At 70.1% G+C, this 55794-nt stretch carries 51 protein-coding genes (2 of these 51 cut by a window edge); 26 read left to right on the top strand and 25 right to left on the bottom strand.

Annotated elements, in window-relative coordinates:
• From E4O86_RS02985 to E4O86_RS03015, 7 genes are all read right to left on the bottom strand, one after another.
• Nucleotides 1–201 carry the 5' portion of a CBS domain-containing protein gene (locus E4O86_RS02985; RefSeq protein WP_205520656.1) on the bottom strand. 267 nt of this gene lie to the left of the window's left edge, so 201 of the gene's 468 nt are visible here — the first part of the coding sequence; it begins with the start codon at nt 199–201; its stop codon lies off the left edge, out of view.
• Nucleotides 202–293: 92 nt separating this feature from the next.
• Nucleotides 294–1040, bottom strand: coding sequence for an arginyltransferase (locus E4O86_RS02990; RefSeq protein WP_161139035.1), 747 nt, complete (start codon nt 1038–1040; stop codon nt 294–296).
• 11 nt (nt 1041–1051) lie between these two features.
• A complete protein-coding gene (locus tag E4O86_RS02995; RefSeq protein WP_161139036.1) occupies nt 1052–2851 on the bottom strand; it encodes an SLC13 family permease in 1800 nt (599 codons plus the stop codon).
• A 54-nt stretch (nt 2852–2905) separates the two neighbouring features.
• Entirely contained in the window at nt 2906–3361 is a 456-nt protein-coding gene (locus tag E4O86_RS03000; RefSeq protein WP_343039077.1) for an RDD family protein, read from the bottom strand.
• 118 nt (nt 3362–3479) lie between these two features.
• Complete coding sequence (hemB, locus tag E4O86_RS03005) at nt 3480–4505, bottom strand: porphobilinogen synthase (RefSeq protein WP_161139038.1); 1026 nt, start codon at nt 4503–4505, stop codon at nt 3480–3482.
• A 58-nt stretch (nt 4506–4563) separates the two neighbouring features.
• Complete coding sequence (locus E4O86_RS03010; protein ID WP_205520657.1) at nt 4564–6363, bottom strand: hypothetical protein; 1800 nt, start codon at nt 6361–6363, stop codon at nt 4564–4566.
• Nucleotides 6364–6365: 2 nt separating this feature from the next.
• Nucleotides 6366–6941, bottom strand: a complete 576-nt coding sequence (locus E4O86_RS03015; protein WP_161139039.1) for a protein-tyrosine phosphatase family protein — start codon at nt 6939–6941, stop codon at nt 6366–6368.
• A 166-nt stretch (nt 6942–7107) separates the two neighbouring features.
• On the opposite strand from E4O86_RS03015, the gene E4O86_RS03020 reads away from it, so the two are divergent.
• From E4O86_RS03020 to E4O86_RS03080, 13 genes are all read left to right on the top strand, one after another.
• On the top strand, nt 7108–8208 hold the full coding sequence (locus tag E4O86_RS03020) for an enoyl-CoA hydratase/isomerase family protein (RefSeq protein ID WP_205520658.1): 1101 nt from the start codon (nt 7108–7110) through the stop codon (nt 8206–8208).
• Between the two features lie 20 nt (nt 8209–8228).
• On the top strand, nt 8229–8615 hold the full coding sequence (locus tag E4O86_RS03025; protein WP_161139040.1) for a DUF6163 family protein: 387 nt from the start codon (nt 8229–8231) through the stop codon (nt 8613–8615).
• A 290-nt stretch (nt 8616–8905) separates the two neighbouring features.
• The gene (gene ldtR, locus E4O86_RS03030) at nt 8906–9412 is read left to right on the top strand and encodes a transcriptional regulator LdtR (protein ID WP_246206160.1); all 507 of its coding nucleotides are present in this window, start codon (nt 8906–8908) and stop codon (nt 9410–9412) included.
• A gap of 304 nt (nt 9413–9716) precedes the next feature.
• Nucleotides 9717–10994, top strand: a complete 1278-nt coding sequence (locus E4O86_RS03035; RefSeq protein WP_161139042.1) for a L,D-transpeptidase family protein — start codon at nt 9717–9719, stop codon at nt 10992–10994.
• Between the two features lie 121 nt (nt 10995–11115).
• Nucleotides 11116–12420, top strand: coding sequence for a serine hydroxymethyltransferase (glyA, locus tag E4O86_RS03040; RefSeq protein WP_161139092.1), 1305 nt, complete (start codon nt 11116–11118; stop codon nt 12418–12420).
• 10 nt (nt 12421–12430) lie between these two features.
• Nucleotides 12431–12919 carry a transcriptional regulator NrdR gene (nrdR, locus tag E4O86_RS03045; RefSeq protein WP_161139043.1) on the top strand — a complete coding sequence of 163 codons (489 nt, stop codon included), beginning with the start codon at nt 12431–12433 and terminating at the stop codon, nt 12917–12919.
• Nucleotides 12912–14024, top strand: coding sequence for a bifunctional diaminohydroxyphosphoribosylaminopyrimidine deaminase/5-amino-6-(5-phosphoribosylamino)uracil reductase RibD (ribD, locus tag E4O86_RS03050; protein ID WP_161139044.1), 1113 nt, complete (start codon nt 12912–12914; stop codon nt 14022–14024). Before nrdR ends, ribD begins: the two co-directional genes overlap by 8 nt.
• Complete coding sequence (locus tag E4O86_RS03055; protein WP_161139045.1) at nt 14024–14623, top strand: riboflavin synthase; 600 nt, start codon at nt 14024–14026, stop codon at nt 14621–14623. The genes ribD and E4O86_RS03055 overlap by 1 nt, the downstream gene beginning before the upstream one ends.
• Nucleotides 14624–14692: 69 nt before the next feature.
• On the top strand, nt 14693–15157 hold the full coding sequence (gene ribH / locus E4O86_RS03060) for a 6,7-dimethyl-8-ribityllumazine synthase (RefSeq protein WP_161139046.1): 465 nt from the start codon (nt 14693–14695) through the stop codon (nt 15155–15157).
• Complete coding sequence (gene nusB / locus E4O86_RS03065; protein ID WP_161139047.1) at nt 15150–15647, top strand: transcription antitermination factor NusB; 498 nt, start codon at nt 15150–15152, stop codon at nt 15645–15647. Before ribH ends, nusB begins: the two co-directional genes overlap by 8 nt.
• An 11-nt stretch (nt 15648–15658) precedes the next feature.
• The gene (gene thiL / locus E4O86_RS03070; RefSeq protein ID WP_205520659.1) at nt 15659–16657 is read left to right on the top strand and encodes a thiamine-phosphate kinase; all 999 of its coding nucleotides are present in this window, start codon (nt 15659–15661) and stop codon (nt 16655–16657) included.
• The gene (locus E4O86_RS03075; RefSeq protein ID WP_161139048.1) at nt 16657–17892 is read left to right on the top strand and encodes an MFS transporter; all 1236 of its coding nucleotides are present in this window, start codon (nt 16657–16659) and stop codon (nt 17890–17892) included. Before thiL ends, E4O86_RS03075 begins: the two co-directional genes overlap by 1 nt.
• 106 nt (nt 17893–17998) lie before the next feature.
• A complete protein-coding gene (locus E4O86_RS03080; protein ID WP_161139049.1) occupies nt 17999–20113 on the top strand; it encodes a sodium-translocating pyrophosphatase in 2115 nt (704 codons plus the stop codon).
• A 127-nt stretch (nt 20114–20240) separates the two neighbouring features.
• Here E4O86_RS03080 and mdoH read toward each other — a convergent pair whose 3' ends face one another.
• Nucleotides 20241–22400: a glucans biosynthesis glucosyltransferase MdoH gene (mdoH, locus tag E4O86_RS03085; RefSeq protein WP_161139050.1), complete on the bottom strand. Its 2160-nt coding sequence runs from the start codon at nt 22398–22400 to the stop codon at nt 20241–20243.
• The gene (locus E4O86_RS03090) at nt 22397–23926 is read right to left on the bottom strand and encodes an OpgD/OpgG family glucan biosynthesis protein (RefSeq protein WP_161139051.1); all 1530 of its coding nucleotides are present in this window, start codon (nt 23924–23926) and stop codon (nt 22397–22399) included. The genes mdoH and E4O86_RS03090 overlap by 4 nt, the downstream gene beginning before the upstream one ends.
• A 273-nt stretch (nt 23927–24199) precedes the next feature.
• On the opposite strand from E4O86_RS03090, the gene E4O86_RS03095 reads away from it, so the two are divergent.
• Nucleotides 24200–26932, top strand: coding sequence for a bifunctional acetate--CoA ligase family protein/GNAT family N-acetyltransferase (locus E4O86_RS03095; protein WP_161139052.1), 2733 nt, complete (start codon nt 24200–24202; stop codon nt 26930–26932).
• On the opposite strand, the gene E4O86_RS03100 is transcribed toward E4O86_RS03095, so the two are convergent.
• The 6 genes from E4O86_RS03100 to E4O86_RS03125 all read right to left on the bottom strand — a co-directional run bounded on the left by E4O86_RS03100 (nt 26914) and on the right by E4O86_RS03125 (nt 34369).
• The gene (locus tag E4O86_RS03100) at nt 26914–28086 is read right to left on the bottom strand and encodes an osmoprotectant NAGGN system M42 family peptidase (RefSeq protein ID WP_161139053.1); all 1173 of its coding nucleotides are present in this window, start codon (nt 28084–28086) and stop codon (nt 26914–26916) included. The two genes, E4O86_RS03095 and E4O86_RS03100, sit on opposite strands and share 19 nt — an antisense overlap.
• Nucleotides 28086–29882 (bottom strand): N-acetylglutaminylglutamine synthetase, encoded by a 1797-nt coding sequence (ngg, locus tag E4O86_RS03105; protein WP_161139054.1) that lies wholly within the window; start codon nt 29880–29882, stop codon nt 28086–28088. The genes E4O86_RS03100 and ngg overlap by 1 nt, the downstream gene beginning before the upstream one ends.
• A gap of 7 nt (nt 29883–29889) precedes the next feature.
• On the bottom strand, nt 29890–31665 hold the full coding sequence (locus tag E4O86_RS03110) for an N-acetylglutaminylglutamine amidotransferase (RefSeq protein WP_161139055.1): 1776 nt from the start codon (nt 31663–31665) through the stop codon (nt 29890–29892).
• A 168-nt stretch (nt 31666–31833) separates the two neighbouring features.
• Nucleotides 31834–32214 carry a hypothetical protein gene (locus E4O86_RS03115; RefSeq protein WP_161139056.1) on the bottom strand — a complete coding sequence of 127 codons (381 nt, stop codon included), beginning with the start codon at nt 32212–32214 and terminating at the stop codon, nt 31834–31836.
• Nucleotides 32215–32222: 8 nt separating this feature from the next.
• Complete coding sequence (ald, locus tag E4O86_RS03120; RefSeq protein WP_161139057.1) at nt 32223–33341, bottom strand: alanine dehydrogenase; 1119 nt, start codon at nt 33339–33341, stop codon at nt 32223–32225.
• 65 nt (nt 33342–33406) lie between these two features.
• The gene (locus E4O86_RS03125; protein ID WP_161139058.1) at nt 33407–34369 is read right to left on the bottom strand and encodes a PfkB family carbohydrate kinase; all 963 of its coding nucleotides are present in this window, start codon (nt 34367–34369) and stop codon (nt 33407–33409) included.
• 90 nt (nt 34370–34459) lie between these two features.
• Here E4O86_RS03125 and E4O86_RS03130 point away from each other — a divergent pair, with 90 nt between their 5' ends.
• The gene (locus E4O86_RS03130; protein ID WP_161139059.1) at nt 34460–35215 is read left to right on the top strand and encodes an alpha/beta fold hydrolase; all 756 of its coding nucleotides are present in this window, start codon (nt 34460–34462) and stop codon (nt 35213–35215) included.
• On the opposite strand, the gene E4O86_RS03135 is transcribed toward E4O86_RS03130, so the two are convergent.
• Entirely contained in the window at nt 35212–35688 is a 477-nt protein-coding gene (locus E4O86_RS03135; protein ID WP_161139060.1) for a YbaK/EbsC family protein, read from the bottom strand. The genes E4O86_RS03130 and E4O86_RS03135 overlap by 4 nt on opposite strands.
• A 90-nt stretch (nt 35689–35778) precedes the next feature.
• Here E4O86_RS03135 and E4O86_RS03140 point away from each other — a divergent pair, with 90 nt between their 5' ends.
• A complete protein-coding gene (locus E4O86_RS03140) occupies nt 35779–36339 on the top strand; it encodes a hypothetical protein (protein ID WP_161139061.1) in 561 nt (186 codons plus the stop codon).
• Here the strand turns inward: E4O86_RS03140 and E4O86_RS03145 are convergent.
• Nucleotides 36326–37234 carry a metallophosphoesterase family protein gene (locus E4O86_RS03145; RefSeq protein ID WP_161139062.1) on the bottom strand — a complete coding sequence of 303 codons (909 nt, stop codon included), beginning with the start codon at nt 37232–37234 and terminating at the stop codon, nt 36326–36328. The genes E4O86_RS03140 and E4O86_RS03145 overlap by 14 nt on opposite strands.
• Nucleotides 37235–37325: 91 nt before the next feature.
• On the opposite strand from E4O86_RS03145, the gene E4O86_RS03150 reads away from it, so the two are divergent.
• Nucleotides 37326–37808, top strand: a complete 483-nt coding sequence (locus tag E4O86_RS03150) for an NUDIX domain-containing protein (RefSeq protein WP_246206150.1) — start codon at nt 37326–37328, stop codon at nt 37806–37808.
• A 1-nt stretch (nt 37809) separates the two neighbouring features.
• On the opposite strand, the gene E4O86_RS03155 is transcribed toward E4O86_RS03150, so the two are convergent.
• Nucleotides 37810–38802 carry a glutathione S-transferase family protein gene (locus E4O86_RS03155; RefSeq protein WP_161139063.1) on the bottom strand — a complete coding sequence of 331 codons (993 nt, stop codon included), beginning with the start codon at nt 38800–38802 and terminating at the stop codon, nt 37810–37812.
• A 311-nt stretch (nt 38803–39113) separates the two neighbouring features.
• Here E4O86_RS03155 and E4O86_RS03160 point away from each other — a divergent pair, with 311 nt between their 5' ends.
• A complete protein-coding gene (locus E4O86_RS03160; RefSeq protein ID WP_161139064.1) occupies nt 39114–39722 on the top strand; it encodes a GNAT family N-acetyltransferase in 609 nt (202 codons plus the stop codon).
• Nucleotides 39723–39749: 27 nt separating this feature from the next.
• On the opposite strand, the gene E4O86_RS03165 is transcribed toward E4O86_RS03160, so the two are convergent.
• From E4O86_RS03165 to E4O86_RS03180, 4 genes are read right to left on the bottom strand one after another with little or no spacing between them, the layout of a single operon-like run.
• Nucleotides 39750–41822, bottom strand: a complete 2073-nt coding sequence (locus E4O86_RS03165) for a hypothetical protein (RefSeq protein WP_161139065.1) — start codon at nt 41820–41822, stop codon at nt 39750–39752.
• Nucleotides 41819–44611 (bottom strand): DUF4159 domain-containing protein, encoded by a 2793-nt coding sequence (locus E4O86_RS03170; RefSeq protein WP_161139066.1) that lies wholly within the window; start codon nt 44609–44611, stop codon nt 41819–41821. Before E4O86_RS03170 ends, E4O86_RS03165 begins: the two co-directional genes overlap by 4 nt.
• Nucleotides 44608–45534 (bottom strand): DUF58 domain-containing protein, encoded by a 927-nt coding sequence (locus tag E4O86_RS03175; protein ID WP_161139067.1) that lies wholly within the window; start codon nt 45532–45534, stop codon nt 44608–44610. The genes E4O86_RS03170 and E4O86_RS03175 overlap by 4 nt, the downstream gene beginning before the upstream one ends.
• 3 nt (nt 45535–45537) lie before the next feature.
• Nucleotides 45538–46542 (bottom strand): AAA family ATPase, encoded by a 1005-nt coding sequence (locus E4O86_RS03180; protein WP_161139068.1) that lies wholly within the window; start codon nt 46540–46542, stop codon nt 45538–45540.
• A 128-nt stretch (nt 46543–46670) separates the two neighbouring features.
• Here E4O86_RS03180 and E4O86_RS03185 point away from each other — a divergent pair, with 128 nt between their 5' ends.
• The 3 genes from E4O86_RS03185 to E4O86_RS03195 are packed head-to-tail and all read left to right on the top strand — an operon-like array spanning nt 46671 to nt 49121.
• Nucleotides 46671–47258, top strand: a complete 588-nt coding sequence (locus E4O86_RS03185) for a DUF1285 domain-containing protein (RefSeq protein WP_161139069.1) — start codon at nt 46671–46673, stop codon at nt 47256–47258.
• Nucleotides 47251–47901 carry a CoA pyrophosphatase gene (locus E4O86_RS03190; protein WP_161139070.1) on the top strand — a complete coding sequence of 217 codons (651 nt, stop codon included), beginning with the start codon at nt 47251–47253 and terminating at the stop codon, nt 47899–47901. Before E4O86_RS03185 ends, E4O86_RS03190 begins: the two co-directional genes overlap by 8 nt.
• Nucleotides 47898–49121 carry a CCA tRNA nucleotidyltransferase gene (locus tag E4O86_RS03195; protein WP_343039078.1) on the top strand — a complete coding sequence of 408 codons (1224 nt, stop codon included), beginning with the start codon at nt 47898–47900 and terminating at the stop codon, nt 49119–49121. Before E4O86_RS03190 ends, E4O86_RS03195 begins: the two co-directional genes overlap by 4 nt.
• Here the strand turns inward: E4O86_RS03195 and E4O86_RS03200 are convergent.
• Together E4O86_RS03200 and hemF are read right to left on the bottom strand one after the other, a co-directional pair.
• Entirely contained in the window at nt 49090–49287 is a 198-nt protein-coding gene (locus E4O86_RS03200; protein WP_161139071.1) for a DUF1059 domain-containing protein, read from the bottom strand. The genes E4O86_RS03195 and E4O86_RS03200 overlap by 32 nt on opposite strands.
• Before the next feature lie 80 nt (nt 49288–49367).
• Nucleotides 49368–50303: an oxygen-dependent coproporphyrinogen oxidase gene (gene hemF / locus E4O86_RS03205; protein ID WP_246206152.1), complete on the bottom strand. Its 936-nt coding sequence runs from the start codon at nt 50301–50303 to the stop codon at nt 49368–49370.
• Between the two features lie 127 nt (nt 50304–50430).
• On the opposite strand from hemF, the gene E4O86_RS03210 reads away from it, so the two are divergent.
• Nucleotides 50431–50991 (top strand): HdeD family acid-resistance protein, encoded by a 561-nt coding sequence (locus E4O86_RS03210; RefSeq protein WP_161139072.1) that lies wholly within the window; start codon nt 50431–50433, stop codon nt 50989–50991.
• A 3-nt stretch (nt 50992–50994) separates the two neighbouring features.
• Here E4O86_RS03210 and E4O86_RS03215 read toward each other — a convergent pair whose 3' ends face one another.
• Complete coding sequence (locus tag E4O86_RS03215; RefSeq protein ID WP_343039079.1) at nt 50995–51459, bottom strand: tRNA (cytidine(34)-2'-O)-methyltransferase; 465 nt, start codon at nt 51457–51459, stop codon at nt 50995–50997.
• An 82-nt stretch (nt 51460–51541) separates the two neighbouring features.
• Here E4O86_RS03215 and E4O86_RS03220 point away from each other — a divergent pair, with 82 nt between their 5' ends.
• The 4 genes from E4O86_RS03220 to E4O86_RS03235 all read left to right on the top strand — a co-directional run.
• On the top strand, nt 51542–53401 hold the full coding sequence (locus E4O86_RS03220; protein ID WP_205520660.1) for an ABC transporter ATP-binding protein: 1860 nt from the start codon (nt 51542–51544) through the stop codon (nt 53399–53401).
• 297 nt (nt 53402–53698) lie between these two features.
• Complete coding sequence (petA, locus tag E4O86_RS03225) at nt 53699–54259, top strand: ubiquinol-cytochrome c reductase iron-sulfur subunit (protein ID WP_161139099.1); 561 nt, start codon at nt 53699–53701, stop codon at nt 54257–54259.
• A gap of 21 nt (nt 54260–54280) precedes the next feature.
• Entirely contained in the window at nt 54281–55561 is a 1281-nt protein-coding gene (locus E4O86_RS03230) for a cytochrome b (RefSeq protein ID WP_161139073.1), read from the top strand.
• A 28-nt stretch (nt 55562–55589) separates the two neighbouring features.
• Nucleotides 55590–55794 carry the 5' portion of a cytochrome c1 gene (locus E4O86_RS03235; RefSeq protein WP_161139074.1) on the top strand. The gene runs 713 nt beyond the window's last position, so the window shows 205 of its 918 coding nt (coding positions 1–205); its start codon is at nt 55590–55592; the stop codon falls past the right edge of the window.

Here is a 55794-nt window from a genome sequence, read left to right on the forward strand (position 1 = left end):
CGAGACCTCGGCCGGGCTGCGGCCCTCGACCACCAGGCGCAGAATGATGTCGCGATCCGTCAGGATTCCTTCGAGGCGCTCTCCGCTGCCGACCAGCACTGCGCCGACATCGTCCTCCGCCATCTGCAGCGCGGCGGCCTGTACGGTCGCGGTCGGGGAGACCGGGTCGAGCCCTCGGCTCATCACGTCTTCCACCCTCATCGAAGCTCCATCGCCCGGAATTCCGGTCAACGCGGGCGGTGGGAGCGGCGTTCCAGCGGGCCGTGCGGAGAGCGGCCCGGAAGCGACCGCACCTATTCGAAGCGCTTCCAGCCTTGCGGCGTCAGCCGCTCCTGCGGGCGGAAGCGGGCCTTGTAGCCCATCTTGTCGGAGCCCTCGACCCAGTAGCCCAGATAGACATAGGGCTTCCCCATCTTCCGCGCGCGCTCGACATGATCGAGGATCATCATGGTGCCGAGCGAGCGATCGTCGAAATCGGGATTGAAGAAGGAATAGACCATCGACAGGCCGTCCCCGAGCACGTCTGTCAGGGCGCAGGCGACGAGCTCGCCGTCGGTACGGTCGCTGAAGCTGCTGTCCGGGCCGCGAAACCGGTATTCGATGAGGGCCGTCTCGACATGGCTGTCCTCGACCATCAGCGCATAGTCGAGGACGGTCATGTTGACCATTCCGCCATCAGGGTGCCTGCGGTCGAGATAGCGCCGGAACAGGCTGTACTGGTCGCTCGTCGCCTCCGGCTCCTTCATGCGGCCGACGAGGTCCCGGTTGCGCTTCGTCACCCGGCGAAAGGATGCCGAGTTCCTGAACCCGTCGACGCAGACCCGGACCGACACGCACGCGCCGCACAGCTCGCAGGCCGGCCGGTAGGCGATCGCCTGGCTGCGCCGGAAGCCGCCCTGGGTCAGGATCTCGTTCAGGTGCGACGCCTGCGGCCCCACGAGGTGGGTGAAGACCTTCCGCTCCTTGCGGCCTGCCAGATACGGACACGGGCTCGGTGCCGTCAGGAAGAACTGGTGGGTATCGGCGAGCGGCTTGGTCATCGACGTCGATTCTAGAGGCCATAATACCAGGGCGCCAGTAGCGAGAACACGGCCCACACCAGGACGACCAGGGGGCCGCCCGCCATCACGTAGTCACTGAATCGGTAGCCGCCAGGGCCCATCACCAGCAGGTTCGTTTGGTAGCCGATCGGCGTGGCGAAGGAGGCGTTGGCCGCGAAGATGACGGCGACGACGAACGGCTCGGCCGGTGCGTGAAGCGCGGCCGCCGCCGAGATCGCGATCGGCGTGAAGAGCACCGCCGTCGCATTGTTGGAGAGGACGTTCGTCATGAGCGCGATCAGCGCGAAGAGGGCCGAGAGCGTCAGAGCCGCGCTCTCCTCGCGCATGAGGCCGACCAGGTTCCTCGCCAGGAATTCGGCGCCGCCGGTCCTCTCCATGGCGGCGGCGAGCGCGATCGAGGCTCCCACCAGCATGAAGATGCGTCCGTCGAAGGCGCGGCGCGCCTGGCGGACGTTGAGGCAGCCGGTCGCGATCATGGCGAGCGCGGCGACGAGCGCCGCCACCGCGATCGGCACGAGGCCGGTGGCCGCCGCGGCGACCATGAGCGCGAAGATCGTGAGCGCCGTCTTCGCTTCGGCGCGGGCGGGCAGGGGACTGATCGACCGCTCGAGAACGATGAGGTCCCGGCTGCCCCTGATCCGGTCGAAGGCCGATTCCCGGCCGGCGACGAGCAGCACGTCGCCGGCCTCGAGCCGGATGTCGGAGAAGGCCATCCGGCCCATGCGCCCGCGCCGTTCGATCGCCGCCACGTGAAGCCCGGAAATCCCGTCGAACGCCGCAGTCTCCGGCGCCCGGTTGATCCACCGCGAGCCCGGCGGGACGAGGCACTCGGCGACCGAGAGCCCGCGGCCGGCTTCCGCGGCCTTCTCCTCGCGCAGGCCCGGCTGCACGATCCCGAGCTCCGCAAGCTCGCGCCTGATGCCGGCAAAGACGACCCGGTCGCCGGCCTCGAGGGCGATGTCCTCGAACGGGGGCAGGTGGAGCCCGTCGCCGCGTTCAATGAGCCGCACGACGACGTGCTGGAGGCCCGGAAAGAGGCCCGCGACCGCGCGCTTGCCGATCAGCGGGTGACCTTCCGGGATCGTGATCTCCGCCAGGAACTGCTTGCCGCTGATGCGGGCGTCGTCGTTCGTCTCCCGGTCGGAGAGCACGCGCGGCATGACGAAGGCGATATAGCCGGAGGCCGCGGCGGCGATGACGAGGCCCGGCACGGTGATCGAGAAGAGGCTGAGCTCGAGGCCGGCCGAACGGTTCGCGACCTCCGCCACCAGCAGGTTGGTGGACGAGCCGATGAGCGTCGTGGAGCCGCCGACGATCGTGGCGACGTTCATCGGCATCAGCAGCTTGGGGGCCGCGATCCGGCGCTCGCGCGCAAGCGTGAGGACGACCGGAACCAGCATGACGACGACGGGCGTGTTGTTGAGGAAGGCGGAGAGCGCGCCGGCGGCAACGAGCAGGAGCAGGACGGTCGAGGGGCCCGTCAATCGTGGCGAGCGGGCGAGGCTGCGCGTCGCCCTGTCGAGCGCACCGGTCTGGAACACCGCCTGCCCGACGACGACGAGGGCGAGGACCGCGGCGAGCGCCGGGTTCGCGAAGCCGGCCAGAATGTCCGTCAGCGACAGGGGGGACCCGAGCCCGCAGGCCTCCGGCCCGACGACGAAGATGAGCAGGAGCGCGACCACGATGGCGAGCCCCGAGACCTCGATCGGGAGGCGGTCGAACGAGAACGCCGCGATCGCCAAGGCGGCGACCGCGAATGTCAGCCACATCTGGATCTCGATCGCCGCCAAGCCCGCCTCCGCGGCGGAGAGTAGCGGCGGCTCTCCTCCGCTACAACGCGCCGGTCAGCGACGGCCGAAGCGATCGGAACGGATCACGATCGTTCCGGCGAGGAAGTCGTGGAGCAGGCGCTTGCGCGGCGTGGCGAGCGAAACCAAAAGGACGAGCGGCGTCGCTAGCGTCACGCTGAGCCAGAACAGGATCGAATGGAACAGCGCGAGCAGCGGGTCGATCCGCTCGCCCAGCCAGGTGCGCATCTCGAGCCCTGCGAAGCGCATGCCCGGTGTCGCCGAAGCCGGGCCGCCGAGCGTGAACATCGTGTAGACGATGGCGACGAACGGCCAGATCAGCGGGAAGAGCAGCCAGCCGAGGCCGAGCGTCAGGATCCCGAGGACCGCCACCATGATCGTCGCAAGCACCATCAGCACGAGCACGAAGGCCGCGTCGATCATGAACGCCAGGAGCCGCCGGGTCCTCACGCCGTCATAGAGGGCGGGGTCGAGAACCGGGTCGAAGGCCACCCGGGCCGGACCCGGGGCCGTCGCTACGGAATGAGTCGCGGTGTTCATCGCCAAGAGATGGTTGACCGTTGCGATTCGGTCAATGACGCATGTCTGCGGCGATCTCGTGGCGCCCGCGTCAGGCGGCGGCGAGGCGCTCGGCGACCGCCGGTGCGAAATAGGTCAGGATGCCGTCGGCGCCGGCACGCTTGAATGCCGAAAGGCTCTCCATCATCGCGCGGTCCCCGTCCAGCCAGCCGTTTCGCACGGCGGCCATGATCATCGCGTATTCGCCTGACACCTGATAGGCATAGGTCGGGACCTTGAACTCCTGCTTGAGCCGCCAGAGCACGTCGAGATAGGGCATGCCCGGCTTAACCATGATCATGTCGGCGCCTTCCGCGAGGTCCATCTCCGCCTCGTGCAGCGCCTCGTCGGTGTTCGCCGGATCCATCTGGTAGGTGCGCTTATCGCCGACCAGCGTGGCGCTGGTCCCGATCGCGTCGCGGAACGGACCGTAGAACGCGGAGGCGTATTTCGCGGAATAGGCCATGATCTGGACGCGGCGGAACCCGGCCGCGTCGAGCCCTTCGCGGATCGCGCCGACGCGGCCGTCCATCATGTCGGAGGGCGCGATCACGTCGGCGCCGGCATCGGCCTGGACGAGCGCCTGGCGGACAAGCTGGGCGACCGTGGCGTCGTTCACGATCTCGCTGCCGTCGAGCAGCCCGTCATGGCCGTGACTCGTATAGGGATCGAGCGCCACGTCGGTGACGAGCCCGACTTCCGGCACGGCCGACTTGATCGCCCGGCAGGCCCGGCAGACGAGATTGTCGCCGTTGAGCGCCTCCGAGCCCATGGGGTCGCGCTTCGCCGGATCGGTGAACGGAAAGAGGGCGATCGCCGGTATCCCGAGCTTCGCGGCGCGTTCCGCCTGCGCGACCGCGAGATCGACCGAATGGCGTTCCACGCCCGGCATGGACGCGACCGGCTCGGTGCGGCGGTCGCCGTCGATGATGAAGATCGGCCAGATCAGATCGTCGACCCCGAGCGTCGTCTCGCGGACGAGGCGGCGGGCCCAGTCCGCCTTCCTGTTTCGCCGCATCCGGCGGCGGCCCGTGATTCGATCGATGTCGATATCAGCCGCGTTGAAGAGCGCCGTCATGGTTCCGTCCGGGAAAGGTGTCGGGGATGCCCCGATCTTAGCAGTCCGGCGGGGGCCGTCAAAGGCTCGGGCCCGCGGCGGCTTGCCCGGCCTTCACGGGCCCGCCCGCGGCGCCTGCGGAAAGCAGGCCGGCGAGGAGGCGCTCGTAGCGTGCGCGCGCCTGCTCGAGGCGGGCCGCCTCCTCGGGGCAGCCGGCGGCGAGAACGTCGCGCGCCATGGTCGCGGCCCCGAGCTGGAAAGCGAGGTAGCAGGGCTTCAGGAAGTCGAGCAGCGGCGGGTCGATCTCGTGGCCGGAGCGCCGGGCCACGATCGCCAGGAGGTCCGCCTCCTCGCGCGCTGAAAAAGCGAGCTCGAAAACCGCGCCCGCGACGTCCCAAGCCGGGTCCTGGCACCCGACGAGGTCGTGCGCCGCATGGTGGTCGCTTCCGTCGGCCTTGAGGATTCCGCCGTCCGGCCCGACGAGCCATTCCTGCGCGTGCATCCGGTTGTCGGTCTCGATGCGGCGGAGCCGGACGCGCCGCGGGATCGCGCCGGCAAGCGATGCCGCCGCGCCGGCGCCGAGCGCTTCGCCGACATTGTGCCGGGCCATCTCGAGCAGCGCCTGAAGGGTTGCGCCGCGCCAGTCCTCCGCCGGGAAGGCCCGGATCCGGAACCCGATATAGCCGCCGACGGCCTCCACAAGGCGCCGGCGATCGACGGCAAGCTGCGCGAGGGGTCGCCAGCCCTCCATCCAGTGCTCGGCGAGAAAGCCGTGCCGGAACCCCGCGAAGCCCGGGCCGAGGCCGGCCTCCGCAAGCGCACGCGCCCGGCCGGCCTTCCGCTCGCCCTCGCGCCCGAGCCCCACGAATTTCAGCAGGAACCGGCCGCGTTCCGTCCGCAGGAGGAACTTGCGCCGCTCCTGCGTGACGTTCGCCGCCGGCCAGTCGGACGCGCGGCCGAAATGCAGCCGGCGCCACGCACCGCCCGAAATGTCCTCGATCGGTCCGGCCGGGTCGCCCAGGACGTCGCGGAACCATGCCGGAAGCGAGCGCTCCGGACCGCTTCTCAGAAGCAGGTCCTCCGGCGCCAGGAAGTGCCGGGCCGACCGGCGCCAGCGGTCCCGCTGGCGGGGCTCGGCCTCCGGGCCCGGCTCGCCGGGATGGCTTGGAAAGAAGCGGAGCCGCTCGGCGGGCACGCCGGCGGTCTCCAGCATGTCGGCGACGGCTCCGAACGAGCTCCCCGACAGCCCCGGCCCTTCGTCCACGATCGCGAAGGACGCGGCGCCGTCGGCCGTGAGCATCCTGGAAAAGGCCGGGTCGAGGGCGAGCGCGCGCCGGTAGGGATGGCCGATCGGCCGCACCGTGGCCGGCCGGCCCGCGCCTGCGGCCGCCGAGACCGCCGCCGCGAGCCCGGTGCCGATGCTGCGGATCCCGATCACCCGGAGCGGCACCCGCCGCAGCGGCCGCGCGGCGAGCCAGTAGGCCTCGGGATAGAGGGCGTAGAACGCGTAGCCTTCGGCGAGCCGTCCGGCGATCGCCTCGGGAAGGGGAAGCGCGGCGAGCGTGCGGAGCGCATCGAACGGCAGCGGGACCGGGCTGCGGAACGTGGTCTCCCAGGACCGGCCGAGCGCCCGCGCGAGCGCCAGCAGGAGCTCCATCGCGGCGTGCTGGGCCGGCGAGTCGCCGTCGCAGCCGCGCATCGCGAATTCCGCATCGCCGATCCCCTGGGCGAGCGCGCTCGCATCCAGGAAGGCCGACGCGATCGCCGCGTGCCGGCGGATACCCGGAGGCGTCGCTGGAATTGCCCGGATCGCGCCATCAAGCCCGGCGATCGCGCTTCGCGTTTCGGCCGTCCGGACGTGGTCGCCATAGACGAGCATGCTCAGGCCGCGAGGTGCCGGTACGCGACCGCGCGGAACGCGTCGAAGTCGGGAGCCGCCATTCCGTGGCGCCGCGTCCACGCCGCCCATGCCTCGTACTGCTCGGGGCTCGGCGAGAGGACGGGGCGCCGTTCCTTGGCGAGCCTGAGCGCGCCGAGCGGCGACATGCCACGCTCGACCAGAACGCAGAGCGCGAGGAGGGCGGACCGGCCGATCCCGTGTTCGCAATGGAGGAGAACCCGTCCGCCGGCCCCGAGCCGCTCCGACGCGAATGCGACGCCGAGGTCGAGCATCGGCTGCGACACGGCGCGCAGGTCGCAGGTCGGCAGGTGAAGGAACGCGATGCCGTGCGCGCCGAGCAGGGCGGCGTCGTCGCAGGCCTCCGAACGCAGGTCGACGACCGCGTCAATGCCGAGGGACCGGCCGAGATGGGGCACGAGACCGGGAGCGAAGCTTCCGCCGATCGCAAGGGATTGCGTGATCCAGCTCAGATTGCAGGCGGCCGGCGCAGCGCTTCCGGTCGGGGCGTGGCGTTCCGGGGGCTCGCGCGCTGCGGAAGGATCGGTCGTCGGGATCATCGATGTACCGGCTGCTCTGGCCGGGAGAATGCCTGCCGGCCGGAATCGTTGCGCCGCCGCGCGCCGGCAAAGACACGTTGCGATGCCGCGGAGACAGCGGCTAGTCTCCCGCGGCGACCGACCTGGCGAGGCTCGTCCGCGGCGCGAGGAGAACGGGTATGCGTAAATGTCGGCAGACGGACGGATCGGCCGCGACCGGATGACGACGCCCGGTATCCGATTCGACCGCGTCGGCCGGCTGGGACTCGTCACCTTGGATCGTCCGGAGGCCCTCAACGCGCTCACCCGGACGATGTTCGACGCCTTCTCGCAGACGCTCGGGGCGTGGGAGCGGGACGAGCGAGTGCTGCACGTGGCGGTCCGCTCTTCCTCGCCGAAGGCGTTCTGCTCGGGCGGGGACATCCGCATGCTCTACAACGAGGGACTTGCGGCGAAGCGCGGGGAGGGGCCCTTGCCGCTTTCCCTTTTCGAAGCCGAGTACCGCCTCAACCACCGGATCCGCACCTATCCGAAGCCCTATCTCGCCCTCGTCGACGGCATCGCGATGGGAGGCGGAGCGGGGATATCGATCAACGGCCGCTACCGCGTCGCCGGGCCGAACATCCGGTTCGCCATGCCGGAGGTCGCGATCGGCCTCGTGCCCGATATCGGGTCGAGCCATTTCCTGCCGCGCCTTCCCGGCGAGATCGGAACCTATCTCGCGCTGACCGGCACCCGGATCGGGCGGGCGGACTGCCTCTATTGCGGATTGTCGACCCATGCAGCCGATCCGGCGCGCTTCGACGCCATCCTGGATGCGCTTGCCGGCGGCGAGGCCGCGGAGGCGGTCCTGGCGCGCCACGCGGACACGTCAGAGGGAGAGGCCGAGCCGGCGCCGCTCGCGGCGGAGCGCGACCGCATCGACACCGCGTTCGCCCATGATGACCTCGCCTCGATCCTGTCCCATCTCGAATTTGCCGGATTCGAGGGCTGGAGCCTGGCCGGGGAGGCGGTGCAGGCGATGTCGCGCGCCTCGCCCACGAGCCTTCTGATCACGCTGCGGCAGATGCGCGAGGGGCGCATGCTTTCGCACGCGGACTGCCTTCGCATGGAATACCGGATCGTCGCCCGCCTCCTCGGCGAGCACGATTTCTATGAAGGGGTGCGCGCCCAGATCGTCGACAAGGACCGCAATCCGGCCTGGCGGCCGGCATCGCTGGCGCAGGTGGATCCCGGCACGATCGACCGCTATTTCGCGCCGCTCGACCGGGAGCTCACATTATCGTGAGGGCCGAAGCGCAATCCCCGTTGGCGAAAGACGAGCGGCGGTTCGGCCTGACGCGGGTCTATGTGCGCGTCGTGGCGCTCCTGCTCATCGCCGCGGGCCTCGCGCGCGCCGCCATCGTCCTGGGCATCACGCTCGACGGAACGAGCTTCGTCACCCTCGACAGGGCGGCGCGCGCAGGCAGCGTGACGCTTCTGCTCCTCGACCTCTTCGCCGGAGTGGGGCTCTGGATCGGAGCGGGATGGGGCGCCGTCATGTGGACCGTCGCGCTGGTGGTCGAGATCGCGATGCACACGATCTTCAAGGAATTGTTCGGAACCGAACCGTTGCGGGTGGCGATGCATGCCGCCCTCTACGCAATCTTCCTCGTCCTCCTGCTGCTCGACTGGCGGCGCGCCGCGGCCGAGTGAGCGGCCCGGCCCGCGCCCGGCGCCCTCCGGGCGATGCCGAAGGAAGCCGGCTTCGTGCGAACGCGCAACTCGCTTATCAATTGCTATCCCTGCGCGCTCATGAGTTGCTATGATCCTCGGGACAGAGAGCGTCCGGCGGGGCGTTGCAGCCTCTTGTCGTGCCGGTTGCGTCGGTGCTTTGTAGGAATTGATTAAGGGTCTCGCTTAAATTGTCCTTTAGGCGAGACTGGTATGCGACTTCGATAAGCGTCCGGCGAGAATCCGAACGAGTACGAGGTAGAGTGATGCTGATGGCCGAACAGGCAGCGGTTAGATACGAGCTGATGGAAGCCGCGGAAGACACCAAATCCCTTTACCTGGACGCCTTGACCCTGGTCGAGCGCCTGCACCGTCGCCTGCTCGACGTCATCAAGGACGAATTCGACCGGATGGGCCGGTCGGACGTGAACAGTGTCCAGGCGCTGCTGCTCTTCAATATCGGTGATGCCGAGCTGACCGCAGGGGAACTGCGCACGCGCGGCTACTACCTGGGTTCCAATGTGTCCTACAACCTGAAGAAGCTGGTCGATGGCGGCTTCATCCACCATCAGCGCTCGCGCGTCGATCGCCGGTCGGTGCGGGTCTCGCTGACGGAGAAGGGGCTCGAGATCGCACGCGTGGTGGGCGATCTCTATGACCGCCACATCCAGTCGATCGAGAAGGTTGGCGGCATTTCCAACGACGACTTCAGGCAGATGAACAAGTGCCTGCACCGCCTCGAGCGGTTCTGGACGGACCAGATTCTCTACCGGCTCTGAGCCGGCGCGCATGCGGAGGCGGGGCGGGCGCGAGCCCGCCCTTTCCTTTTCGGCCGGGCCCGCCGCGTCCGTCCGTCCGGATGTCCCGTCCCGGGACACGGATTGGCCACAAAGCGGTGCCAGCACGGCAGGGCCGGCCATGCCGGCGGTGCGGTTGCTGGCGGAGAGCGGCGAAGGTTTCCCGGCTCGCTCGTCGTGCTGTCCGCATTTCGTTTACAATGAGGAAATTCCGGTCGTGCAGGGTCGGGACGCTATGGCCGTCCCGATTCGGGGCGACGATCTGATGCGGGGCTCTCTTCCACCGATGACCACGATCACGCGCAGGACCTTTGCACTCGGGACCGCCGGGCTCCTGGCGAGCGCCTCGCTCGCGCACGCCCAGGGAGCCGGCTTTGGGTCCACCCAGATCAGGGCTTCGGAGTGGGCCGAGGGCTTCGACAGCCAGTCCCGCATGTCTCAGCCCGTCTCGACCACCACGCCGATCCTGTCGCCGCAGACGATCCCCGCCATGGAGCAGGTGATCTACGCCTATCAGGATCTCGTGGCGCGCGGCGGCTGGAGCCGCGTGCCTGCCGACAAGGCCCTGAAGCTCGGCATGCGTGACCCGAACGTCCGGGCGCTGCGGATTCGTCTCATCGCCAGCGGCGACCTGAGGCAGACCACCGGCGATCCGGAGGCCTTCGATTCCTACGTTCAGGCCGCTGTCCGCCGCTTTCAGGAGCGGCACGGAATTCCGGCCGACGGCGTCGCCGGCAGCGGCACCATCAATGCGCTGAACGTGCCGGCCGAGGCGCGGCTCTCCCAGCTCCAGGCCAATGTCGAGCGCATCCGCGCGATGGGCGTGCCGACCGAGCGCTACGTGATGGTGAACATTCCGGGCGCGCAGATCGAGGTCGTGGAGAACGGCCGGGTCGTGTCCCGCCACACCGCCGTGGTCGGCAAGGTGGACCGGCAGACGCCGCTTCTCTCGAGCCGCATCACGGAGATCAACTTCAATCCGTTCTGGACCGTGCCGGCCTCCATCATCCGGAAGGATCTCATTCCGAAGATGCAGAAGGAGCCGGACTACCTGACCAACAACAAGATCAGGATCTACACCCAGACCGGGCAGGAGCTGCAGCCGGAGCAGGTGAACTGGCACTCCGACGAGGCCACCCACTACATGTTCAGGCAGGATCCGGGCGACCAGAATTCGCTCGGCTCGATGAAGATCAATTTCAGCAACCCGTTCCAGGTCTACCTGCACGACACGCCGTCGAAGAACCTGTTCGGCTCCGATTATCGCTTCGAATCGTCCGGCTGCGTGCGCGTCCACAACGTGCGGGAGCTCGTCGCCTGGATCCTGCGGGACAACGGCTACAACCTCGCCACGGTCGACCAGGCGGTGCGGTCGGGAGAGCGGGTCGACGTGAAGGTGCAGAACCCGCCGCTGCTCTTCACCGTCTATTTCACGGCCTGGACCACCGGCGACGGGATCGTGCATTTCCGCGAGGACATCTACAATCTGGATGCGCCGAACGCGGTGGCGCTCAACCAGAACAGCGACCTGATCGGCTCGCCGCTCGAGGCGCTCGCCCAGTAGGGCGGGGCGCCTCCGCTTGGCGGGGGCGGTCCGCTATGTTATCGGCCCGCTCGTCCGCCGACGCGCCCGACGAGCGCAGACGGCCGGCTGTCCGACCGAGACCAGGTGATTGCCCATGTCGATGATCGAGAGCGCCCGGAGCCAGGAGGGCGAGCAGGCCTTCTTTTCCGCCGGGCTTGCCGAGGCGGATCCGGAAATCGCGGAGGCGGTCGCCGGCGAGCTCGGTCGGCAGCAGCACGAGATCGAGCTGATCGCGTCCGAGAACATCGTCTCCCGGGCCGTGCTCGAGGCGCAGGGCTCGGTCCTCACCAACAAATATGCCGAGGGCTATCCGGGCCGGCGCTATTATGGCGGCTGCGAGTTCGTCGACATCGCCGAGCGGCTGGCGATCGACCGCGTGACCCGGCTGTTCGGCTGCGGCTTCGCCAACGTGCAGCCGAATTCCGGCAGCCAGGCGAACCAGGCGGTGCTTCTCGCGCTCGCGGAGCCGGGCGACACCATCCTGGGCATGAGCCTCGATGCCGGCGGCCATCTGACGCACGGCGCTGCGCCGAACCTCTCCGGCAAGTGGTTCAGGGCCGTCCAATACGGGGTCCGCAAGCAGGACGGCCGGGTCGATATCGACCAGGTGGCGGAACTCGCCGCCGAGCACCGGCCGAAGATCATCATCGCGGGCGGCTCCGCCTACAGCCGGGTGTGGGATTTCGAGCGCTTCCGCGCGATCGCGGACGAGGTCGGCGCCTATTTCATGGTCGACATGGCCCATTTCGCCGGGCTCGTGGCGGGCGGCCAGCATCCGAGCCCGTTCCCGCACGCCCATGTCGTCACCTCGACCACGCACAAGACCCTGCGCGGCCCGCGCGGCGGCCTCGTGCTGACCGACGACGAGGCGATTGCACGGAAGATCAACTCGGCGGTGTTTCCCGGCCTGCAGGGCGGGCCGCTCATGCACGTCATCGCCGCCAAGGCGGTCGCGTTCGGCGAGGCGCTCCGCCCCGAGTTCAAGCTCTACGCGAAGAACATCGTCGAAAATGCGAAGGCGCTTGCCGAAACGCTTGAACGTGGCGGCTGCGACATCGTCTCCGGCGGGACCGACAACCATCTCATGCTGGTCGATCTCCGTCCGAAGCACCTGACCGGCAAGGCGGCCGAGGCGGCGCTCGGACGCGCCAACATCACCTGCAACAAGAACGGCGTCCCGTTCGACCCGGAGAAGCCGACGGTGACTTCCGGCGTGCGGCTCGGCACGCCGGCCGGGACGACGCGCGGGTTCGGCGTCGCCGAGTTCCAGGAGATCGGCCGCCTCATCATCGAGGTGCTCGACGGGCTCGCATCGTCGGGCGAGGCGGGCAATTCCGGCATCGAGGCGTCGGTGAAGGAGCGGGTGCTGGCGCTGACGGGCCGGTTTCCGATCTACGAGACCTGACGGAGCGCGCATGCGCTGTCCCTATTGCGGCGCCGACAACACGCAGGTGAAGGATTCGCGGCCGAGCGAGGATTCCTCGGCGATCCGCCGCCGCCGCGTCTGCGTCGATTGCGGCGGCCGGTTCACCACCTTCGAGCGCGTGCAGCTTCGGGAGCTCTGGGTCCTGAAGCGCAACGGGCGGCGCGTGCCGTTCGATCGCGACAAGCTGATGCGCTCGGTGCAGGTCGCGCTGCGGAAGCGGCCGGTCGATCCGGAACGCGTCGAGCGGATGGTCTCCGGCATCGTCCGCCAGCTCGAGAGCCGGGGCGAGCAGGACATACCGTCCGAGGAGATCGGTCTCCTCGTGATGGAGGCGCTGAAGGGCCTCGACGACGTCGCCTATGTTCGCTTCGCGTCGGTCTACCGCGACTTCCGCGAAGCGAAGGACTTCCGGACCTTCCTCGGCGAACTGGCGAGCGAGGAGCCGCCGCGGATAGCGGCCGCCGACGAGGATGTCTGACATCGTCACGGAGACCGACCGCCGGTTCCTGGCGGCGGCGATCCGGCTCGGCGCCGGTGCCAACGGGGAGACCTGGCCGAATCCCGCGGTCGGCGCGATCGTGGTGAAGGACGGGCGCGTGGTGGGCCGCGGGCGCACCGCCAGCGGCGGCCGTCCTCATGCCGAGACGATCGCGCTCCGGGAGGCGGGCGAACGCGCCGCCGGCGGCACGCTCTACGTCTCGCTCGAGCCCTGCGCGCATCACGGGCGGACGCCGCCTTGTGCCGACGCGGTGATCGCCGCCGGCATTGCCCGGGTCGTCGCCTGCGCGAGCGATCCGGACCCGCGGGTGTCCGGCCGCGGCTTCGCGCGGATGCGCGATGCCGGCATCTCGGTGTCGGCGGACGTGCTGCGCGCGGCGGCCGAACGGGCCCATGCCGGGCACATCTCGCGGACGACGCGCAACCGCCCCCATGTCGTGCTGAAGCTCGCGGTCTCCGCCGACGACGCGATCGGCCGGGCGGGGGAGACGCGGGTCGCGGTCACGGGCGAGATCGCGCGGCGGCACGTCCACGCCTTGCGTGCCCGCGTCGATGCCATCCTCGTCGGGAGCGGAACCGTCACGGCGGACGATCCGGAGCTCACCTGCCGGCTGCCCGGGCTCGAGCACCGTTCGCCGGTGCGGATCGTGCTCGATACCGATGGCCGGCTCGGCCGGGACTGGACCGTCTTCGCCGCGAAGTCCCGCGTCCCGAGCTGGCGGATCGTTGCCGGTCCGGACGGTTCGGCCACCGGCGAGGCGAGCGAGGAGGGGCTGCTCCGCACCCTTCACGTCCGCCGCGGGGAGGGCGGGGTCGACCTCTCCGACGCCCTCCGGCGGCTGGCGGAGGCGGGCATCGGGCGCCTCATGGTGGAGGGCGGCGCCGCGGTGGCGCGATCCTTCCTTCTCGGCGATCTCGTCGACGAGGTGCTTCTCTTCCGCAGCCCGGTCGCGCTCGGGGACGGAGCCGTTCCGGCGCTCGCCGGCCTGCCGCTGTCGGCCGTGGAATCGTCGCCCGCCTTCGTGCGGAAGGAGCGCCGCATGTTCGGACCCGACCGCCTGACCCGCTACGAGAGGAGACGCTGATGTTCACGGGCATCGTCACCGATGTCGGAACCGTGGCGGACCTCCGCCCGACCGAGGGCGGCTGCCGGCTCCGCGTCGCGACCTCCTACGATCCCGACACGATCGCGATCGGCGCCTCGATCGCCTGCGCCGGCATCTGCCTGACCGTCGTGGCGAAGGGGCGGGACGCGACCGGCTGGTTCGAGGCCGAGGCCTCGACCGAAACGCTCCAGCGGACGACGCTCGGAACCTGGGCCGCCGGCACGCGCATCAATCTCGAACGGGCGCTGCGGGCCGGCGACGAACTTGGCGGCCATATCGTGAGCGGCCATGTCGACGGCGTGGCGCGGGTGCTCGAGCGCGAGCCGATGGGCGACGCCGTGCGCTTCTCCCTCGAAGTGCCGGAGAGCCTCTCCCGCTTCGTCGCGGGCAAGGGCTCGGTCACGCTCGACGGCACCTCGCTCACGGTCAACGACGTGGTCCACAACACCTTCACGGTCATGATCATCCCGCACACGCTGGCGGCGACCACCTGGGGGGACCGTCATGCCGGCGACAGGGTCAACCTCGAGGTCGACGTCTTCGCGCGCTATCTCGACCGGCTCGTCGCGAAGGCGTAGTCCGTCCTCTGGACAAGGCCGAGCCCCCTCGCCATTGTCGCGGCCCCTCCCGAAACCGGTGCATTTCCGATGGCAACCTCTCCCAACACGCCGCATTTCCTCATCATCGACGCCCGGTTCTACGTCGATCTCGCCGACGAGCTCGTGGCGGGCGCGACGGCCGAGCTGGAGGCGCGCGGTGCGACCTTCGAGCGGATCTCCGTTCCGGGCGTCCTCGAGATCCCGTCGGCGCTCGCCATGGCGATCCTGTCGCAGGAGGACCGGCCGCGCTATGACGGCTACGTGCTGCTCGGCTGCGTCATCCGGGGCGAGACGTCCCATTACGACATCGTGGCGAACGAGTCGGCGCGCGCCGTCATGATGCTCGCCATCGACGAGGCGATCGCCGTCGGAAACGGCATCCTGACCTGCGAGACCGGCGAGCAGGCCTGGGTGCGGGCGCGGGTCGCCGGCAGGAACAAGGGCGGCACGGCCGCCGCGGCCGCGTTCGAGATGGCCTTGCTGCGAAGAAAGTTCGGTCTGACCGATGACTGACGCGCATCCTTCCGGATCGATGCGGCCGGCGAACCAGCGGGGCGCCGCGCGGCTCGCCGCCGTGCAGGCGCTCTATCAGATGGATGTCGGCGGGACGACGCTGCCTGCGGTCGTGGCCGAGTTCGAGGCCCATCGTCTCGGGCGGGAGCTCGAAGGCGAGGAGCTCCGCCCCGCCGATGCCGGCTTCTTCCGCGGCATCGTCGGCGGCGTCGTGGACATGCAGCGCCGCATCGATCCGATCATTCACGGCGCGCTGCCGCCGGACTGGCCTCTGAAGCGCATCGATTTCACGCTCCGGGCGGTCCTGCGCTGCGGCGTCTTCGAGCTCCTCGAGCGGCGCGACATCCCGGCCAAGGTGGTCATCACCGAATATGTCGACGTGGCGCGCGCCTTCTTCGCGGCGGAGGAGCCGGGCCTCGTCAACGCCGTGCTCGATCACGTCGCCCGGGCGCTGCGGCCGGACGAGTTCAAGTCCGCCGCGGCCCGCTGAAGGGGCAGGCCTTGGCGCTCAACGAGCTCGACGTCATCGACCGCTTTCTCAGGCCGCTGGCGGGCGAGGGTGCGTTCGGGCTTTTCGACGATGCGGCCCGGCTCACGCCTTCGCCCGGCACCGAGCTGGTGCTGACCACGGACATGATCGCGGCCGGCATCCATTTCCTGCCCGACGATCCGCCCTTCACGATCGCGCAGAAGGCACTGCGGGTGAACATTTCCGACCTTGCGGCGAAGGGCGCCGACCCGGTCGGCTATCTCATGAGCCTCGCGCTCAGCCCCGATCTCGATTCCGGCTGGCTCGAGGCGTTCTGCCTGGGACTTGCCGCCGACCAGGCTGCATTCGGGATCGACCTTCTCGGCGGCGACACGATCTCGATCCGGCAGGGACCGGTCGTCTCCATCACGGCGATCGGCGCCGTGCCGGCCGGCGGCATGGTGCATCGCTTCGGCGGCCGGCCGGGCGACGTGCTCTTCGTTTCCGGGGCGATCGGCGCGGCGCGGGCGGGGCTCGCGCTGCTCACCGGCGAGCGCGGCCCCTGGGACTCGATCCCGGCCGGAGCGCGTGACGGGCTGGTCGCGCGCTATCGCGTTCCCGAGCCGCGGCTCGGTCTCGCGGAGGCGGTGAGGAGCCATGCCAGCGCGGCCATGGACGTCTCGGACGGCCTTGTCGGCGATTGCGACAAGATGGTGGCTTCGACGGGCTGTTCCGCCCGCCTCGACGGCGACCGGGTGCCGGTCGACGCCGCTCTCGCCGGGCTGGCGGAGGACGACCGGGTCTTCGCCGCGCTCGTGAGCGGCGGCGACGACTACGAGATCCTCGCCGCGGTGCCTCCCGACGCCGTGCCCGCCTTCGTGGCGGCGGCGGGAGAGGCCGGCATCGCCGTCAGCCGGATCGGCGCGCTCGTCGAAGGCGCGGGGCCGGTCACGATCGAGCGGAACGGCCGCATTCTCGACCTGCGCGCGCGGGCCTATGTGCATGGCGGGCAGGGCGAGCGCCACGTGTGATGACCGAAGCCGCAGCCGCCGGATCGGGGTTCGACAATGCGAAGGCGCGGCGGAACGCCGTCGTCCTTGCGGCCGCGCAGGCGATTGCCGGCGCCTCCTCGCCGATCAACATCGCCGTCTCCTCGCTGGCGGGCGCCGCGCTCCTGACCGAGCACAAGGAGCTTGCGACGGCCCCCGTGACCGCCTTCGTCGTCGGGACCGCCTGCGGCACCATTCCGGCTGGGCTCCTGATGCGCCGTTTCGGCCGCCGGATCGGGCTCATGTCGGGGATGCTCTCCGGCGTTGCCGGCGGCCTCATCGCCGCCGCCGCTATGGCGTGGGGCTCCTTTGCTGCGCTCGTCCTCGGCTGCTTCCTGATGGGATCGGCATCCGCCTTCGTCCAGCAGTTCCGCTTCGCCGCCGCCGACGCCGCCACGCCGGCATTCCGGCCGAAGGCGATCTCGTGGGTTCTCGCCGGCGGCATGGTCTCCGCCGTGATAGGCCCGCAGGCCGCCATCCACTTCGGCGGCGCGGTCGGCGCGGCCCCGTTCGCCGGCGCCTATCTGGCCGCGGCCGCTCTCCTTCTTCTCGGGGGCGTCCTCCTCGTGCCGCTCGACGCGCCGCCGCCCTCGGTCCGGCGCGACCGCGCCGTCGGCCGGCCGCTCCGGGAAATCGCGGTGCAGCCGCGCTTCATCCTCGCGGTCGGCTGCGGCATCGTCACCTATGCGATGATGAACCTCGTGATGACGGCCGCGCCGCTCGCGATGGTCTATTGCGGGCACCCGGCGGATGCGGCGGCGCTCGGCATCCAGTGGCACGTGCTCGCCATGTTCGCCCCGAGCTTCGTGACGGGCGGGCTGATCACGCGCTTCGGGGCGGACCGGGTGGTCGCGGCCGGTCTCCTGCTCCTGATCGGCTGCGCGCTCGTCGCGCTCGGCGGCGTCGACCTCATGCACTTCTGGGGTGCGCTCGTCCTCCTCGGGCTCGGCTGGAACCTCGGCTTCATCGGCGCGAGCAGCATGGTCGGCGAGACCTATCATCCCGAGGAGAAGGAGAGGGTGCAGTCCTTCAACGATCTCCTCGTCTTCGGCTTCGTCGCCGTGGCCTCGCTCGTCTCGGGCGGCGTGCTGGTGCGCGGCGGCTGGGACGCCGTGAACATGGTCGTGCTGCCGACCGCGGTCACCTGCCTCGTCGCGCTCGCCTGGTTCAATGTGCACCGCGGCAAGGCGGTCGGCCCCGGGGCCGGTACACCTTGACGTAGATAAAGCTTTCGTCGATACCGCGCCGCGGAATGAGCAGCCGCGAAAGAAGCGGGTTTTGCGAGTCGGCCGTGCACGGCGGCTCGGTTCGGGGGGATAGTCGATGGTGATGCTTTATCTTGTGATCGCCTGCGGAATCCTGTCGCTTGTCTATGCCGGCTGGGCAATCCAGTCCGTTATGGCGGCGGATGCCGGCAACATGCGCATGCAGGAGATCGCGGGGGCGATCCGCGAAGGCGCGACGGCCTATCTCACCCGTCAGTACACGACCATCGCGATCGTCGGCGTCATCGTCTTCATTGCTGCCTGGCTGCTTCTCTCCGCCACGGCCGCGTTCGGTTTCGCGATCGGCGCCATCCTGTCCGGCCTCGCCGGCTTCATCGGCATGCTGGTCTCGGTGCGCGCCAATGTCCGTACCGCCCAGGCGTCGTCGCAGTCGCTCGGCGCCGGCCTCGAGATCGCCTTCAAGTCCGGCGCGATCACGGGCCTCCTCGTCGCGGGCCTCGCGCTCCTCGGCGTCGCGGTCTACTTCGCGGTGCTGACGGCGGGCCTCGGCTACGCCGCCGAGGACCGCACGGTGATCGACGCGCTGGTCGCGCTCGGCTTCGGCGCCTCGCTCATCTCCATCTTCGCCCGTCTCGGCGGCGGCATCTTCACCAAGGGCGCCGATGTCGGCGGCGACCTCGTGGGCAAGGTCGAGGCCGGCATTCCCGAGGACGATCCGCGCAACCCGGCCACGATTGCCGACAATGTCGGCGACAATGTCGGCGACTGCGCGGGCATGGCGGCCGACCTCTTCGAGACCTATGCGGTGACCATCGTCGCCACGATGGTGCTCGCCTCGATCTTCTTCACCGGAGAACAGGCCGTCGAGATGATGCTGTTCCCGCTCCTCATCGGGGCGAGCTGCGTCGTCACCTCGATCATCGGCACCTTCTTCGTGCGCCTCGGCGCGAACAATTCGATCATGGGCGCGCTCTACAAGGGCTTCCTCGCGACCGCGATCCTGTCCGCCGTAGCGCTCGGCATCATCGTCTGGGGCTGGGTCGGCGCCGGGACCGAGTTCACGACCAGCAGCGGGCTCGCCTTCACCGGCCGCTACCTGTTCTATTGCGGCCTGGTCGGGCTGGCGGTGACCGGCCTCATCATCTGGATCACGGAATATTACACGGGCACGGGCTTCCGCCCCGTCAAGTCGATCGCGGCCTCCTCCGTCACCGGCCACGGCACCAACGTCATCCAGGGCCTAGCTGTCTCGCTCGAGGCGACGGCGCTGCCGGCGCTCGTCATCATCGGCGGCATCATCGCGGCCTATTCGCTCGCCGGCCTGTTCGGCATCGCCATCGCGGTCACCACGATGCTTGCCCTTGCCGGCATGGTGGTTGCGCTCGACGCCTTCGGCCCGGTCACCGACAATGCCGGCGGCATCGCCGAGATGAGCGACCTGCCGTCGGAGGTCCGGCACACGACGGACGCCCTCGATGCGGTCGGCAACACCACGAAGGCCGTCACCAAGGGCTATGCGATCGGCTCGGCCGGCCTCGGCGCGCTGGTCCTCTTCGCCGCCTATACCGAGGATCTCCGGTTCTTCTCGGCCAATGCCGCGCCCGGCTCCTTCTTCGAGGGCGTGTCGGTCGATTTCGCGCTCACGAACCCCTATGTCGTCGCCGGGCTGCTCTTCGGCGGTCTGCTGCCCTTCCTCTTCGGCGGCATCGCGATGACGGCGGTCGGGCGCGCGGGCGGCGCCGTCGTGGAGGAGGTCCGCCGCCAGTTCCGCGAGAAGCCGGGCATCATGACCGGCCAGGACAAGCCCGATTACGGGCGCGCCGTCGACATGCTGACGCGCGCGGCGATCCGGGAGATGATCGTTCCCTCGCTGCTGCCGGTGCTCTCGCCCATCGTCTGCTTCTTCGTCGTCTACCTGATCGCCGGCAAGAACGACGGCTTCGCCGCGCTCGGCGCGATGCTGCTCGGCGTCATCGTCACGGGGCTCTTCGTCGCGATCTCCATGACGGCGGGCGGCGGCGCCTGGGACAATGCGAAGAAGTACATCGAGGACGGCAATTACGGCGGCAAGGGCTCCGACGCCCACAAGGCGGCCGTGACGGGCGACACCGTCGGCGATCCGTACAAGGATACCGCCGGCCCCGCCGTCAATCCAATGATCAAGATCACGAACATCGTCGCCCTGCTGCTCCTGGCGGTGCTGGCGCACTGATCCGGATCGCGCCGTAACGCAGACCGGCCCCGCGGAGCGAAGAGCCCCGCGGGGCTTTTGCTTCCGCTCGGCGGGGCTTTTGCTTCCGCTCGGGAGAGGGACGCGGCGGGAGGCGCGGCCGCGGGCCTCAGGCCCGCCGGGCCAGCGCCGCCTCCTGCTGGTGATCGTCCGGCTCGATGGGGAGCTGGGCGAGCGCTTCGGCAAGCGTGCGGTGGGAGGCCACGAACAGCCGCTCGCGGCCCTTCAGCCAGGCCAGCGCCTCACGGCGCGTGGTCGCCTCGCGGATCTTGGTCGCGGCGGTCAGGAGCTCGGGTTCGGGATGGCCGCGATGCGCCGCCGGCGGCTCGCCGACGCGGTCGAAATGCTCGGCGCGCGCGGCCGGGTCGGCAATGATGATCGCGATGCCGTCCTCCGGCAGGTCCGGGAGCCCGGCCTCGATGGCGTCGGCCCGGCGCAGGATGGGGTGCGGCGCGGTCTCCTCCGGCGTGAGGAGCAGGCCCGCATGCGCGAGGTCGGTCCCGATCCGGGCATTGCCGCTCATCCAGGACAGCGGGATCGCGAAGACGAGGCCGAGGATGATGGGCGACAGCCAGCCGATCATCGCCGGGGAGATGAAGGTCGCCAGGATCACGATGCCGACGCCGAACCCGGTGTGCCAGCGGTGGCGGACCATCGGCTCGTACCAGTCGGAGCCGCCTTGGCCCCGGCGCTGCTTCGACCAGCCGGCGTCGTTGCCGGTGAGGATCTCGAACACGTGCCGGCTGTGGACGAGCATCATGATCGGCGCATAGAGCGAGGTCAGCACGATCTCGAGAAGGGTGCTGCCGACGAGCGCGAGGGCGCCGCCGCAGCCGCGCCGAAGTTCGGGCTCGAGAAGGCCGCGGATGAGGCCGAGCATCTTCGGAAAGAACAGCACGCCCATGGTCAGGATGAAGAGCTGGATCATCCGCTCCGAATCGAAGCGCGGCCAGGTCGGGAAGAGCTGGAAGTCCTTCGCGAAATATTCCGGCCTGATGAAGTGGGCCTGGGCGGAGAGCGCGAGGCCCGCGACGATCAGGAGCAGCCAGAGCGGGGAGGCGGCGTAGCTCATGATGCCGGTCGCGAAATGGATGCGGCTCGGCCAGGCCAGGCCGCGCGCGCCGATCACCTTGCTGTGCTGGAGATTGCCCTGGGCCCAGCGGCGGTCGCGGATCGCCACGTCGATCAGCGATGGCGGGCTCTCCTCCCACGACCCGGTGAGCTCGGACGCCATCTCGACCCGCCAGCCGGCGCGGCGGATGAGCGCCGCCTCCACGAAATCGTGGGACAGGATGTGCCCGCCGAAGGGCTTGCGGCCGGGCAGGTCGGGCAGGCCGCACGCGCCGGCGAAGGCGGCCGTGCGGATGATGGCGTTGTGGCCCCAGTAATTGCCGTCGAAGCCCTGCCATGCCGCAAGGCCACGGGCGACGATCGGACCGTGGACGCGGCCGGCGAATTGCTGGAGGCGGGCGAACAGCGTGCGCCCGTTCGCGAGCACCGGGACGGTCTGCAGAATGCCGAGCTTCGGATCGGCCTGCATCGCCTGGACCAGGCAGACCAGCGTCTCCGCGCTCATCAGGCTGTCGGCGTCGAGCACCACCATGTGGTCGTAGCGGCCGCCCCAATGCTCGACGAAATCCTTGACGTTGCCCGCCTTCTTGGCGGTGTTGTGCCAGCGGCGGCGGTACCAGACCGGCATCACGCCGGCCAGGTCGCGGGCGAGGCGGTTGATCGCGAGCGTCTCGCGGACCCAGGCGTCCGGGTTCGTCGAATCGCTGAGCACGACGATCTCGAACGCGCCTCCGGCGCCGACGCGGGCGAGGTCCTCGGCCATGGCCTGCAGGCAGGCCGTCGTCCTGCGCGCATCCTCGTGGTAGATCGGCATGACGAGCGCGGTGCGCGTGGTGAGCGGCGTGCGCGCGCTCGCAAGGGTCCGCATCCGCGGCCCGGCGATCACGCCGGCGAGCGCCGTGGTCGCCGCCAGGGCGATCCAGCTGAAGGTGACGGTGAAGAGCACCGTCATGATCCCTTCCAGGATCGTGATGCCGCCGAGGGACACGACGCGGATCATCTCGTAGAGGCCGAACGCGGTGAGCGCGAAGCCGCCGCCGAAGGTCACGAGCCGTGCCCAGACGACGCGCAGGTCGGTGCCGTCCGGCGGCAGCTGGGCGCACCAGGCCCTCAGATCCTGCGTCGGCATCGCGAGCGGCTCGCGCGCCGGCATGCCCGAACCGGTGACGAGGGGCAGGACGGATTTCTCTGCGCTCATCGCTTTGTCCATCTGTAGAGCCAGGTTTCGCTTGCCGGCTGTCCGTTGGCGGTCAGCCGCAGCCGCAGTTCCGAGAGGGCGGCACTGCCGGGATCGAGCTGGAACGACGCCCGGATGGTGCCGTCCGGCGCGTTCGCCTGGAGGACCGGATGCACGACCTCGCCGGCGGAGGCGTTCACCTCCATCGCGAGCTGGTCGAGCGGCGGCATCTTGGCGCTGCGGAAGTCGACGACGAAGACCCGCCGCTGCTCGTTCGAGGTGAGGCCGGCGCGGGAATCGACGGTCGCGAGAAGCTCGTGCTCGATGTTCTGGCTCCAGCGCATCCGGTACTGGAAGGTCCAGGGCTTCTCGGCGGGAATCGGCTCCGCCGGCCGCCAGAACACGCTGATATTGTCGTGGATCTCCATCTCGACCGGGATCTCGAGGAGCACCACCTGTCCCTTGCCCCAGTCGCCGAGCGGCTCGATCCAGAGGCTCGGCCGGCGCTCGTAGCGGGCCTCGAGATCCTTGAAGTCGTCGAACGAGCGCGTGCGCTGCATGAGCCCGAAACCGCGCGGCGACTGGTCGGCGAATGCGGAGAGCTGCAGCTCGGCCGGGTTGGCGAGCGGCCGCCAGACCCACTCGCCGCGGCCGGTCAGCATCAGCAGGCCGTTCGAATCGTGGACGGAGGGGCGAAAATCGTCGAAAAGGCCGCGGTTCATGGCGTCGAACAGGAACATCGAGCTGAGCGGCGCCAGGCCGATATGGTCGATGTCGACGCGCGGGAAGAGCGTCGCCTGCACGTCCATGACGGTTTCGGCGCCGGGCTGGATGGAGAACCGGTAGGCGCCCGTCGTCGAGGGGCTGTCGAGCAGGGCGTAGACGTTGAGGAGGCGGGTCTCCGGGGCGGGGGTCTCGATCCAGAAATTCGTGAAGACCGGGAATTCCTCTCCCTCGGGGGTCGCCGTGTTGATGGCGAGGCCGCGCGCCGAGATCCCGTAGAGCTGGTTCTGCGCGACGGCCCTGAAATAGGTCGCCCCCTGGAACACGAGGAACTCGTCCCAGACGTCCGGCGTATTGATGGGATAGCGCACGCGGAACCCGGAGAAGCCCAGGTCCGCATCCTCGGGCGGCTGCGGCGAAGCCCCGAAATCGAAAAGATCCTTCGTGTACCGGATGCGGCGGGCCTGGCCGTTCTCCAGGAGCGAGATCGTGACGTGGTCGTTGTAGATGAAGCCGCGGTGGAAGAGGTCGAGCATGAAGGGGCGGCCGCTGCCGGCCCACACGCGCGCTTCGGAGCGGTAGCGGATGTCCCTGTAGCGATCGTAGCTCAGCTTGGCGAGATCGCCGGGGAGGGGGAAATCCGGCTCGGTGTAGTCTTTCGACGCGAGATCCTTCGCCTGCTGGATGAGCCAGTCGGGACTGAACGGCACGGGATCGTCGAGATGGGGCAAAGCGGCCTGGGCAAGGGCATCGGAACGAGCGAAATCCGTCGCGGCGACCGCAATCAGCGCCGGCAAGCCTGAGACGAATGTTCGTCTGTTCATGAAGTCCCTATTCGGTCATGGAGGAGGCGATTTCATTGCCGCCGAAAGATCGCCGCGAGCATGAACAACGAGCAAACACCGGCCCGGTTGCGCGTGCCCGCATTTTGCGCATCTGCGAAGAGGCCATCTGGTGATCGGCGTGAAGCGGGGTGAAATTGGGCGAGTGCCGCGCGCCGCGCAAGAGGGCGATAACACTAAATTTCGCATGGGGATGGCCGGCACGGTCGGCTGCTTGCCGGCGACTTGCTGCAGTGCAACAGGAAAGGTCACGAGATGACGACGAGACGCCTCGACAGGGTCTTCAATCCGCGATCCGTGGCGCTTTTCGGGGCGAGCGACAGGCCCGGTACGGTTGGGAACACTGTCGCGCGCAACCTCCTGCAGGCGGGGTTCTCGGGGGAATTGTTCTTCGTCAATCCGCGCCGGCCCGTGGTGGAGGGCGTGCAATCCGTCGCGGATGGGCGTGAGCTGCCCGCAGGGGTCGATCTCGCGGTCGTCGCGGCTCCCCCCGCCGCGATACCGGAAATCCTGGAAACGGCCGGTTCGAAGGGTACCGAGGCGGCGGTCGTGCTGACGGCGTTCCCGGCCGACGAGGCCGGCAGGTCGCTTCACGCGGCAATGATGGCGGCCGTGCACCGGCACGGAATCCGGCTCGTGGGGCCGAACTGCATCGGCATCCTGTCCCCGCATGTCGGGCTCAATGCGAGCTTCGTCCACCGCAATCCGCTGCCCGGCCGGCTCGCACTGGTGTCGCAGTCGGGCGCCATACTGACGGCGATTCTCGACTGGGCGACCTCTCACGAGATCGGCTTTTCGCATCTTGTCTCGGTCGGGAATATGGCGGACGTCGATGCCGACGATCTGATCGACTATTTCGCGGCCGATCCGAATTGCCGGGCGATCCTCCTCTATCTGGAGGGCATCGTCGATGCCGGGCCGTTCGTCTCCGCCGGCCGCGCCGCCGCGCGGATCAAGCCCGTGGTCGCCATCAAGTCCGCGCGGGCCAAGGCCGGGGCGCAGGCCGCCCACACGCATACGGGCGCGATGGCGGGCTCCGACGCCGTCTACGATGCCGTCTTCGAGCGGGCGGGAATCCTGCGCGTGACGGATCTCGGCGAGCTCTTCGACATGGCCGAGACCCTTACCCATCTCCGGCCGTTCGACGGCGAGCGGCTGGCGATCCTGACGAATGGCGGGGGAGCGGGCATCCTGGCGGTGGACAGCATGGAAGCCGCTGGAGGCGTGCTGGCGACCCTTTCCCCGGAGACGCAGGCGCACCTCGACGCCGCGCTGCCGCCGACCTGGTCGCACGCCAATCCGGTCGACATCATCGGCGATTCCGATCCCGGGCGGTATCGTGTCGCGCTCGAGGGAATTCTCGGCGACGAAGGGGTCGACGCCGTGCTCGTCCTCTACTGCCCGACTTCCGTGACGAAAGGGATCGACGCGGCGCGCGCGGTAATCGAGGTGGTCGAGGCGCATCGCCGCCGCTCGGCCCGCCCGAAGCCCGTGCTCACCGTGTGGCTCGGCTCGGGCTGGGTGCAGGATGCGCGGGACGCGTTCGCCGCCGCTGCCATTCCGACATTCGACACGCCGCGGGCGGCGGTCGAATCCTACCGCCAGATCGTCGCCTATGCGCGGCTCAAGCGCGGCCTCCTCAGCATCCCGCCGCGCGAGGCTACCGCATTCCCCAGAAACAGGAACCTGGTCGCGCAGATCGTCGCGAAGTCGGCGGCGTCGGAGACGGGCTTCATGAAATGGCCCGAGGCGCGGGAGGTGCTCGCCGCCTATGACATCCCGGTCGTCCGCGCCGGCCTCGCCCGCACGCCGGACGAAGCGGCCGCGGTCGCGGCCGGCATCCTGGAAGGCGGCAGGATGTGCGCGATGAAGATCGTCTCGCCGCAGGTCGTGCACAAATCGGATGTGGGCGGCGTCCGCCTCAATATCGCGAGCGTGGAGGAGGCGCGCCAGGCGGCCGCGGCGATGGGCGAGGCGGTCCGCCGCGCCGTGCCCGGGGCCGTGATCGACGGCTTCATGATCGAGGAGATGGTCGAGCGCCGGCATGGGACGGAGCTCATCGTCGGGCTGGCGGACGATCCGACCTTCGGCCCGATTCTCCTTTTCGGCGCCGGCGGAACGGCAGTGGAAGTGATCGCGGACAAGGCCATCGCGCTGCCGCCGCTCGACCGGCAGCTGGCGCTCCAGCTCATGAGCCGCACGCGCATCATCCGGCTCCTGCGCGGCTATCGTGACGTGCCGGCAGCCAACATCGAGGAGATCGCCGCGACGCTCGTCAAGATCTCCCAGCTTGCCATCGACTTTCCGGAGATCAGGGAGCTCGACATCAACCCGCTCGTCGCCGACGAGACGGGGGTCGTCGCCATCGACGCCCGCATGACGGTCAGGCCGGTCTCCGGCGGCGCGCGTGCCGGGATCGCGCGCTTCGCGATCCGGCCCTATCCGGAGGAGCTCTCCGAATCGATGCGGCTCCTCGACGGCACCGACGTGTTCGTCCGGCCGGTGAGGCCGGCGGACGCCTGGCTCTACCAGGATTTCTTCGACCGGCTCGAGCCGGAGGACATAAGGCTGCGGCTGCTATCGGTGCGCCGTCAGTTCACCGAGGAGTTCTTCGCCCGCTTCACGCAGGTGGACTATGCCCGGGAGATCGCCTTCGTCGCCTTCACGCCCGACGAGCAGCACATTCTCGGGGTCTCGCGCCTCGTCCTCGATGCCGATGCCGAGCGGGCCGAATATGCGGTCGTCGTGCGGAGCGACCTGAAGGGCAAGGGCCTCGGCTGGCTCCTCATGCGCAAGCTGATAGACTATGCGAAGAGCGAGGAAATTCCAGAGCTCTACGGGCATGTTCTAAAGGAAAACTCGAACATGCTCCAGATGGCGAGGGAACTCGGGTTCCGCACCGAGACCGATCCCGACGATCCCGCTCTGGTCATGGTGCGGCTCGATCTCCGGTCCTGCGGGGCGGGCGGTCAGTCGTCCTCCGTCTGAGGGTCGGCGACGCTGCTCTCTCCGGTCAGCGTCTGTTCGGCTTCCTCCATGGAAAGCGTCGGGAAGCCCTTGAGCCCGGCGAGCAGCCTGGCGTCGCGGGGAATCTCGACCGGGCTGGCGACATAGGCCGTCAGCAGCTCGGAGAGCGAGCGGAGCGCGTGCATGTGGATGCGCTCGTAGCCGTGGGAGGCGTCGACGCCGAACGTCACGAGGGCGGTGCGGACATCGGCGCCCGATTCGAGGGCGGAGGCCGAATCGGAGCGGTAGTAGCGGAAGATGTCCTTCGAGAAGCGGATGTCCTCGTCCTTGCAGATCTGGGCGAGGTGGCGCGTGAGGTGGTAGTCGAACGGGCCGGTCTGGTCGGCCATCGCGATGGTGACGCCGAACTCCGACGAGTTCTGGCCGGGCGCGCTCGTGCCGTTGTCGACGGTCACCATCGAGGCGATGTCGGGGACGAGCACGGAGGACGCCCCGATGCCGACCTCCTCCGCGATCGTGATGAGCCAGTGCGTATCGACCTCGATCGTGGCCTGCTCGCGCATGAGGGCCTCCATCGCGGCGAACATCACGGCGACCCCGGCCTTGTCGTCGAGATGGCGCGAGACGATGAAGCCGTTGGCGAGGAATTCGGGCTGCGGGTCGATCGCGATCATGTCGCCGGTATCGATCCCGAGCCGCTCCAGGTCGCTCTTCGACCGGGCGAGCGCATCGACCCTCAGCTCGACGAATTCCCATCCCGTCGGCTGCGTATCGACCTTTTCGTTGAAGGTGTGGCCGGAGGCGAGGAGCGGCAATATGGTGCCGCGGTAACTGCCGTGCTCCGAGAAGATCGTGCAGCGCGCGCCCTCGGCGAAGCGCGCCGACCAGTGCCCGACCGGGACGAGCTCCAGCCTGCCGTTCTCCTTCAGCCGCTTCACCTGCGCGCCGAGCGTGTCGACATGCGCCACGATCGCCCGGCCGGGGCCCCTTTGGCGCCCGCGCATGGTCGCGCGGATGGCGCCGCGCCGGGTGAGCTCGAACTGGACGCCGAGGCGCTGCAGCTCCTCGCAGCAGGCGCGCACGATGGTGTCGGTGAAGCCGGTCGGGCTCGGTATCTCGAGGAACGCCGCGAGCTGGTCCCGCAGATAGTCGGTGTCGATGGCGAGACGGGGCATCAGCGGCGCTGGTCGAAGCCGGCGCTGGCCATCCGGGCGGCCTGCGGAATGGCGAGCGGGAAGAGCAGGTCGACGAAGCGCTCCGCGGTCGGCTGCGGCTCGTGGTTGGCGAGGCCGGGCCGCTCGTTCGCCTCGATGAAGACGTAGGCCGGCCCGCGCGGCGAGGTGACGAGGAGGTCGATGCCGACCACGGGGATCTCGATGGCGCGGGCGGCCTTCACCGCTGCCGCCACGAGTTCCGGATGGACCTCGTCGGTCACGTCGTGAATGGTGCCGCCGGTATGGAGGTTGGCAGCCTTCCGGACGGTGATCTCGGTTTCCGGGGGCGGCACGTCGTCGAGGCCGTAGCCGGCGCTCCTGACCGCCCGCTCGGTCTCTTGGTCGAGCGGGATGCGCGATTCCCCGCCGGTCGCCGCCGCGCGCCGCCGGCTCTGGTGCTCGATCAGGGTGCGGACCGTCGAGCGCCCGTCGCCGACGATCCGCGCCGGGCGCCGGATCGCGGCGGCGACCAGCCGGTAGTCGATCACGACGAGGCGGAGATCGAGGCCCTCGACGTAGGATTCGACCACCACGCGGTCCGAAATCGCGCGCGCGGCGGCGACCGCGTCCTCGATCTCCTCCATCGTTTCAAGCCCGACGGCGACGCCGCGGCCCTGCTCGCCGCGGGCCGGCTTCACCACCACCTTGCCGTGCCTCTCGAGGAAGCCGGCGAGATCGTCGCCGCCGCCGGCCTCGACCTGCTCGGGCACCTTTACGCCGGCCCCGGACACGATCCGGCGGGTGACCGCCTTGTCGTCGCAGATCGACATTGCGACCGCCGAGGTGAGGTCGGAAAGGCTCTCGCGGCAGCGGATCGAGCGGCCGCCATAGGTGAGGCGGAAGAAGCCGCCTTCCGGGTCGGTGATCTCGACATGGATGCCCCGCCGCCGTGCCTCGTCGACGATGATCTTCGCATAGGGATTGAGCCCCTCGTCGCGCTCGGGGCCGACGAACAGGCGCTCGTTGATGGGGTTCTTGCGCTTCACCGCGAAGAACGGGACGCGGTGGAAGCCGAGCTTCTCGTAGAGCGCGATGGCGTGCTCGTTGTCGTGGAGGACCGAGAGGTCCATGTAGGCCACGCCGCGTGTCGCGAGCTGTTCGGCGAGGCGGCGGACGAGCGCCTCTCCGATCCCGGGATGGCTCGCCTGCGGATCGACCGCGAGGCACCAGAGCGAGGAACCGCGCTCGCGGTCCCCGAAGGCGTGGGAATGGTCGATCCCGGTCACCGTGCCGATGACCTCGCCGCTCACCGCGTCCTCGGCGACGAGGTAGAGCAGGGAGCGGTTGTCGTGCCGCGTCCAGAAGAATTCGGGCGGCACCGGCACCATGTTGCGCGTCGCGTAGATGCGGTTCACGGCCTCCGCATCGGCCGCCGAGGAAAGCCGCCGCACCGAGAAGCCGCGCCGGGTGCGCCGGCTCGGCCGGTAGGTCGCGAGCTCCAGCCGGTAGGTGTGGGACGGATCGAGGAAGAGGTCCTGCGGGGCGAGGCCGAGAAGGACGTGCGGATCGCGCACGTAGAAGGCGATGTCGCGGCGGTCGACCGCCTCCGCGCGGATCGCCTCGATGAGGGTCTGCGGATCGGAGAAGGTCTGCGCGAAGAGGAGCCGCCCCCAGCCGCAATCGACGATCGCGTTCTCGTCCTGCCGGCGCCCCTCGGCATGGTCCGGGATCGGCGGCTTCAGCCCGCTCGCCCGCATCCGTCGCAGGCGATGTTCGGGAACGGCCCTGCCGGAGCGGGATCGCGTCGGGTCTGTCATGTCGCGGTCAGACCCCCTGCGCCTGCAGCCAGAGCTCGAGGAGGGCGACCTGCCAGAGCTCGGAGCCGCGAAGCGGGGTGATGTGCTCGGTCGGCGCGGCGAAGAGGGTCTCCAGATAGTCGCCGCGAAAGAGCGCGCGTTCGCGCGCGGCCTGGGATCCGAGCGCGTCCCGGACGAGCTCGAGATAGGGCCCCTGGATGTATTTCAGCGCGGGGACGGGGAAGTAGCCCTTCTTCCGGTCGATCACCTCGTTCGGGACGATCATCCGCGCCACGTCCTTCAGGATGCCCTTGCCGCCCTGCGCGAGCTTCAGCTCCGGCGGGACGCGCGCGGCGAGCTCGACCAGCTCGTGGTCGAGGAAGGGCACGCGCGCCTCCAGCCCCCAGGCCATCGTCATGTTGTCGACCCGCTTCACCGGGTCCTCCGCGAGCATGACCTGGCTGTCGAGCCGGAGGGCCCGGTCGACGGCGTCCGCCGCGCCCGCGCCGGCGAAGTGCCCGGCCACGAAGTCGCGGCTGACGTCCTCCTCGACCAGCCAGTCCGGGGAGAGCTGGCGGGCGAGCGTGGCGTGGTCGCGGTCGAAGAAGGCGCCCGCGTAGTCGGCGACCGGGTCGTTCGAGCTGGCGAGCGGCGGATACCAGTGGTAGCCGCCGAAGATCTCGTCCGCGCCCTGGCCCGACTGCACGACCTTCACATGCCTGGAGACCTCCTGGGAGAGCAGGTAGAAGCCGACATTGTCGTAGGAGACCATCGGCTCCGACATCGCCCGGATCGTGCCGGGGAGCGCCGAGAGCAGCCGGTCCGACGGCACGAAGATCTTGTGGTGGTCGGTGCGGAAGCGCTCCGCGATCAGGTCGGAATAGACGAATTCGTCCCCCTTCTCGCCATGCGCCTCCTCGAACCCGACCGAGAAGGTCATGAGCCCGCTCTGGCCACCTTCCGCGAGGAGCCCGACGATCACGCTCGAATCGACGCCGCCGGAGAGGAGCACGCCGACCGCCACGTCGGCGACCATCCGCCGCTCTACGGCCGTGCGCAGCGCGGCGAGGGTCATGTCGCGCCATTCATCGGCCGGGCGGGCGATCTCCTCCGCCGTCCTCTCGTAGGCGACGGACCAATAGAGCCGGTCCTTGGTGCGCCCGTCCGGCTCGACGATGCGGATCGTGGCGGGCGGCAGCTTGCGCACGCCGGCGAGGATCGTGCGCGGCGCCGGCACGACCGCATGGAACGTCATGTAATGGTGGAGCGCGACGCGGTCGATCGCGGTGTCGATTCCGCCCGCGGCGAGGAGGGCGGGGAGCGTGGAGGCGAAGCGCAGCCTCCCGTTCCCCTCCGAATAATAGAGCGGCTTGATGCCGAACCGGTCGCGGGCCATGACGACGCGGCCGGTCTCGCGCTCGTGGAGCACGAAGGCGAACATGCCATGGAAGCGGTCGACGCATTCCGTGCCCCAGGCGTGCCAGGCCTTCAGGATCACCTCGGTGTCGCCGGTGGAGAAGAAGCGGTAGCCCTTCGCCTCGAGCTCGCTGCGGAGCGCCGGATAGTTGTAGATGCAGCCGTTGAACACGCCGGTCAGGCCGAGATGCGGGTCGACCATCGGCTGCTCGGACCTGTTCGACAGATCGATGATCTTGAGGCGCCGGTGGCCGAAGCAGGCCCGCCCGTGGAGGACGAGCCCGGTCCCGTCCGGCCCGCGCGGCGCGAGCGCCTCGCCCATCCTGGCCACGGCGGCCGGATCCGCCTGGCTGCCGTCGAAGGTTATCTCACCGCATAATCCACACATGAAACGCCGGGCCTGCCTCGCTGCTGTTCCGAAGGGGTTGGATGCCGAAGGAGTACCGGACCTGATCCGTCGACGCAAATTCGGTTGCCCGGGCAAATGATGCGCGCCCTCGCTCCGGCAAGTACCCGGGGCGGATCCGGGCCGCGCCCGCCGCGGCCGCGGCGGCGCTCAGGACCGGCGGAAGGCGATCGCCGACCACGTCGGATCGAGCGCGAATTCCGCCTCGGCGGAGTAGCCGAGCGCGGCGAGGTCTTCCCAGCGGTCGGGGTCCCCGGCGAGCTCGCCGGCCGCGGGATAGAACACCCAGACGCGGCCGTCCGCGGCGGCCATCTTGGCGGCGGACGGGGCGCGGGTGCGGACATCCTCGCCGGTCCGGCAGAACACGACGACGAAGTCGAGGCCCGCGGTGGCGGTGGAGATGTACGCCTCGGGCAGGCCGAGATATTGCGGCGCGTGCTCGGGAAGCGCGATCACGGTGCCGCGCATGCCGGGCGCTAGCCCGAGCCTCTCGCAGAGCGCCGCCGCGGAGGCCGCTGGAATGTCCGTCATCGCTCGGTTCAGGCTTCGAGGAACTCCTCCGGGCTGACATAGGCCGCGCCCAGCGACTCGGCCACGGCGCGGTGGGTGATTCGTCCGGCATGGACGTTGAGCCCGCGCCTCAGGTGCGGGTCGTCCTCGAGAGCCCGCCGCCAGCCCTTGTCGGCGATCGCCGTTACGAAGGGCAGGGTGGCGTTGTTGAGCGCCTGGGCGGAGGTGCGCGGCACGCCGCCCGGCATGTTGGTCACGCAATAATGGATGACGTCGTCGACGACATAGGTCGGATCGTCATGAGTGGTCGGCCGCGATGTCTCGAAGCAGCCGCCCTGGTCGATGGCGACGTCGACGACGACGGCGCCCGGCTTCATCTGCCGGATCAGCTCCGCGCTCACGAGCTTCGGCGCCGCCGCGCCGGGCACCAGCACCGCGCCGATGACGAGGTCCGCCTCCCGCACGTGGCGCTCGACGGCGTCGCGGGTCGAGAAGATCGTGTTGAGAGGCCGGCCGAACTGGCGCCAGAGCGCCCGCAGCTGGTCGACGCTGCGGTCGAGGACGATGACGTCGGCGCCCATGCCGAGGCCGATATGGATGGCGTGGGTGCCGACCACGCCGCCGCCGAGGACCACGATCTTCCCCGGATCGACGCCCGGCACGCCGCCGAGCAGCACGCCGAGCCCGCCATGCGCCTTCTCGAGGAAATAGGCGCCGGCCTGGATCGACATCCGGCCCGCCACTTCGGACATCGGGGCGAGCAGCGGCAGGCCGCCAGAGGGCGAGGTCACCGTCTCGTAGGCGATGCAGGTCGCGCCGCTCGCGAGCAGGTCCTCGGCCTGCTCCGGATCCGGCGCGAGATGGAGATAGGTGAAGAGCACCTGGCCAGGCTTCAGGCGCTTGCGCTCGAATGCGAGCGGCTCCTTCACCTTCACGATGAGTTCGGCCGACGAGAAGACCTCCTCGGCCGAGGGGGCGATGGCTGCGCCGGCGGCCTGATAGGCTTCGTCTGTCATGCCGATCCCGGCGCCGGCCCCGGTTTCCACGAGGACCGAATGTCCGTGCGCGGTCAGCTCGCGCACGCTCGCCGGGACGAGCCCCACCCGGTACTCCCGGACCTTGGTCTCCTTCGGAACGCCGACCAGCATCTAACACTCCCTTCAGTGATTCTCCGGAGCATCTTCGGCAGCCGCGCGCGGCGTCGGCAGGCGCATCAGCCGGCCCCCTTGCCGAGCGCCGCCTCGACCTCGTCGAGGCGCGGCGGATCGCAGCCTCTCCGCCCGCATGCGAGGCCGGCCGCCGCCGCGGCGAAGCTTCCGGCCTCCGCCAGCGCCGCGGCCGAGAGCGAGGCGAAGTCCGCCTCGCAGCGTAAGCCGTCCTGATGGAGACGCGCGAGGAGCGCCGCCGTGAAGACGTCGCCGGCCCCGATCGTGTCGACCAGCGATGCGGGCCGGTGCGCGTCAACCCAGGCCTCGGCGGAGCGCGTCATCAGGACCGAGCCTCGCGCGCCGCAGGTGAGCGCCAGGAGGGCGCAGCCGTGGCGGTCGAAGAAGAGGCTCCGCGCAGCGGCGAGGTCGCCCTCCTCGACGATGAAGGCGAGGTCGTCCTCGCTGAGCCTGACGATGGCGGTGCGGTCGAGGAGCAAGGCGAGCCGGTCCCGGAAGTGCCCGGGCTCCCTGATCGCCGCAGCCCGGATGTTCGGGTCGAGCGAGACGAGCGCGCCGCGGTCGGCGGCGGCGAGGGCGAGGTCGACCCAGGTCTCGCCCTCCGGATCGTCGGCGATCGCGAGCGACCCGGTATGGTAGATCGCGGGACGGGCGGGAAGCGCTTCGCTCAGGGCCCTGAAGTCGAGATCGCGGTCGGCCGTGCCGCTCCTGTGGAAGCGGTAGGCGACGTCGCCGTCCGCCCTGCCTTCCGCGACGGCAAGCGCCGTCGGCCGCTCGCTCGGCTGCCGCAGGAGGCAGACCGCGCCGTCCGCCTCGAGCCGATCCCGCAGGAGCGATCCGAAGCGGTCCGTCGAGAGCGGTCCGAGATAGCCGGCCGGGGCGCCGAGGCGGGCGAGCGCGAGCGCCGTGTTCCAGGGCGAGCCGCCCGGAACCGCCTCGTAGAGCACGCGCCCGGGGCTGGTCGCCTGCTCGACGAGATCGATGAGGCTTTCGCCGGCGCTGACGATCATCTGTCCCTCGCGGGCGGCTTTCGGTCGCGGTCGACATTGCGTCGCCTTGGCGGGCTATGATCGGTCGAGCCGCAAGCGGAGGAGGAGGTCATGGGCCAACTCTATGCGCGTGTCACCGGAAAAGGCGAGGGCGCGCCGATCGTGCTGCTGCACGGTTTCGGCGCAAGTCACCGTGCCTGGCGCGGGGTGGCGCCGATGCTCGAGGAGAGCCACCGGGTCATCGCCTTCGATCTGCCCGGCCATGCCCTGTCGCTCGACTATCCGCACACGGGAAATGCGGGCGTCGCGGCGAAGGCGGTGATGGCGGACCTCGACGAGCGCGGTTTCGACCGCGTGCATCTCGTCGGCCATTCGATGGGCGGGGCGGTCGCCGCGCTGATTGCGGTCGGCGCGCCCGGCCGGGTCGCCTCGGCGACGCTCCTGGCGCCCGGCGGCTTTGGTCCTGAGATCAATCACAGGCTTCTCCGCCGCTATGCCGCCGCGACGGGGGAGGCGGAGCTGGCGCTGGTGCTCGAACAGTTCTGGGGGTGGGAGCAGGCGGTTCCGGAGGAATTCGTGCGGGGCGTCGCGGCGCTGAGGGCGCGGAAGGGCCAGCAGGAGGCGCTGACGGCGATCGTCGAGACGCTGCTCGACGGCCCCCGGCAGCGTGTCCTGCCGATCTCGCTGCTCGAGAATTGCGGCGTGAAGGTCCAGGTCGCCTGGGGCACCCAGGATTGCGTGCTTCCGGTGCGCCAGGCGGAGGCGTTGCGGAGCGTCAGCCCGCGCCTGCTGCAGGGGCTCGGCCACATGCTCCCGGAAGAGGCGCCGGAGGCCGTCGCCGGGCTGGTCCTTGCCGCGGGCCGCTAACGGACGGCGATCACCTCGGCTCCCGACGCCCGCTGCAGCGCATCCGGGGAAACCGCGAAGACCGCATTCGGGCTGCCGGCCGCTGCCCAGACCGTCTCATGGGACAGAAGGTCGCGATCCATGTAGGTGGCGATCGGGCGGATCGACCCGATCGGCGCCACGCCGCCGATCGCGAAGCCCGTGGCATCGCGGACGGCGCGGGCGTCCGGCCGCTCGAGCCTGTCGCCGAGCAGCCCGGCGATCGTCTTCTCGTCCACGCGGTTCACGCCCGAGACGAGGATCAGCACGGTTTCCCCGGAGCTCGCCTTCCTGAACACGAGGGATTTCACGATCTGCGCGACGGTGGTTCCGCAGGCGGCCGCCGCCTCTTCGGCCGTGCGCGTCGACTGCGGCATTTCGACGATCTCGATCGGGAGGCCGCACGCCTCCGCGGCCAGCTTGACCCGATCCGTGCTGCGCAGTCTCTCCTGCATGTGGACTCCGGTTGGTTTCGCGTCCTCCGCGGTGGAGGTGCTGCCGGAGCTGGACTAATGTCAATGCCGCGGCGCGGAAGTGGGCGGGGCATGAACCAGACTGAAGGCAAGTCCGTGCGCGACCTCCAGAGCGCGATCCGGGAGGTGCGCATCGCCTATGCCGAGCGGAGCGACGTCATCGCCGAGCTTCGCGACACCGAGCGGGCGCGGCTGACCCTGCTTGCGGAAGCGCTTTCGGGCGTGTTCGACGATCTTCCCGCCGGCAGCGACGAGTTCTCGCTCGCCGTCCTGCCCGGCAATCCGCCGCGCTTCTGGGTGGACGCGACGAGCTTCGTCATGCTCGCCCGCGACAAGCGGACCTACCGGTTTCTGAAGGACACGCGGCTCGGGCGGACCGTGCTCGCCGAGACGACCGACGTCGAATCGGTGGCCGACAGCGTGACGCGCTATGTCGCGGAACGGATCGTGGAGCGCGACCAGGCGCTCGAATCGGCCTGGGTCCTCAGCCGGCCGGTCGAGCCTGGCGAGCCCGTGTCGGTGGCCGGCCGTGCCGAATCGCGCGGGATCGTGTGGGGGTTCGTCGGCTTCGGGCTCGGCATGCTCGCCGGCATCTTTCTGCTGATGGTCTACGCACGCCTCACCGCCTTCTGACCTCGAAATGCGAGCGTGCCGTCTCCACGACGGTCGCGCTTCCCTCGTAGCCGCGATGGATCACCGTGAGCTCGAAACAATGGTCGCGCTCCGCGATCTCGTAGAGCGCGTAGCCGCCGGCCTTGGGCCCTCCGACGACCGGGGCGCTGCCCGCCGGAACGCCGATCACCGGGACCGCGCCCTCGGGACCGCGGATCGAGGTCATGGAGCGGATGTGCTCGTGGCCGTGCAGGATGAGCTCCGCGCCCTCGCGCCGGATCACGCGCCTCAGCCGGGAGCCGTCGGTCAGCCGGCGAAGCGTGGCGCCGCTGTAGAGGAGCTTCGGCGGATGATGGATCAGCACGACCCGGAAGAGACGCTCCCGGCGCGCCTCGCGCAGGAGTTCGACCAGGGCCTCGGACTGCCGCCGCCCGACGCGCCCGGTCGCCATGAAGGGCGCCGATGCCCGTGCCGACGAAAGTCCGATCAGCGCGACCTGGCCCTTCCGGCGCATGAACGGGAAGAGCGCCTCGGTCACGTGCTCCATGTCGTCGCTCACCATCCAGGGCGCCCAGAGCGTCCGGAATCGCTGGTGGGCGCCCGGGACGTAGGCGTCGTGATTCCCCGGCACGGCGGTCACGCGGCTCGGGGGGCCGAGATCCTCGAGCCATCGGCGCGCATTCTCGAATTCCTCGCGGAGCGCGATGTTCGTCAGGTCGCCGGTCACCACGATATGGTCCGGCGCCTGCGCCCGGAGGTCTTCGACCAGGCGGTCGAGCGTCGCGCCGGTCATCGCGTTGGCGCGGTTCCTGCGCCAGTTCGCGTAGCCGACGAGGCGCTTGGATGCGAGCTGGCGCAGCCGGGGCTGCGGGATCGGGCCGAGATGGACGTCGGAGATGTGAGCGATCCGGTACATGGCCCTTCGGCTATCCGTCGCAACTGCCGTGAGCAAGGCGCTTCGGGGCGCTTGGTTCCGCGGTCCGGCGCGGCATGCTAGGCGGGGAGCGATGGTCGCACCGCCGAGGCTCACGCCGTTCCATCGCGTCGCCCGCCGGGCCGTGATGAGCTATGCCCGCGTCACGCGCGCCATGACGCTCGGCGTCCGCGCGATGCTCCTGAAGGACGGCGAGGTCCTCCTCGTCCGCCACACCTATCTCCCGGGCTGGTACCTGCCGGGCGGCGGGGTCGAGCGCGGCGAGACCTGCGTCGCGGCGCTCGAGCGCGAGATCGGCGAGGAGGCGGGTGCCGTCCTTTCCGGCCCCGCGGAGCTCTTCGGCCTCTACCGCAACCCGCGCGTCGACCGCCGTGACCACGTCGCCCTCTATGTCTGCCGCCAATGGGAGCAGGCGCTGCCGCTCGCGGTGCCGAACCGTGAAATAGCGGCCTGCGCGCGCTTCGCGCTCGACCGGCTGCCCGATGACGCCACGGCCGCGACGCGCGCCCGGATCGCCGAAGTCATTGCCGGAGCGCCGCAGAGCCTCGATTGGTGAGCTACCCCTTCGGGAGGCCGACCGCCGGGAAGCGGCCGCGGTCGTGCGGGGAATCGAGCACCTGGTTGGGCCCGAGCGGGACGATCCCGGTCGGGTTGATGGTGCGGTGGCTGCCGTAATAGTGCCGCTTGATGTGGTCGAAGCTCACGGTCTCCTTGACGCCGGGCACCTGGAAGAGGTCGCGCAGGTAGCCCGACAGCTCGGAATAGTCGCGGATGCGCTTCCAGTTGCATTTGAAGTGGCCGTAATAGACCGCGTCGAACCGCACCAGCGTGGTGAACAGGCGCCAGTCCGCCTCGGTGAGCTGGTCCCCGATGAGGAACCGGTGGTCCGAGAGGCTCTCGTCGAGCTCCTCGAGCGTATCGAACAGCGTCCGGAACGCCTCCGAATAGGCATCCTGCGTCGTCGCGAATCCGGCGCGGTAGACGCCGTTGTTGACCGCGCCGTAGATGCGCTCGTTCATCGCGTCGATCTCGGGCCGGAGCGCCTCCGGGTAGAGGTCGACCGCTGCGTCGCCGAACGCGTCGAACGCGGAATTGAGCATCCTGATGATCTCGGCCGATTCGTTCGAGACGATGGTCTCCCGCTCCTTGTCCCAGAGGACCGGCACCGTGACGCGGCCGGTATAGTGCGGGTCGGCCTTGAGGTAGATCTCGTAGAGCCGCTCCGAGCGGTAGAGATGGTCCGGAAGCTCGTCGGAAAAGCTCCAGCCGTGCCCGAGCATCAGCGGCTCGACGACCGAGACCGAAATCGCCTGATCGAGCTTCTTCAGCTTCCGCAGGATGAGCGTGCGGTGGGCCCACGGGCAGGCGAGCGAGACGTAGAGATGGTAGCGGCCGGCTTCGGCGGGAAATCCGGCCTCGCCGGTCGGGCCGGCGCCGCCGTCCGGCGTCACCCAGCTACGGAACCGTGAGGCGCTCCGCTCGAACCGGCCGCCGGTACTGCGCGTGTCGTACCATGCGTCGTGCCACTCGCCGTCGACGAGAAGTCCCATGAATTCCCCCTCCGGTCACCGCCCCGCGCGGGCGGCGATTGCCAGGCTGCGACCGCCGCATGCCATCCGGGCCGCCCTCGCTCGGCGCCCGTTCCGGTCGGGGCTGAACGATTCCCCGCCGGCACGCGTTCCGCTTGCCGACGATGGCGGCCCATGGTACCGGCGGACCATGACGGTCACCCGCCGATATATTCCGATCGAGCGACGACGGTGCAATGGGGCGCCGCATGGCGCCGCACTTCGCTCCGATACGGGCGGACCGACCGGCTGAACCCGGACGTCCGCCGGCCCAACTTTCCGCGCGGACGATCATGATCACACCACAGGAAGCCATTCGGCCCGAGCGGCCGGACGACGAACCCGCCATTGCGGCGCTGCAGCGGGCGGCCTTCGGGCCGGGCGCCTATGCGCGCGCGGCGTTCCGCGTGCGCGAGCAGGCGCCCCACGATCCCGCGCTCTCCTACGTCTCCGAGGTCGACGGCCGGCTGGTCGGCTCGGTGCGGCTCACGCCGATCGAGGTCGGGTCCGCGCGCGGCTATCTGCTCGGGCCGCTGGTGGTCGATCCGGCATTCAAGAATCTCGGCTATGGCAAGGCGCTGGTTCGCCATGTGCTCGCCTGCGCGCGCCGCGGGGGGGAGCGCTTCGTCCTCCTCGTCGGCGACGAGCCCTATTACGGCCTGTTCGGGTTCCGCCGTGTGCCCGGCGGCGGCGTCCTCATGCCCGGCCCGGCCGATCCGGCGCGCATCCTCGTCGCGGAGCTGGTGCCCGGCGCTGCCGATGGGCTTGCCGGCACCGTGCGGGGGGCGGTCCGTCCGCCCGCGCCTGCCTGCGCGGAGGCAAGCGCGCCGGGATGGGCAGGAGGGCACGGCGCGACGGGCTCCGGCCGCGGAGCCGCGGGCGATCTCGTCCTTCCGCGCTAGGCCAGGCCGCCCCCGCCCGGACGAAGGTCAGCGTCCCTCGCGGTACCAGAGCGCGCCGAAGCCGCCGACGAGGAGGGCGAGGCCGAGCAGGCCGCCGAGGAGCGGCAGCCGGTCGATGCTCTTCAGCACGGACGCCTCGGAGCGCCGGAACCCGATCCAGCCGTCGCCCGCCGCCGGCGCCCGCGCCGAGACGGACACCACGCGCGGGACGTCGATGTCGCCGCCCCGGGTCGCCACCCGCGCCGCGGAGCCGCGCGTCGCCTCGGCGACCGGCGCCAGCCGCTCCGTGGTGCTGAGGACGTCCTGGAACTCGCGGGGATTTGCCGGGCCGACATGGGCGAGCGCGGTGAGCCCGCCGTCCTCGGCGCGATGGAGGCCGATCGGCGCGTTCTCCACCACGGTGCGCCAGAGGCCCGGCTTCTCCTCCGTCATCGCGGCCGTCGTCGTCTCGCCGAGCGGATCGGTGAGGCGCACGGTCGGCCTCGATTCGGAGAGGGTCTGGCGCTCCACGATGAGGCGGCGGCCCTCCGCATGGGCGGTGAGCGCCTCCTCCTCCAGTTCCGGTTCCTTCATGAGCCAGTGGACGAGCCGGCGCAGCAGCTGCGCGTGCGGTCCGCCGCCGTCATAGCCGCGCGCCCAGAGCCAGGCATGGTCGGAAAGGAGCGTCGCGACCCGGCCCTTGTCCTCGTGCGCGAGGACCAGCAGCGGCCGCCCGCCGGGCCCCTCCATCGTGACGTCGCCGGCGATCACGTCGGTGTCGACCAGCCGGAACCACTGGCTCCAGGCGGGCGGGTCCTGGTTCGAGCCGGGCAGGTCCCGCGTCACCGGATGGCGCGCGCCGACGGTGCTGATCGTCGCCCGGTAGGGCTGCTCGTAGAGCTGGCCGGTCGGCACCGCCGGAAGGATCGAGCCGAGCGGCGTCTGGTAGAGGCTCGAATTCGACGCGTAGTCGGGGCCCGCCGCGACCAGGATGGCGCCGCCGTCGCGCACGTACCGGGCGAGGTTGTCGTAATACATGATCGGCAGCACGCCGCGCCGCTGGTAGCGGTCGAAGATGATCAGGTCGAACTGGTCGATCTTCTCGGCGAAGAGCTCGCGGGTCGGGAAGGCGATGAGCGAGAGCTCGTTGATCGGCGTGCCGTCCTGCTTCTCCGGCGGCCTCAGGATGGTGAAGTGCACGAGGTCGACGGCGGCGTCCGACTTCAGGATGTCGCGCCAGGTCCGCTCTCCGGAATGCGGCTCGCCGGAGACGAGGAGGACGCGCAGCCGTTCGCGCACCACGTCGACCTCCGCGACCGCGACGTTGTTCTCCGTCGAGAGCTCGTTCTCGACCGGATCGACCGCCACTTCCGCGATCGTCTTTCCGGCATGGGTGAGCGGCAGGTCCAGCGTCCGCAGCTCGCCGACGCCGACCCGGTCGGTCGCGACCTCCCGGCCGTCGACCTTGAGGCGCACGATGACCTGCGAGCCGGGCGCAAGCCCGGTGTCGAGCACGCGGAACGAGATCGTCTGCGGCTCGTCGAGGATCGCGAAGCGCGGCGCCTTCTCGATCACCACGCGGCGGTCGCGCTCGTCCTCCGTTCCGGTGACGAGAGCGTGAACCGGCGCGGAGATGCCGAGCGAGGCCGGGTCTTCCGGCACGTCGTGGACGATTCCGTCCGTCACCATCACCGCGCCGCCGACCTGGTCCGGGGGCAGGTCCTCGAGCGAACGCGTGAGCTCGGAAAAGAGCGCGGTGCCGTCGGCGCCGGGCTCGCCGCCGGCGCGGATCTCGCGCAGCTCGAACTCGCCGAGGGCCGAGATCCGCTCCTTGAGGGCCGCGACGACGGCCTCCGTCTGCGCCCGTCGGCCGCCGAGCCCCTGGCTCGCGCTCTCGTCCACGACGAGGGCGACCACGGACGGGAGCCGCTCGCGCTCCTCCTGCTGGAGCACCGGATTGCAGAGCGCGAGGACGAGCAGGGCGGAGGCGACCGCCCGGAAGCCGGAGCCGCGCACGCGCTGCCAGGCGAGGAGGGCGACGATGACGGCGAGCGCCGCCGCGAGGCCGACGATCCAGGGCCAGGCGATGACCGGTTCGAAGGTGATGCCGAAGCGGCTCACTGGCCGAGCCGCTCGAGCAGGGCCGGGACGTGCACCTGGTCGGCCTTATAGTTCCCGGTGAAGCAGTACATCACGATGTTCACCCCGGTGCGGAACGCCATGTCGCGCTGCCGCGGGTCGGCCGGAACGGTCGGGTAGAGGTAGCGGCCGTTCTCGTCGATCGCCCAGGCGGCGGCGAAGTCGTTGCCGGTGATGAGGATCGGCGAGACGCCGTCGCCGCCGCGCACGGGCCGGTTCGAATCCCGCGGCGTGTCGCCGATGCTCTCCACCCAGAGCTGGGAGGTGTCCCAGCGGCCCGGGAAATCGCGCAGGAGATAGAAGGCCTTGCCGAGCACGTGGTCGGGCGGCACGGGCTCGAGCGGCGGCACGTCGACCTGGGCGAGGATGGCGCGGAGCTTCTGGGTCTCCGGCGTCGTGCCGCCCGCGCCCGGGACGATGGCTCCCCCGGCGTCGCGCGTGTCGAAGAGGATCGTGCCGCCGTTCTTCATGAACGCGTCGACCCGCGCCATGACGGCGGGCTGCGGCACCGGGGCCGTGGCGTCGATCGGCCAGTAGAGGAGGGAGAAGAAGGCGAGCTCGTCCGTGCCGATGTCGATCGCCACCGGCTCGCCGGGCTCGAGCGCCGTCCGGCTGGCGAGATAGCGGGTCAGGCCTTCCAGGCCGGCCCGGCTGGTGTCGTCGATGCTCGGGTCCCCGGTCACGACATAGGCGAGGCGCGTCTGGAGCGTGCCGGTGAGCGCCGCCTCCATTTCGGCGCCGCTCTGAGCGCGCGCGCGCTCCGTCGGAAGCGCGAGGAGGCTTGCGGCGAGGACGAGGGCGGCGGTGCCGGCGAGGCGGCGGACGAGCCGGCCGGAGAGCCAGAGCACGGCGAGGCCGTCCAGGATGGCGAGCAGGGCGGCCGCGGCCAGCAGATAGGGCCAGATCGGCCAGGCGCGTCCCGGCTCCAGCGAGCCGAGATCGCCGGTCCACCGAAGGCGGACGGGATCGAGCGGCGCGAGCGCCGTGTTCGGGCCGACGGCGTTGAGCGCGCGCAGCGTTCCGGCCCGGGTATAGAGGCCGGGCGGCGAATCGGGGCCGGGACGGGCATCGGCCATCGCAGCGAGGAGCTTGGCGTTCGGCCCCGGGCGGCCGAGCCGGCCGTAGCCGTCGAGCACCTGCTCCGGGCGCCAGGGCTGGCTGTCGGCGGCGGTCTCGTTCGCCGCGCGCGGTGCCGCGCCGGTCCCGGTCTCGATTGTGCCGGCGGTGTTGACGATGGCGGTCAGCATCTCCACGAACGCGCCGGAGATCGGCAGGTTCGACCAGCCCGGCTCGGCGGTGACGTGGAAGAGGACGATGCGGCCGCGGCCCTGGTTGCGCGCGGTGACGAGGGGCGTACCGTCGCGAAGCTCCGCCCACACCTCGGCTTCCTCGAGCGCGACCGGGTCGGCGAGCACTTGCCGGTTCACGACCACGTCCTTCGGCACGCCGATCCGGCCGAACGCGCCGGCGGCGGGAAACGAGCCGATCGGCTGGGGTTCCTCCCAGGACAGCGAGCCGCCGAGCGCGCGCTCGCCCTCGCGCAGCCGGACGGGCAGGAGGCGCTCGTCGCTGCCGCTGATGTTGGAGCTGGCGAAGCGCACCAGCGTTCCGCCCGCTTCTATCCACTTCAGCAGCGCTTCGGTCGTTTCCTGCGGAAGATTGCCGGTCTCGGTGAGCACGATCACGGATGCGCCCGCCTTCATGAGCTGGTCGAGGCTCGCGCTCGTGCCGGGAGCGCTCGGGCGGAGCAGGTCGGCGCGCGGCTCCAGCGCCCGCTCCACATAGGTGAGGGGCGAAAGCAGCGGCTGCGCCCGCCGGCCCGCCTCGCCGACCACCAGGCCGACGCTCTTGCGGCGCCAGTTGGCGTCGAGGAGCTGGACGGCGCCCGCGCTCGCCTCGCCGGACACCACGAGCCGGGCGAGATCGTTGCGCAGGTCGGCCGGCAGCTCGATCAATCCCTCGGCGCGGTCGCCGTCCGCGAATGCGGCCTGCGTCTCGACGATGCGGCGGCCCTCGTCGTCGAAGCCGGCGATCATCGCGTCCGTGGCGGCGCCGAAGCGGACGACCGGCACGTGAACCGCGTCCGCGGCGTTCTCCGGCGGCAGCATCACGAGGCCGGGCCGGTCGGATTGCAGCAGCCGCGCGGAACGGCCGACCTTGTCGAGCACGCCCGCCAGTTCGGCCGCTCCGCCGTCATCGATCCGGCCTGCGATCCAGAGGACGTCCATCGAGTCCGCACCATCGGCATTGGCGATCCGCTCTGCGGCGAGCGCCCGGTCCGGAAGGTAGGGCTGCGGTTCGATGGCGGCGAGGCGGCGGGCGGCGGTGGCGGCGTCGGTGGCCGCGATCAGGTCGGCGCGCGGATCGGCAGTGGCGACGAGCGCGACGGGCCGGCCGTCGCGCTGGGCCTCGGCCACCGCGGTCTCCGCGACCGCCACCCGCTCCCGGAAGTCCGATGCCGTGTCCCAGCCGTTGTCGAGCACCAGGAGCAGCGGCGACTGGCCGGAGGCGAGACGCTGGTCGGGCCGGAGGATCGGCTCGGCGAGAGCGAGAATGAGAAGCGCGATGAGGGCGAGCCGCAGCGCGGTCAGCCACCAGGGCGTCCGCGCGGGCGTGTTCTCGCGCTCGTCGAGGCCGAACAGCATGCGGGTCGGCGGAAAGACGATCCGCCGCGGCTTCGGCGGGGTCAGGCGCAGGATCAGCCAGATGATCGGGAGCGCCGCGAGCGCGGCCAGCATCCAGGGGGCGAGAAACCCGACCGCGCCGATCATGCGTAGGACGGCTCCGGCGGCGCCCGGCCGGACTCGATCGCCGATCGCCCGCCCCCGAGCCGGCCCTGCAAAAAGAGGAGGCCCTCGGCGGCCGGCCGGTCGGTGTGGTGGACGCCGAAGGAGAACCCGGCGCTGCGCGCGGCCTCGGAGATCGCATCCCGGTGGGCCCCGAGCCGCGCCTTGTAGCGGTCGCGGATCGAGCCGGCGCGCTCGGAGGTCCAGACGGCACCTGTCTCCGGGTCGCGGAACTCGAGGCGGCCCTCGAAGGGAAAGGCTTCCTCGGCCGGGTCGAGCACCTGGAGCAAATGCAGGTTCGCTCCCTTGGTGGCGAGGTCCTGGATGTGGGTCCGCATGCTCTGCGCGTCGCTCAGGAAGTCGCCGATCACCACCACTTCGGCGAAGCGCGCCACGCGGTCGAGGTTCGGCCAGTCGGAGGGAGCCCCGGACTGCATCAGGGCGGTGGCGAACCGCTCGGCGGCATTCCGGCCGATCCGGGGCTCGAGCAGGCCCGGCAGCCCGATCCGCTCGCCGCCGCGGCCCAGCATGTCGGCGAGCGCCAGAATCAGCACGACCGCCCGGTCGAGCTTGGAGGTCTCCGCGAGGCGCGAGCGGAAGTCCATCGAGGGCGACAGGTCGGCCCAGAGCCAGACCGTCTGCGAGGCCTCCCATTCGCGCTCGCGGACATAGAGGTGCCGGTCGCGCGCGGAACGGCGCCAGTCGATGCGCCGCGCCGGCTCGCCCTGGGTGTAGGGCCGGAATTCCCAGAACGTCTCGCCGGGTCCGGCGCGGCGGCGGCCGTGCACGCCGAGCATCACGTTGGCGGCGACGCGGCGGGCGTCGATCAGCAGCTCGGGAAGGCGCGACGCGAGGGACCGCGCTGCGCCGATGCGCTCCGGAACGATGATCGGCGTCGCGGCGGCCATGGACTAGAGGGAGGCTCCCACCGCGCGGATGATGAGGTCGCGGACCGTCACCCCGTCGGCGCGCGCGGCGAAGGTGACCGCCATCCGGTGCTGCAGGATGGGCACTGCGAGCGCCTCGACGTCGTCGAGCGAGGGCGCGAGCCGCCCTTCCAGGAGCGCTCGGGCGCGCACGGCGAGCATGAGCCCCTGGCTGGCGCGCGGTCCGGGACCCCAGGCGATGCGGGCCGCCATCTCCGGCTTCGCCTCGCCGGGGCGTACGGAACGGACGAGGCGGAGGATCGCCTCGACCACCGCTTCGCCCACCGGCATCCGCCGGACGAGGCCCTGGATGGCCATCAGCTCCTCGGCGTTCAGCACCGACCGCGCCTCCGATTGCTGCGCGCCCGTCGTCTCGAAGAGCATGCGCCGCTCGGCGTCGAGATCCGGGTAGAGCACGTCGATCTGCATCAGGAAGCGGTCGAGCTGGGCCTCCGGAAGCGGATAGGTGCCTTCCTGCTCGAGCGGGTTCTGGGTGGCCAGGACGTGGAAGGGGCGGGGCAGGTCGTGCGGCTGGCCGGCGATCGTGACGTGGTGCTCCTGCATCGCCTGGAGCAGCGCCGACTGGGTGCGCGGGCTCGCGCGGTTGATCTCGTCGGCCATCAGGAGCTGCGCGAAGATCGGCCCCTGGATGAAGCGGAAGCTGCGGCGGCCGTCCGGCGCCTCCTCGAGCACCTCCGCGCCGAGAATGTCGGACGGCATCAGGTCCGGCGTGAACTGGATGCGCCTGGCGGCGAGCCCGAGCACGACCCCCATGGTCTCGACCAGCTTGGTCTTGGCGAGGCCGGGAACGCCGACGAGGAGGCCGTGGCCGCTCGCGAACACCGTGGTGAGCGCGCGCTCGACGACGATCTCCTGTCCGAAGATCACCTCGCCGATGGCGGCGCGCACGGCGGCCAGCCGGTCGGCGGCCGATTCCGCTTCCCGGACGATGGCCTGAGGATCGATCGGGAGGGTGTCGATTGCGCTCATCGCGGTCTATCCTAGATCACCTTCCGTCCTCATCTGGCGCAGCGCTCCAGCGAGTACAGAGCTTCATTCTTGTGCGGAGCGATTGTGTCAGCGAGCGGGCAGAACGAAAATCACATTCCGGGCACTGCATGAGCAATCCACCATCCGTTTCGGGCGAAGGGACCGTGCCGGCCGGACTGGCCGGCCTCGTCGCCCGCGCCGGCCCGGCGGCCCGCGAGCGGCCGGTCGAGGCCTGGAACCCGCCCGATTGCGGCGACATCGACATGCGGATCGCCGCCGACGGCAGCTGGCACTACAATGGCGGGCCGATCCGGCGGGAGGCGCTCGTGCGGCTCTTCGCCTCGGTGCTGCGGCGCGAGCCCGACGGCCGCCACGTGCTCGTCACGCCGGTCGAGAAGCTCGGAATCAGTGTCGACGACGCGCCGTTCCTGGCGGTCGAGATGGCGGCGGAGGGCGAGGGGCGGGGCCGCCGCCTGACCTTCCGCACCAATGTCGGCGACGTGGTCGCCGCCGGCCCGGACCACCCGATCCGCTACGCCGTCGAGCCGGGCACCGGCGGCGTGAAACCCTATGTCGAGGTGCGGCGGGGGCTCGAGGCGCTGCTGTCGCGCCCGCTCGTCTTCGAGCTCGCCGAACTCGCGGAGACCCGCGAGGGCCGGCTCGGCGTCTGGTCCGGCGGCGCCTTCTTCCCGTTCCCGGACGAGGCCGATGGCTGAGCCGGCCCGCTACGGCGCGGCCGATTTCCGCCGCCGCGTGACCGAACGGCTGCTGCCCGATCGCGGCGCCGCCGTCGGGGACCATTCCATCAACCCGGAGATCGCCGATCTCTTCCACGGCATCCCGCGCCGGCCGGCGGCGGTGCTCGTTCCCGTCGTCGCGCGCGAGCCGGAGGCGACGGTGATCCTCACCACGCGCACCGACACGCTCTCCTCCCATGCCGGCCAGATCGCGTTTCCCGGCGGGCGGATCGACCCGGAGGACGAGGGGCCGGTCGCGGCGGCGCTGCGCGAGGCGCGGGAGGAGATCGGCCTCGATCCCGCCTTCGTCGAGACGCTCGCGCTCGGACCGGACTATCTGAGCGGCTCCGGCTTCCACGTCGCGCCCGTGCTGGCGCTGGTGCGGCCGGGCTTCCGCCTCCACCCGAACCCGCACGAGGTGCAGGACGTGTTCGAAGTCCCGCTCGGCTTCCTGATGGATGCGGCGAACCACAGGAAGGCGAGCCGCGTGTGGCAGGGCGCGACCCGCCATTTCTTCGAGATGCCCTACGGCGAGCGCTACATCTGGGGCCTGACCGCCGGCATCCTGCGCGCGCTCTACGAGCGCCTCTACCAGGACGAGCCCGCCGAGGTGGCCGGATGATTGCGATGCCGCCCTCGCTCGCCGGTTCGGACTTCCTCATGGACCCGGCGACGCGGCAGGCGCTCGCCGCGCTCGGCGCGTCGGACGGCGGCACGCGCGTCGTCGGCGGCGCGGTGCGGAACGCGCTGCTCGGGGCGCCGGTCGCCGACGTCGACTTCGCCACCCGCCTCCTGCCGGAGGCCGTGATCGACCGGGCCGAGCGCGCCGGCCTCGAGGTGGTGCCGACGGGGCTTGAGCATGGCACGGTCACCGTGATCGCCGGGGGACGGCCCTTCGAGGTCACCACGCTCCGCGCCGACGTCGAGACCGACGGCCGCCGCGCCGTCGTCCGCTTCACCGAGGACTGGGCGGAGGACGCCGCCCGGCGCGACTTCACCATGAACGCCCTCTATTGCGCGCCCGACGGCACAGTGTTCGATCCGCTCGGCGGCTATCCGGACATCGTGGAGCGGCGCGTGCGCTTCATCGGAGACGCCGAGGACCGGATCCGCGAGGACTATCTCCGCATTCTCCGCTTTTTCCGCCTGTTCGCCTGGTACGGCAGCGGCCGGCCCGATCCGGACGGGCTGAGGGCGTGCGCCCGGCTGAAGGGCGGCATCGCGATCCTTTCGGCTGAGCGCGTCTGGAGCGAGCTGAAGCGTCTCTTCGCGGCGCCCGATCCGACGCGCGCGATGCTCTGGATGCGCACCGCCGCGATCCTGCAGCGTGCGCTTCCCGAGAGCTGGGGGATCGACGCCATCCACCGTCTCGTCGAGGCCGAGCGCTCGGAGGGCTGGCCGCCGGACCCGCTCCTCAGGCTCGAATCGATCCTGCCGCCGCACAGGGCGCGGATCGACGCGCTGTCGGAGCGCCTGCGCCTCTCGCGCGCCGAGACGGCGAGGCTGACAGGCTGGGCGGAGGCGCCGGAGCCGCCCGAGGCGATCGACGACACCGAGCTCGCCAAGGCGATCTACCGGACGTCTCCCCAGGCGGTGGCGGACCGCATCCGCCATGCGCTCGCCCGCGAGCGGGAAGCGGGCGCCGCCACGGCGGTCGAGGCGCGCCGGCACCAGCTCGCCTTCGTGGCGGGCTGGCGGCGGCCGGTCTTCCCGGTCTCGGGCAAGGATCTCCTCGCCCGCGGCATGACGGCCGGCCCGGAGGTCGGCCGCCGGCTGAAGGAGCTCGAAGAGCGCTGGATCGAGAGCGGTTTCAGCCTCGAGCCTGCTGCCCTTCTGGGTTGACCTCGGTGATCCGCGTCTTGGCGCGGTCGATGAAGCGCGGCGTCACCTCGATGCCGTGCGCCTCGCGGGCATGGCGCGCCTCCATGAGGAGGACGTCCTCGTCGGTCTCCGCCTGGGCCTTGAAGGTGCATCCCGGGACGAGCTGGCCGCATTGGATCCGCTTCATGTCTGCCTCCCTGGTTGGGTTCGCGTGACGGACCGGCCCATTCTCGCTTCCAATGCAGCCCTTTTGCGGCAGCCGCCGCCTCACGGCCATTTCGCCAGGGGCGGCATGGAGGAGAGGATCGAGGCGACATTGCCGCCCGTCTTCAGCCCGAACACGGTCCCGCGGTCGTAGAGGAGGTTGAACTCCGCGTAGCGGCCGCGCCTGACGAGCTGCTCCTCGCGCTCCTCGGCGGTCCAGGGCGCCGCATAGTTCGCCCGCACGAGCGCCGGATAGACGGCGAGGAACGCGCGCCCGACGTCGCGCGTGAAGGCGAAGTCGGCCTCCCAGTCGCCGGAATTCAGATAGTCGAAGAAGATGCCGCCGATCCCGCGCGGCTCGTTCCGGTGCGGGAGCCAGAAATAGTCCGCGCACCAGTCCCGGTAGCGCTCGTAATCGACCTGCGGATGCCGCGCGCAGGCGGCGCGCATGGCCGCGTGGAAGCGGACCGCATCGGGGTCCGCCTGGGAGCGGCGCCTGTCGAGGACCGGCGTCAGGTCCGCGCCGCCGCCGAACCATTGCCGGGTCGTCACCACCATCCGCGTGTTCATGTGGACCGCCGGCACGTGCGGGCTCCGCATGTGGGCGATCAGCGATATGCCGGAGGCCCAGAAGCGCGGATCCTCGGCCGCGCCGGGGATCTGGCCGCGGAACTCCGGGGCGAACTCGCCGTGGACGGTCGAGACGTGGACGCCGACCTTCTCGAAGACGCGGCCGTGCATGAGGGACATCTCGCCCCCGCCGCCCTCCGCGCCGCTCGCATCCGTACGGGTCCAGGGCGTCCGCTCGAACCGCCCCGGCGGCTCCGAAGCGAGCGGGGCGCCGGACGGAATCTCGGCCTCGATCACCTCGAACGCGGCGCAGATGTCGTCGCGCAGCCGCCTGAACCAGCCGCTCGCGGCGTTCTTCTTCGCCTCGATGTCCTCCGGCGCGGCCATCTGGCCGGGATCGGGCCGATACTTGCTGAGCCTGTCGTGCATGAAGGCGAGTTAGATCATCCCCGGCGCGCGGAAAAGGGACATCCGGCAATCGCGGCCGCCTCGATTGGCCGGGCCGCCGCGCCGCGCTATCCTCGCTCCGCGGCAGCGCTCATGAGGAGGTGACATCATGGCCACGTCAAACGGAACGTTCGAAACGATGCGGAGCCCGGAATTCCGGTCGCGCTGGGGCTGGTTCGTGGCGCTCGGTATCGTCTCGCTCGTGGCCGGCATCATCGCCCTCGGCAGCGTCGTGCTGGCGACCGTTGTCAGCGTCTTCATGGTCGGCGCCATGATGATCGTCTCGGGCGTGTTCGAGATGATCCACGGCTTCCAGATGAAGAGCTGGGGCCGGTTCTTCCTCTGGATCGTGATCGGCCTGATCTACGTCCTTGCCGGCCTGATCGCCTTCTCGAATCCGCTCCTCGCATCCGCCGTGCTCACGCTGATGCTGGGCATCGGCCTGATTGCGGCCGGCATCGTGCGGATCGCGCTGGCGACGAGCATGCGGACCGGCACGCCCTGGGTCTGGGTCGTGGTGTCCGGCATCATCTCCCTGCTGCTCGGCGCGATGATCGTGTTCCAGTGGCCGATGTCGAGCCTCTACATTCTCGGCATCTTCCTCGGGGTCGATCTCGTGATGTCCGGGATCGCGTGGCTTTCGGTCGGGTTCGCCCTCAGGAGGCTCTGAGCCTCACGCGCCGATCCGTCCGCCGACCTGCCGCAACGCCTCGGCGAGGGCGATGCCGGCGGCGACGGCGACGTTGAGCGACCGGTTGCCGCTCCCTACCGGGATCCGCAGCACGGCGTCCGATTCGCCGCGGATCGGCTCCGGAAGGCCGGCCGATTCCCGGCCGAGCAGGAGGACGTCCCCGGCCCGGAACGCGTAATCGTGGAGGGCGACCCTGCCATGCGTCGAGAGCGCGACGAGGCGCCGGCGCTCCGCCCGGCGCCAGGCGTCGAACGCCTCCCACGCGACGTGCTCCCGCAGCGCGGCCCGGTCGAGATAGTCCATGCCCGCGCGGCGGAAATGCCGGTCGGTGAGGGCGAAGCCGCAGGGATGGACGAGGTGGACGCGGACGCCGAAGCAGGCGCCGAGCCGGATGACGCTGCCGGCATTTTGCGGAATGTCCGGCTCGAAAAGGGCACACTCGATCACTAGATTGGGACCCGACCTCTTCCAAGCGCCCGCCGCTCACCTGCGGGCTTCACAAGGACCCGGCTGCGGCGTGTTTCGGCGAATGATGACCTATCGCGGGCTCGAGCAATGGATCGACCCGCTCGTTCCGCGTCCTGTCGAGCAGCCGCCCACGACGCTCGTCCGCTTCTATCGCTATTTTCTCGCCCCGGTGAAGGGACTCGTCGTCGCCACGCTGACGGTCTCGTTCGTCGCCTCCATCATCGAGCTTTCGCTCTTCGCCTTTCTCGGATCGCTCGTCGACCGCATGGGCGCGAGCCGGCCGGAGGCGTTCATCGCCGACAACGCCTGGACGCTCGTCTTCATGAGCGCCGTGCTCCTCGTCGGCCGCCCCCTCTTCGCCGTGCTCTCCCGCGGGCTGGTGAGCCTGGCGCTCGGGCCGAGCCTCTCAACGCTGGTCCGCTGGCAGAGCTACCGCTACGTGCTGCGCCAGAGCCTCGGCTTCTTCCAGAACGATTATGCCGGGCGGATCAGCCAGAAGGTCATGCAGACGGGCATGGCGCTCCGCGAGAGCGTCGTGAACGTGGTCGACGGCATCTGGTACCTCGTCATCTATCTCGTCGGCACGTTCGCGATGCTCGCGGGCTTCGATTGGCGCCTGTTCCTGCCGCTCGTGGCCTGGATCCTTGCCTACGCGCTTGTCATCGTGACGCTGGTGCCGCCCGTCCGGGCGCGCGCCGTGGCCATGTCGGAGGCGAATTCGGGGCTGACGGGCCGGGTGGTCGACGGCTTCACCAACATCCTCTCCGTCAAGCTCTTCGCGCATGCCGACCGCGAAGAGGCGTTCGGGCGCGAGGCGTTCAGCCGCCAGCTCGACGCCTCCCGCGCCATGAACCGCACGATCCTGACCATGTCGGCGGTGCTGACGATCATCAACTCGCTCTTTATCTTCGGGATCGCGGCGCTCTCGATCTGGCTCTGGACGCGCGGCCAGATCACGCTCGGGGCGATCGCGACCGCCAACACGCTGGCGCTCCGCCTCAACCAGATGTCCGGCTGGATACTCCGATCGATCACCTCGCTGTTCGAGAGCGTGGGCACGATCGAGAACGGCATCGAGACCATTTCGCAGCCGAATCGCCTGCCGGATGCGCCGCGGGCCGCGTCGCTCGCCGTTCGGAGCGGATCAATCGAGTTTCGGAACGTCAACTTCCGCTATCCGGAGGGTGATCGCGTGATCCGCGAGCTCTCGTTCGCGATCCGCCCGGGCGAGCGGGTGGGTCTCGTCGGCCCGTCCGGCGCCGGCAAGTCGACGCTCGTCAACCTGCTGCTCCGCTTCTATCCGCTCGAGAGCGGCGTGATCGAGATCGACGGCCAGGACGTCGCGGCCGTCAGCCAGGAATCGCTCAGGGCGGCGATCGGGGTCGTCACCCAGGACACCTCGCTCCTCCACCGCTCGGTTCGCGACAACATCCGCTATGGCCGTCCGGACGCGAGCGAGGCGGACATCCGGGCCGCCGCGGCAGCCGCCCGCGCCGACGAGTTCATCGCGGGGCTGGTCGATCCGCGCGGGCGGACCGGCTACGACGCCTATGTCGGCGAGCGCGGCGTCAAGCTCTCCGGCGGCCAGCGGCAGCGAATCGCGATCGCCCGCGTGATCCTCAAGGACGCGCCGATCCTGGTGCTCGACGAGGCGACCGCCGCGCTCGATTCCGAGGTGGAGGCGGCGATCCAGGAGAGCCTGTCGGAGCTGATGTCCGGCAAGACCGTGCTCGCCATCGCGCACCGCCTCTCGACGATCGCGGCGATGGACCGGCTGATCGTGCTCGACCACGGCAGGATCGTGGAGGAGGGGAGCCACGCCGAGCTCATGCGGCGGGGCGGGCTCTATGCCCGCCTCTGGCGCCGGCAGTCCGGCGGCTTCATCGCTCCGGACGCTGAAGAGAGCCTTCTAACCGCCTGAGGAAGCCCCGGATTCGGCCGTTCCGCGGCGTCGGGGCGGCCGGCTGCCCGAAAATTGCGACATTCTGGCATTCCACCGCCGCCTCGACTGGACACCCCATTTGAACGGTGACAAAAGGCGGGCGGCGGAGGGCTGGCCGCGTCCCGCGACGGTGCGGCACGCCCTGTGCAGTCTTCCCCGGAAGCCGCCGAGAACGACTACGCTGGTTACGCCGACGAAAGCCGGCGAGACGCGAGAGGGTGAGCTTTGGCTGAATCGACAACCCATCCCATCACAGCAGCGCCGGAGGCCAAGCATATCGAGCCCCATGAGGCCGGTGCGCCGAGCCGTCGCGACTTCCTGCTGATCGCGACCGGCGCCTTTGCCGCGGTCGGGGCGGCCGCCGTGCTCTGGCCCTTCGTGGACCAGATGAATCCCGACGCCGCTTCGCTCGCGCTCGCCTCGATCGAGGTCGACGTCTCGCAGATCGATCGCGGCCAGTCGATCACCGTCATGTGGCGCGGCAAGCCGGTCTTCATCCGCAACCGCACGGACCAGGAAGTGCAGTCTGCGAAGGAGGTTCCGCTCGCGGACCTCAAGGATCCCATCGCGCGCAACCTGAACCTCGACGCGAACGCCCCCGCGACGGACGCGAACCGCGCGCCCGCGGATCGCGAGCAGTGGCTCGTGATGGTCGGCGTCTGCACCCATCTCGGCTGCGTCCCGCTCGGCCAGCAGGGCGATTACGGCGGCTGGTTCTGCCCATGCCACGGATCGCACTACGATACGGCCGGCCGCATCCGGAAGGGGCCGGCGCCGGAGAACCTCCTGGTCCCGACGCTCGCCTTCGTGGACGACACGACCATCCGCATCGGCTGACCGCTGACGAGACCGACCACAATGCACGACCACTTTCCCCGCTACGAGCCGAAGTCTGCAGTCGGCCGCTGGTTCGACTCACGCCTGCCGGCGACCCGGATGCTCTACGATTCCTTCGTGGCCTATCCGATCCCGCGCAACCTCAACTACTGGTATACGTTCGGCGGCATCCTGAGCATCATGCTCGTCGTCCAGATCCTGACCGGCGTCGTGCTGGCGATGCACTACATCCCCAGCGCCGACATGGCCTTCGAGTCGGTCGAGAAGATCATGCGCGACGTCAATTACGGCTGGCTTCTGCGCTACCTGCACGCCAACGGCGCGTCGATGTTCTTCGTCGCGGTCTACGTGCACATCTTCCGGGGCATGTATTACGGCTCCTACAAGGAGCCGCGCGAGCTGCTCTGGATCCTCGGCGTGATCATCTTCCTCCTGATGATGGCGACGGGCTTCATGGGCTACGTCCTGCCGTGGGGCCAGATGAGCTTCTGGGGCGCCACCGTCATCACCAATCTCTTCTCGGCGATCCCGCTCGTCGGCAGTGCGATCGTGACGTGGCTGTGGGGCGGCTTCGCGGTCGGCGAGCCGACGCTCAACCGCTTCTTCTCGCTGCACTATCTGCTGCCGTTCATGATCGCCGGCGTGGTCATCCTCCATGTCTGGGCGCTCCACGTCACCGGCCAGACCAATCCGACCGGCATCGAGGTGAAGTCGAAGAAGGACGTCGTGCCGTTCACCCCGCACGCGACCGTCAAGGACGCCTTCGCGCTGGTGATGTTCTTCATCCTCTTCTCGTGGTTCGTCTTCTACCAGCCGAACTTCCTCGGCCATCCGGACAATTACGTGAAGGCGAACCCGCTGGTGACGCCGGCGCATATCGTGCCGGAATGGTACTTCCTGCCGTTCTACGCGATCCTGCGGGCGATCCCCTCCAAGCTCGGCGGCGTGGTCGCGATGTTCGCGTCGATCCTGGTGCTGTTCGTGCTGCCCTGGCTCGACACCTCGAAGGTGCGCTCGGCCAATTACCGGCCGCTCTTCCGGCAGTTCTTCTGGATCCTGGTGGTCGTCTGCATCGGCCTCGGCTGGCTCGGCTCGCGGCCGCCGGAGGGCGTCTACGTGGTCGCCGCGCGCATCCTCACGGCCTATTACTTCCTCCACTTCCTCGTGATCCTTCCGCTCCTCGGCATCTTCGAGACGCCGCGCCCGCGGCCGGCCTCGATCGCGGATGCCGTCCTGTCCAGGAAGGGCGGCGGCCTGTTCCGCCCGGCCGGCGCTCCCGCCGCACCGGAAGGCAGGGGCTGAGATGGCAATCCGACAGGGCAGAGCGACAATGAAGACGATCATCGGCCGCACGGCGGCCGCAGCCCTCCTCTCGCTTGCGCTCGCCTCCGCGGCCGGCGCGCAGGAGCAGGGAGCCGGCGGCGGCAATGCGGGCGGCGAGCACGAGACGGCCACGGTCCACTATCCGATCGAGCATCCGAAGCATGTCGACTGGACCTTCGCGGGCCCGTTCGGCAGCTTCGATCCGGCCCAGC

Origin of the sequence: Propylenella binzhouense, from assembly GCF_009866965.1 — a bacterium.
Taxonomy (GTDB): domain Bacteria; phylum Pseudomonadota; class Alphaproteobacteria; order Rhizobiales; family Afifellaceae; genus Propylenella; species Propylenella binzhouense.

What these genes read in the sequence shown, in the direction of transcription:
- E4O86_RS02990 (WP_161139035.1), bottom strand. Translation starts at nt 1,040, where the DNA reads ATGACCAAGCCGCTCGCCGATACCCACCAGTTCTTCCTGACGGCACCG.
- hemB (WP_161139038.1), bottom strand. Translation starts at nt 4,505, where the DNA reads ATGACGGCGCTCTTCAACGCGGCTGATATCGACATCGATCGAATCACG.
- E4O86_RS03010 (WP_205520657.1), bottom strand. Translation starts at nt 6,363, where the DNA reads ATGCTCGTCTATGGCGACCACGTCCGGACGGCCGAAACGCGAAGCGCG.
- E4O86_RS03015 (WP_161139039.1), bottom strand. Translation starts at nt 6,941, where the DNA reads ATGATCCCGACGACCGATCCTTCCGCAGCGCGCGAGCCCCCGGAACGC.
- E4O86_RS03020 (WP_205520658.1), top strand. Translation starts at nt 7,108, where the DNA reads ATGTCGGCAGACGGACGGATCGGCCGCGACCGGATGACGACGCCCGGT.
- ldtR (WP_246206160.1), top strand. Translation starts at nt 8,906, where the DNA reads ATGGCCGAACAGGCAGCGGTTAGATACGAGCTGATGGAAGCCGCGGAA.
- E4O86_RS03035 (WP_161139042.1), top strand. Translation starts at nt 9,717, where the DNA reads ATGACCACGATCACGCGCAGGACCTTTGCACTCGGGACCGCCGGGCTC.
- glyA (WP_161139092.1), top strand. Translation starts at nt 11,116, where the DNA reads ATGATCGAGAGCGCCCGGAGCCAGGAGGGCGAGCAGGCCTTCTTTTCC.
- nrdR (WP_161139043.1), top strand. Translation starts at nt 12,431, where the DNA reads ATGCGCTGTCCCTATTGCGGCGCCGACAACACGCAGGTGAAGGATTCG.
- ribD (WP_161139044.1), top strand. Translation starts at nt 12,912, where the DNA reads ATGTCTGACATCGTCACGGAGACCGACCGCCGGTTCCTGGCGGCGGCG.
- E4O86_RS03055 (WP_161139045.1), top strand. Translation starts at nt 14,024, where the DNA reads ATGTTCACGGGCATCGTCACCGATGTCGGAACCGTGGCGGACCTCCGC.
- ribH (WP_161139046.1), top strand. Translation starts at nt 14,693, where the DNA reads ATGGCAACCTCTCCCAACACGCCGCATTTCCTCATCATCGACGCCCGG.
- nusB (WP_161139047.1), top strand. Translation starts at nt 15,150, where the DNA reads ATGACTGACGCGCATCCTTCCGGATCGATGCGGCCGGCGAACCAGCGG.
- E4O86_RS03075 (WP_161139048.1), top strand. Translation starts at nt 16,657, where the DNA reads ATGACCGAAGCCGCAGCCGCCGGATCGGGGTTCGACAATGCGAAGGCG.
- E4O86_RS03080 (WP_161139049.1), top strand. Translation starts at nt 17,999, where the DNA reads ATGGTGATGCTTTATCTTGTGATCGCCTGCGGAATCCTGTCGCTTGTC.
- mdoH (WP_161139050.1), bottom strand. Translation starts at nt 22,400, where the DNA reads ATGAGCGCAGAGAAATCCGTCCTGCCCCTCGTCACCGGTTCGGGCATG.
- E4O86_RS03090 (WP_161139051.1), bottom strand. Translation starts at nt 23,926, where the DNA reads ATGAACAGACGAACATTCGTCTCAGGCTTGCCGGCGCTGATTGCGGTC.
- E4O86_RS03095 (WP_161139052.1), top strand. Translation starts at nt 24,200, where the DNA reads ATGACGACGAGACGCCTCGACAGGGTCTTCAATCCGCGATCCGTGGCG.
- E4O86_RS03100 (WP_161139053.1), bottom strand. Translation starts at nt 28,086, where the DNA reads ATGCCCCGTCTCGCCATCGACACCGACTATCTGCGGGACCAGCTCGCG.
- ngg (WP_161139054.1), bottom strand. Translation starts at nt 29,882, where the DNA reads ATGACAGACCCGACGCGATCCCGCTCCGGCAGGGCCGTTCCCGAACAT.
- E4O86_RS03110 (WP_161139055.1), bottom strand. Translation starts at nt 31,665, where the DNA reads ATGTGTGGATTATGCGGTGAGATAACCTTCGACGGCAGCCAGGCGGAT.
- E4O86_RS03115 (WP_161139056.1), bottom strand. Translation starts at nt 32,214, where the DNA reads ATGACGGACATTCCAGCGGCCTCCGCGGCGGCGCTCTGCGAGAGGCTC.
- ald (WP_161139057.1), bottom strand. Translation starts at nt 33,341, where the DNA reads ATGCTGGTCGGCGTTCCGAAGGAGACCAAGGTCCGGGAGTACCGGGTG.
- E4O86_RS03125 (WP_161139058.1), bottom strand. Translation starts at nt 34,369, where the DNA reads ATGATCGTCAGCGCCGGCGAAAGCCTCATCGATCTCGTCGAGCAGGCG.
- E4O86_RS03130 (WP_161139059.1), top strand. Translation starts at nt 34,460, where the DNA reads ATGGGCCAACTCTATGCGCGTGTCACCGGAAAAGGCGAGGGCGCGCCG.
- E4O86_RS03135 (WP_161139060.1), bottom strand. Translation starts at nt 35,688, where the DNA reads ATGCAGGAGAGACTGCGCAGCACGGATCGGGTCAAGCTGGCCGCGGAG.
- E4O86_RS03140 (WP_161139061.1), top strand. Translation starts at nt 35,779, where the DNA reads ATGAACCAGACTGAAGGCAAGTCCGTGCGCGACCTCCAGAGCGCGATC.
- E4O86_RS03145 (WP_161139062.1), bottom strand. Translation starts at nt 37,234, where the DNA reads ATGTACCGGATCGCTCACATCTCCGACGTCCATCTCGGCCCGATCCCG.
- E4O86_RS03150 (WP_246206150.1), top strand. Translation starts at nt 37,326, where the DNA reads ATGGTCGCACCGCCGAGGCTCACGCCGTTCCATCGCGTCGCCCGCCGG.
- E4O86_RS03155 (WP_161139063.1), bottom strand. Translation starts at nt 38,802, where the DNA reads ATGGGACTTCTCGTCGACGGCGAGTGGCACGACGCATGGTACGACACG.
- E4O86_RS03160 (WP_161139064.1), top strand. Translation starts at nt 39,114, where the DNA reads ATGATCACACCACAGGAAGCCATTCGGCCCGAGCGGCCGGACGACGAA.
- E4O86_RS03170 (WP_161139066.1), bottom strand. Translation starts at nt 44,611, where the DNA reads ATGATCGGCGCGGTCGGGTTTCTCGCCCCCTGGATGCTGGCCGCGCTC.
- E4O86_RS03175 (WP_161139067.1), bottom strand. Translation starts at nt 45,534, where the DNA reads ATGGCCGCCGCGACGCCGATCATCGTTCCGGAGCGCATCGGCGCAGCG.
- E4O86_RS03180 (WP_161139068.1), bottom strand. Translation starts at nt 46,542, where the DNA reads ATGAGCGCAATCGACACCCTCCCGATCGATCCTCAGGCCATCGTCCGG.
- E4O86_RS03185 (WP_161139069.1), top strand. Translation starts at nt 46,671, where the DNA reads ATGAGCAATCCACCATCCGTTTCGGGCGAAGGGACCGTGCCGGCCGGA.
- E4O86_RS03190 (WP_161139070.1), top strand. Translation starts at nt 47,251, where the DNA reads ATGGCTGAGCCGGCCCGCTACGGCGCGGCCGATTTCCGCCGCCGCGTG.
- E4O86_RS03195 (WP_343039078.1), top strand. Translation starts at nt 47,898, where the DNA reads ATGATTGCGATGCCGCCCTCGCTCGCCGGTTCGGACTTCCTCATGGAC.
- E4O86_RS03200 (WP_161139071.1), bottom strand. Translation starts at nt 49,287, where the DNA reads ATGAAGCGGATCCAATGCGGCCAGCTCGTCCCGGGATGCACCTTCAAG.
- hemF (WP_246206152.1), bottom strand. Translation starts at nt 50,303, where the DNA reads ATGCACGACAGGCTCAGCAAGTATCGGCCCGATCCCGGCCAGATGGCC.
- E4O86_RS03210 (WP_161139072.1), top strand. Translation starts at nt 50,431, where the DNA reads ATGGCCACGTCAAACGGAACGTTCGAAACGATGCGGAGCCCGGAATTC.
- E4O86_RS03220 (WP_205520660.1), top strand. Translation starts at nt 51,542, where the DNA reads ATGATGACCTATCGCGGGCTCGAGCAATGGATCGACCCGCTCGTTCCG.
- E4O86_RS03230 (WP_161139073.1), top strand. Translation starts at nt 54,281, where the DNA reads ATGCACGACCACTTTCCCCGCTACGAGCCGAAGTCTGCAGTCGGCCGC.